Consider the following 54,717-nt stretch of genomic DNA (forward strand, 5'->3'; position numbering starts at 1 on the left):
TCGTGCAGCGGATGCTCGACTCGCGTTTCACGCCGAGCGCGCTGCTCGGCGTCGGAAAACGTTTCGAGACGTTGGCCGACGACCTCGCCGATCGCGAGCTGCCGTACTACCGGGCGAGCGCGGAGGTGATGGCCGAGGTTGTCGGCTTCCACCTCAATCGCGGGGTACTCGCCGTGGCGCCGCGGCCGGCCGAACTCACCGTCGACGAGGTGCTCGACGGGGCGCGCACGGTGGCGGTGCTGGAGGGCGTCAACGATCACGAGAACCTGGGTTCGATGTTCCGCAATGCGGCGGGGCTGGGTGCCGACGCGGTGCTGTTCGGCGACCGGTGCTCCGATCCGCTGTATCGGCGGGCGGTGCGGGTGTCGATGGGGCACGTGTTGCGGGTGCCGTTCGCACAACTACCGCAATGGCCGGGCGGTCTTGATCTGCTGCGGGACAGAGGCTTTCAGATCATCGCGCTGACTCCGAATCCCGACGCGGTGAATCTCGCGACGGCGATGACGGGGGAGAAGGTGGCACTGCTGCTCGGTGCGGAAGGGCCAGGCTTGACCGAAGAAGCCATGCGCGCCACCGATATTCGCGCGCGGATTCCGATGTCGCCCGGCACCGATTCGCTCAACGTGGCAACCGCGGCGGCGATGGCCTTCTACGAACGCGTGCGCACGTCATGAGCCAGGAATGCGAGGGACCCTATCGGGCGCAAGCGGATTCGGTGCCGTGGGTGGCGGGCGGCACCGTCGCGGTGTTGGTCGCGCTACTCGGCGCGGTGGCGGTATATGCCTTCGGCTGCGCGCTGGCCGCGGTCAATCCGCTGCTGGCGATCGGGGTGAACGTGGTGGCCGCGGTCGGGGTGGCGCCGACGGCGTGGCGGTGGCGGTACACGCCGGTGGTGCGGTGGGTGCTGGCCGGTGCGGTCGCGGCGGTGGTGCTCGGTTGGATCGCCGCGATCGTTTACGTGCTCGGCTGATTCACCGCACCCGGTCGGCACCGCGCAGCCACCCGAAGAGTCCGCGCTTGCGTCGCGTCGCCGCACCCGGCCGACCCATCAGCGCGTGCTTCTGCTCGGGCGCCTGGCCTTTCGGATACAGCGTGAACCCGCAGACAGCCAGATCGCCGGGGGAGAGCCCATCCGGAGCAGCCAGGTAGCGGAAACCGAGCCACTGGTCATTGGCGGCGTCGGCGAAATCCGGCGGGTCGAAAGGCAGCGACTGCGGTGCGGGATGTTCCCCGCCCCGCCACGGCACCGGATGCTCACCGGCCCAGAACGTCCGCTCCCACACCATCGGCAGCCCCTCGTTCTCGACGATATCGACCCGGGTGGAACTGAACGAGCGCCGGAATTCGCCACGCTCCCAATGCGCGAACGCACCCCAATGCAATTTCTGGTCGAAGGACACGAGATAGGTGTGCTCGGAAGCGAGCGGACGGACCAGCAGATCAGGCAGTTTCGTCGGCCGCACCAGCGCGGCCTCGGCGGTACACACCACGGTCAGCCCGGGATAACACCCGATATAGACCTCGTCCCGATCCGGCGCCGCACACCCCGCCAGCGTCCCGACCATGTGCGGACGGACATCGTGGTCTTCGTACAACTGCCCGGCCAACGCAGCCGCCGCCACAGGATCGGACTCGACCTGACCTCGAAGCACCGCAACAGGATCCGCCGTATCGACGTACCAGATCGTAGAAGCTGCCATAGGGCTACACCTCCATCAGCTGTTCCGCCTCTCCGGGTATTCGAGCCAGACCCAGGCGCGGGGTTGGCGATCGAGGCGTCCGGCGGTTCGCTAGTGGGCGAGTTGGCTCGTACCCGGTGAGTTACCCATGTACCTGCGGGATACATGGGCGTACGTCAGTTGCCGGAGCTGCGGACGCCGAGTAAGACGTCTTCCCACGACGGCATCGGCGCCTTGCCACGCTTCGTCCGTGCGGGCTTCGGCGCAGGCTTCTCGGCCGCTGGCTCCTCCGCGGGCTTGTCCTGCTGCGCAGCAGGCTGAGGCGCGGCAGGCGCGGTCGGCACCGGAGCGGTGGGCATCGGGTTCGCAGGCTTCGGGGTGGCAGCGGGGATCGGGGCCGCCGTGGGGATGGGTGCGGACGGAATCGCCGCCGTCCCACCGCCTGCCGCGACCTGACGCTGCTCGTAGTACTCGTCCACGTTCGGTGCCGGACGACTCTGCGGGCGGGCCGAAGGCGCGGCGATCTGCTCGCGCGGACGCGGCTCCACCGGCGTCGGCGGTTCGATCACCGGCGACGCGGCCGGAACCGGCGTCGGCAGGATCGTCGCCAGCCCACGCAGGGCCCGGCCGAAGTCGGGATCGATCAGGTCGTTGGCCGGATCGTCGAGCGGGGACACCGAGCCGCCGTGCGCATCGGGCTGGTAGCGCCAGTGCGCGGCGATCTCGGAGTGACCGTGCCGCCACTGCAATTGGGCGACCCAGAAACCCTTTTCGTCTTTCCAGGCATCCCACTCGGCCTGTTCGATGGTGTGGCCGCGCTCGGCGAAAGCCGCGGTGACGATCTCGTGCAGCGTCTCCACCGCCGGGCCGTCGGGGCGCACCGGATGCGCCTTCTGCGCCAGTTCCGCGGCGCGAGCGCGCTCGAGCAGAACGGGGTAGGCGAAACGTTCGACTTTGGATTCCGGCATACCGGACTCTGCCGTGACCTGCTCGACGGACGCTCCAGCGCGAATACGGGCCTGAATATCGCGAGGACGCATAGTCGCCTCCGTTTCGATTTCGATCTGGCCGAATCGTGCGAGGTCGCCGCGAGCGGCGGCGCGGAGCTTGTCGTCGGCGGGCAGCCGGAACTTGGTGCCGGACTCGGTATCGCTGCACACGATCGCCGTGGAGTCGGGCGTCACCCCGATCACTCGAAGTTCACGCACCGTTACCTCCCAATCGCGTCGGCTCCGTCTGCTTAGGACACCGCCCACTTTCCTTGACAGTAGTGCACACTACTTGGCCACCGCAGCAGACACGCACGACTTAAATCGCGCGCGACGGGTGCCCAGGGGGCTAATCTGATCGGCTCACCGCACGAATTCCGCTTGTGTGCAGGGGTTTTGGTGATAGATCAACATCAAATATCGGCACCGAGATCTGTCGAAACACGGCGAATATTGCGAATGTGTGCCTTGTCGGACAAGACAAGGCCGGTGTGCGCGAACTGTAAAAAGTTCACCGCACACCGGCCGATGTCGGTCTTATCTCAGAGCTGGCCGACGACCCAATCGATCGAACGGGTCAGCTGCGAAACATCTTCCGGATCGATGGCAGGGAACATGCCGACGCGCAGCTGGTTACGGCCCAGCTTGCGGTAGGGCTCGGTGTCGACGATGCCGTTGGCGCGCAGGATCTTGGCGACCTGGGCGGCGTCGACCGCGTCGTCGAAGTCGATGGTGCCGACGACCTGCGAGCGGTGCGCCGGGTTCGACACGTACGGGGTGGCGAAGGAGCTCGACTCGGCCCACGAGTACAGGCGCGAGGACGAATCCAGGGTGCGCTTCACGGTCCAGTCCAGGCCGCCGTTGGCGTTCATCCACTCGATCTGATCGGCGAACAGCAGCAGGGTGGCCAGCGCCGGGGTGTTGTAGGTCTGGTCTTTGGAGGAGTTGTCGACCGCGATCGGCAGCGAAAGGAACTCCGGGGTCCAGCGACCCGACTCCTTGATCTCGGCGACGCGGGCCAGCGCGGCCGGGCTCATGATCGCGATCCACAGGCCACCGTCGGCGGCGAAGCACTTCTGCGGGGCGAAGTAGTACACGTCGGAGTCGGCGATGTTCACCGGCAGACCGCCCGCGCCGGAGGTGGCGTCGATGGCGATCAGGGCGTTCTCCGAACCGACCGGACGCGACACCGGGATGGACACACCGGTGGAGGTCTCGTTGTGGGCCCAGCCGATGAGGTCGACGCTCGGGTCCGACACGGGCTCGGGCGCGCTGCCCGGCTCGGCCTTGACCACGATCGGGTCACCGATGAAGGGGTTGCCCTTGGCGACCGAGGCGAACTTCGAGGAGAACTCACCGTTGGTCAGGTGCAGCGAACGCTCACGGATCAGGCCGAACGCGGCGGCATCCCAGAACGCGGTAGTGCCACCGTTGCCCAGCACGACCTCGTAGCCGTCGGGCAGGGAGAACAGCTCACGCAGGCCGTTGCGCACGCGCGCGACAACGTCCTTGACCGGCTTCTGGCGGTGCGAGGTACCGAACACCGAGGCGCCGACAGTCACCAGGGACTGCAGCTGCTCCGGGCGGACCTTGGACGGGCCGCAGCCGAACCGTCCGTCGGCGGGCTTGAGGTCGGCGGGAATGGTCGGGAACGCACTGGTCATACGGGGGAGTTTAGTGGTGGGCGGATGACGACGGTCGGGGTGGGTGGCGCTGTGCGGGAGTGCGGGGAATTTGCCCTTACCGACAGCCACTTCGCATTACTCTCCTGCTATGAGCCTTGCTGCGGTCGACTCCGGGCGGACGATGCTCGACCGATGGGTGTGGGCATTCGGGCGGCGGCCCGGGTTGCTGTCGGAGGGGGCGCGACGGGAATTGCTGATCAGGGGCTTGCCCGCGACGGCGAGCGTGCTGTCGGTGCGGACTCGGCGCGGCGAGGGCGGGTACCGGTTCAGCGTGCGGGTCTCGGTGCCCGGCGAGTTGGCCTACGACGCGCGGGTCCGGCAGCGGGTTCGTAGCCAGGATCTGGAGTGGATGCAGGCCGGCGACGTGGTCGGGTGCCGGGTCGATCCGGGGGATCGGGAGCGGGTGGTGCTGTTCGTCCCCGAGATCGCGGAGTCCGGGCGTAAGGCCGCAGCCAAGATCCTGGCCAACGGTCGACGAGCTGAGGCGACCGTGCTCGCGGTCGCCCCGATCGCGGCCGACTACACCGGGCGCGACGACCCGGTGTTGCGGCTCGATCTAGAGATGCGGGCATGGGATGAGTCCTTGCCATGGCGGGTGCGATTGATCCAACCGGTCCCACTGTCGGCGGTCGGGCAGATCGAACTCGGAACCCGGTTGGAAGCAGCGTTCTTCACCGTCGACCGTGGAGCATCCGTCGCGATCGATTTCGGCGCGCTCTGACCTCGACGGGTTGGGTGATGTCAGGCATTCGCGTATCATGTCAGACATGAACGAGCCATTGTCAGACACGCGGATCACCATCCGTGAGCTGCAGCGCAACGCTGCCGACGTGTTCGACCGAGCCCGTCACGGACAGCACTTCACCGTCACCCGCCACGGCGAGACTGTCGGGCGAATTCTTCCGCCGGACCCCGCCGAGGAAGCCATCGAACAGGCCATCGCCAACGGAGTCTTGGACCCTGCGATTCTCGATCAACTCCCCACAGGTCAAGACACCGCCGGAATCCCACGAGAACCGTCCCCACCAGGGACCAGGCTGGGCAGTGAAGCGATCATCGCCCTCCGTGACGAGCACACGCGGTGAAGTTCCTGTACCTGGATAGCTGCGCAGCCATCAAGTTGTTCAAGGACGAGGTCGAGTCCGAAGCCTTGGAGGAGTGGCTCGTCAAACAATCGCCGGACAGGCAGATCACCAGCCAGCTATCGCGCACCGAAGTACGCCGTGGACTCCATGCGTGTGGTGCCCATCCTGACGCGCACCTCCGCGCCGACCAATGGTTGCAACGTTGCTCCCACGTAACCTTGACCAACGCGGTCTACGACAAAGCCGGCCAGCTCTCCCCCGGAACCACGCTGCGTTCACTCGACGCCATCCATGTAGCGGCCGCACTCGAACTGGGTTCAGCCCTCGCGCATTTCGTCACCTACGACAAGCGGCTGGCCGCCCTCGCCGCGCAGAGCGGTCTGCCCGTCGTGGCACCATCGTGATCCGTCTGGGCGGGTCGTGTACCGACGGCAAAGTCGCTTGCCGACATGAGCATCGGGCCGTGCTCGGCGGTGAACCTACAGGTGGACGAAGGTGAAGCCGGCTGCGCGTAAGGCTGGGATGGCGGCTGCCATGCCTGCCGCGGTGCCGGAATTCGGGCGGTGCATGTGGGCCAGGGCGATTCCGCCCGGTGTGGCCGCGCTCATCGCGCGTTGGACCTGGGTGGCCGAGGCGGTGGCGCCGAAGTCGGCGTTCACGGTGAAACCCAGTGGGGTCTCGCCCAATTCGTTGACGATCGCGACCGCCACTTCGTCGTAATGGGCGGTGCCGGTGCGAAAGAAGCGCGGCGCGCGACCGGTGAGTTCGGTGATCCGCTGATGGTTGTCCCACACCTCGTACGCGGCCTCCTCGGCCGAAGCGGTGCCCCGGATCTGGTACGCGGAACGACCCGTGACCGAGAGCGGTTTGTGCGCGGAGCCGTGGTTGGCCAGCTCGAAAAGGGGATTCGCGCCCAGTAGTTGCACCCGAGCCGGATCCGCATCGACCCACCGCTTGTTGAGGAACAGGGTGGCCGGGACCTGCTCGGCGATCAGGAAGTCGATCAACGCCTGGTCGATGCCACTGTTCCCATGCCCACCACACGCGTCGAACGTGAGCGCGAACTGTTTGCCGACCGAGGGGAAGCTACTGGTGATTCCGGGCAAATCCACACCCCATTGATGCGGGGTCGTCCCCGCGTAGCGGGCCGCTACCTGCACGGGGGAGAAGGCAGGCGCTGCCTCCGGAGTGGCGATCGGGCTCGCGCTGACCGGTGCGACGGGCTGCGGTGAGGTGCGAGTCGTGGCATTGGATACCACCGAATCCCCATGTGCCGCAGTACATCCCGTGGCAAACCCGGCCGTGATCGCGGCGCACACGCCGAGCATTCGACGCCGCGACAAACCATGACTGTCCACAATCAACCCCTCGCGAGAGCGCTCACCGGGATCGTGAGCGTGTTCGCTGGGATGTTATCGCCGACCCGATCCGTCCGCGATTCGAACACGTTCTCGCAGGTGAATCGTTAGATAATGCAAGTAGCTGGCAGTGAACCCGATCCAGGTATCGGGTCGGACGCGAGTGCTGTTCGCGTATTCCTCCATTTTGGTACCATTACACCATGGCGCTGAACATCAAAGACCCCGAAGCGGAACGGCTAGCGGCGGAGTTGGCCGCGCGTACCGGAATGAGCAAGACCGCGGCCGTTCGCGCGGCCTTGCACGATCAGCTCGAACGGCTCGGCCGCCCGGCCGGTCATCGGGATGGTGGCGCCGCATTCGTCGGTTTTCTGCAGACGCAGATCTGGCCGCAAATCCCCCGGGAGGTGTTCGGCGCAGTCGTCACCAAGGCCGAGCGCGAGGAGATTCTCGGGTACGGGCCGGGTGGGGTGTGATCATCGACAGCTCAGCGATTGTCGCGTGCGTCCTCGGCGAGCCCATGGCTGAAAAGCTCGGCCACAAGATCGGCGAAGCCGCGGTGTGCCGAATCGGTGCACCCACGCTGGTCGAGACGAGCCTCGTCCTGACTCACAAGCTCGGCCCGTTGGGCAAACCGCTGTTGGCGGCATTTCTGCAAGAACGGGACTTCGAGATCGTTTCGTTCGGCACCGAGCACTGGCGGGCAGCCCAAACGGCCTTCCTCCGATTCGGGAAGGGTAGACACCCGGCGGCGTTGAACTTCGGTGACTGCCTGACCTACGCCGTGGCTTGGTCCTCGGGCGAACCGCTGCTCTGCATCGGCGACGACTTCGCCCAGACCGACTTGGACCTGGTCGAGCTGTAAGCGGCCGCATGAACACCGCTGCCGCGACGGAATGTGACCGCCGCGGCAGCGGTGATTTCAGGACCCGGCCGACGTGGACTGCCGTCGTCGTACGGTCAGTGCGAGATGGTGGACCAGCCCGGAACCTCTTCCGGGGTGCGGGGGGCCGGGCCGGTGTAGATGGCGGCGGGGCGGACGAGCTTGCCCAGTTGCTTTTGTTCGAGGATGTGGGCGCACCAACCGGCGGTGCGGCCGCAGGTGAACATGGCGGGCATCATGTGGGCGGGGACCTCGGCGAAGTCGAGGATTACCGCCGCCCAGAATTCGACGTTGGTTTCGATGGCGCGGTCGGGGCGGCGTTCGCGCAGTTCGGCCAGCGCCGCCTGTTCGAGGGCGGCGGCCACCTCGTAGCGGGGGGCGTCGAGGCGCTTGGCGGTGGCGCGGAGCACGCGGGCGCGGGGGTCCTCGGCGCGGTAGACGCGGTGGCCGAAGCCCATCAGCTTCTCTTTGCGGTCCAGGATGCCCTTGACCAAAGCCCTTGCGTCACCGGACTTCTCGACCGCTTCGATCATCGGGAGCACGCGGGCGGGCGCGCCGCCGTGCAGCGGGCCGGACATGGCGCCGATCGCGCCCGACAGCGAGGCGGCCACGTCGGCGCCGGTGGAGGCGATGACGCGGGCGGTGAAGGTGGAGGCGTTCATGCCGTGCTCGGCGGCCGAGACCCAGTAGGCGTCGATGGCCTCGGTGTGGCGCGGGTCCGGGTCACCCTTCCAGCGGGTCATGAAGCGCTCGGTGACGGTGTCGCACTCGTCGATCTTGCGCTGCGGAACGGCGGGCTGATAGATGCCGCGCGCGGACTGCGCCACGTACGACAGCGCCATCACCGAGGCGCGCGCAAGGTTGTCGCGGGCGGTCTCGTCGTCGATGTCGAGCAGCGGCTCGTAGCCCCAGATCGGGGCGAGCATGGCCAGGCCCGCCTGCACGTCGACGCGCACGTCACCGGTGTGCACCGGCAGCGGGAACGGCTCGGCCGGCGGGAGCCCGCGACCGAACTCACCGTCGACCAGCAGGGCCCACACATCACCGAAAGTCACCCGGTCGGCGACCAGATCCTGGATGTCGACGCCCCGATATCGTAGGGCGCCACCGTCCTTGTCCGGCTCGGCGATATCGGTGGTGAAGGCGACCACGCCTTCCAATCCGCTGACGAAATCCTGGGGTACCGCGCTGGTGGTCACAGTTGACTCTCCTTGCAGGGGCATGCCGATCTGTGGATGACCATAGACCCGTCCAGGCCTGACGGCAGCTCCGGCCCTGCATGGTCGAGCTGTGAGGTCGGGCGCCTGCAGTACCGTCGACCACATGGAAGACCCCCGTGCCCGAATGGTGGCCGATCTGGCGACGATGCGCGTGGATTACGGCGACCCGCTGACGGTCCCCGCCGCCGACGCGGACCTGGATCCGACCTGGGTCGCCGACGGCTGGGAACCGTTGCTGCGCCGCTGGATCGACGAGGCGCGGACCCTCGGCGTCGCCGAGCCGAACGCGATGGTTCTCGCGACGGTCTCCCTCGCCGGTCCGGTCCCGCGCCCGGTGGCGCGCACGGTCCTGTGCAAGGGACTCTCGCCCGAGGGCGTCACCTTCTATACGAACTACGAATCGGCCAAGGGCACCCAGCTCGCCGCCGACCCGTACGCGGCCGCGAGTTTCGTCTGGCCCGCGCTGGCCAGGCAGGTGCATGTGCGCGGGGTGACCGAGCGGGTGTCGGCCGAGGTGACGGCGGCCTACTGGGCCGAGCGACCGCGGGATTCGCGATTGGGTGCGTGGGCGTCGCAACAGTCGCGACCGGTGGCCTCGCGCGCGGACCTCGATCGCACACTGGCCGAGGTGACGGCGCGATTCGCCGACGTGGACGACATCCCCGTGCCGCCGTTCTGGGGCGGGTACCTGCTGCGTCCCGACGAGGTGGAGTTCTGGCAGGGCAGGCGCGGCCGACTGCACAATCGCGTGGTGGTGCGGATCGACGGCGAGAACACAACAGTCGAACGTTTGCAGCCGTAACAAGAGGTGGCTTATGTCACCGAGCGCAAACATGGGATGACCGCCGAGTAGTGGCTAATCTGCGCTGAGTGAAGCTGCTCGCCGACACCGAACCCCTGCGCAACCGCGACTATCGCAGGTTGTGGACGACTAACATCGTCACCGTCATCGGCGCGCAGCTCTCGGTGGTCGCGGTGCCGCAGCAGATCTTTCAGATCACCGGCAGTTCCGGCTATGTCGGGCTGGCGGGGTTGTTCGGACTGGTTCCACTGGTGGTGTTCGGGCTGTGGGGTGGGGCGCTCGCGGATGTGATGGACCGGCGCAAGCTGCTCGTCATCACCACGGCGGGTACGGGTCTGACCGCGGTGGCGTTCTGGGCGCAGGCAGCGCTCGGGGTGAACAATGTGTGGCTCATCCTCGGGTTGTTCGCTACTCAGCAGGCGTTCTTCGCGGTCAATCAGCCCACGCGCAGCGCCTTGATCGCCCGGTTGCTGCCGCCCGAGCAGATGGCTTCGGCCAGCTCGTTGAGCATGACGGTGTTCAATGTCGGCGCGATCGCGGGGCCGGTGCTGGCGGGGCTGCTGATCCCGGTGATCGGGCTGTCGACGTTGTATCTGATCGATGCGATCGCCCTGCTCGCGACGCTGTGGGCGGTCTGGCAGTTACCCACGTTCCCGCCGACCGGTGAACAGCGCCGGGCCGGGCTGCGCACCGTGCTCGACGGCTTCCGCTATCTCGCGGGGCAGCGCATCCTGCTCGCCTCGTTCGTCGTCGACCTGATCGCCATGGTGTTCGGGATGGCCCGCGCGCTGTATCCGCAGATCGCGCACGAGACCTTCCACGATCCGGCCGAAGGCGGGGTGGCGCTCGGGTTGCTGTTCGCGGCGATGGCGGTCGGGTCGGTGCTCGGCGGGGTGTTCTCCGGGTGGATCCCGCGGGTGCGCAGGCAGGGGTTGGCGGTGCTGGTGTGCATCGCGATCTGGGGTGTGACGATGGTGGGGTTCGGGCTGGCGGTTGGCTTGGCCGGGCGCTGGTTCGGGCTCGGGGTGTGGTTGTGGATCGCGGTGGCGTGCCTGGCGCTCGGCGGGGCGGCCGACATGGTGTCGGCGGCGTTCCGCACGGCCATGCTGCTCAATGTCTCCACCGACGAGATGCGCGGGCGGCTGCAAGGCGTGTTCATCGTGGTAGTTGCAGGTGGGCCACGGATCGGTGATGTTGCCCACGGTTTCGCGGCGGCGAGCATGGGTACTGCTGTAGCTGCTGCCGGTGGCGGCGTACTGGTGGTGATCGGGGTGGTGCTGGCCGCGCTGGCCTTCCCCGCCTTCGTCCGATATCGGGTGGCTCGCGCGCATTCCGCGTCGGCTGTGAAATGAGTTGTGCGGCAACCTGATTCGAATACCGAACCCGGCAGTCGTTCCGGCGCGGTATACCGGCCGGACAGCGGTCCGGAAAACGGGATCGGCGCAGGTCTCCGACCTCACCACCGCACGCGGTCGGTGTGAGGAGCGGGCAGGGCAACCCTGATTGCTCGTCTCGACCGAACAACAGTTAGCGTTACACCAAGCGCGCCATCTGCCGACCGCAGACGGCGCACGGTTCGGCGTCGGGTTTCAGGGCTCGGCGAGAATCTCAACTAGCCTGAGAGGGATCCTTCCGTGCCCGCTGAGAACATCACCAACGTCACCGAAGACGCCAAGGCGGTACTGCAGTACCCCGGTGGCGAGTTCCCGATCTCGGTCACCAAGGCCGCGGAGGGTAACGACGGGCTCGACTTGGGCAAGCTGCTGGCCAGCACCGGTTACGTCACCTATGACCCCGGTTTCATGAACACCGCGTCGACCAAGTCGGCGATCACCTACATCGACGGTGAAGCGGGCATCCTGCGCTACCGCGGTTACCCGATCGACCAGCTGGCCGGGCGCTCGACCTTCATCGAGGTCAGCTACCTGCTCATCTACGGCGAGCTGCCCACCCAGGCCCAGCTCGACGACTTCACCGATCGCATCCGTCGCCACACCCTGCTGCACGAGGACCTGAAGCGGTTCTTCGACGGCTTCCCGCGCAACGCGCACCCCATGCCGGTGCTGTCGTCCGCGGTGAACGCGTTGTCGGCGTACTACCAGGACTCCCTGGATCCCCGCGATCCCGAGCAGGTCGAACTGTCGACCATTCGCCTGCTGGCGAAGCTGCCCACCATCGCGGCCTACTCGTACAAGAAGTCGGTCGGTCAGCCGTTCCTCTACCCCGACAACTCGCTGTCGCTGGTCGAGAACTTCCTGCGGATGACCTTCGGCTTCCCGGCTGAGCCGTACGAGGTCGACCCCGAGGTCGCCGCCGCGCTCGACATGCTGCTGATCCTGCACGCCGACCACGAGCAGAACTGCTCCACCTCGACCGTGCGCCTCGTCGGCTCCTCCGACGCCAACCTGTTCACCTCGGTGTCCGGCGGCATCAACGCGCTCTGGGGCCCGCTGCACGGCGGCGCCAACCAGGCCGTGCTCGAGATGCTCGACGACATCAAGGCCAACGGCGGCGACGTCAAGGAATTCATCCGCAAGGTCAAGAACAAGGAAGACGGCGTGAAGCTCATGGGCTTCGGGCACCGCGTCTACCGCAACTACGACCCGCGCGCGACGCTGGTCAAGCAGGCCGCCGACAAGATCCTGTCGAAGATCGGTGGCGACGACCAGCTCCTCGACATCGCCAAGCAGCTCGAAGAGGCCGCGCTGACCGACGACTACTTCGTGTCGCGTCGCCTGTACCCGAACGTCGACTTCTACACCGGCGTCATCTACCGCGCCATGGGCTTCCCGACCCGCATGTTCACCGTGCTGTTCGCCATGGGTCGCCTGCCGGGCTGGATCGCGCACTGGCGTGAAATGCACTCCGAGCCGTTGAAGATCGGGCGCCCGCGTCAGATCTACACCGGCTACGGTGAGCGTGACTACTACGAAATCGGCAGCCGCTAGTTTCGACCCAGCTGCTGTTGGACACTTTGTTGGTGAACGCAATCTATCGAAGGGGATAGCCCGCATGACCAAGCCGGAGATCGACTTTCAGGAGGGCCCCGCGCCCACCGAGCTCGTCATTACCGACCTCATCGAGGGCGAAGGCAAGGAAGCGGTGCCCGGCGGCACCGTCGAGGTGCACTACGTCGGCGTCGAGTTCGACAACGGTGAGCAGTTCGACTCCTCCTGGGACCGCGGCGAATCCATCACCTTCCCGCTGCGCGGCCTGATCCAGGGCTGGCAGGACGGCATCCCCGGCATGAAGGTCGGCGGCCGCCGTCAGCTGGTCATCCCGCCGGAGCTGGCCTACGGCCCCGCCGGTTCGGGCCACGCCCTCTCGGGCAAGACCCTGGTCTTCGTGATCGACCTGCTCAACGCCGGCTGATCCGGACAGCTTTCGGCCCGTGCTTCCACTGGGAAGCACGGGCCGTTGTCGTTTCCGGGCTACTGCGCGGTCTCGAGCTCGGCACACAACCAGCGGTCGCCGACTTTGCGCATGGTGAGCACGATGGTCATCTTCTGCTGCTTGCCCTCCGGTGCGTTCAGGCTCGTCATCTTCTGCGTGAGCAGGTCGACGACCAGGAACTCCGCGTCCGCGCCGGACTTGGACAGACACTGCACTTCCCCGTCGATGGTCGAGGACACCTGAGTGTTCTGCATTGCCGACTTCAAAGTCTCTGAGCTGCCGGTGAATTCGTCCAGGAAGGGTCCGGTGGACTTGGCCCGCACCGTCGCGATGTAGCTGTCGATATCCTGGTAGTGATAGGTGCCGATGACGCGGCCGAACTCGCAGGCGGCCAGTCGCGCGGCTTCCTGTGCGGCCATGGGATTCTCGGGCTCCGCGGACTCACCGCGCAGCAGGATCACCGCGGCCGTTGCGACCCCGAGCGCCGTGACCAGGCCCAACGCGCCGAGCGAGAGCCACAGGCCGCGTCGCGAGCGGGACGGGCGCGGTGCGGGAAGGCGGGCGCCGGACATCGCGCCGACGGCCGCCGCGGCGAGTTCGCCACAGCTCTGGAAACGGGCGGCCGGATCCTTGGCGAGGGCACGGGCCAGCACGGCGTCGAACGCGGCGGGTACCCACGGGAAATGGTGACTCGCCCGTGGCACCGGCTGCGCGAGATGGCCGTGGATGAGCTGCGCGGGCGAGGTGCCCGCGAACGGGGGCGCGCCGGTGAGCAGGTGATAGAGCGTGCAACCGAGGGCGTACACATCGGTGCGGTGATCGACCGGGCCGGAGTGATCGAACAGCTCCGGCGCGGCGTACTGGAAGCTGGTGATCACCTCGCCGGTGCGTGTGAGTCCGTCGGTGTGATCGGTGGCCTTCGCGATGCCGAAATCGGCGAGTAGGACCTGGTCGGCGCCGGTGAGCAGGATATTGGCGGGTTTCACATCACGGTGGATCACACCGCGCTGATGGGCGTAGTCGAGTGCCTTGGCGATCTGGGTGACGATGTGCACCGCCTGCGGGACGGGAAGGGGCCCGCGCCGGACGAGTTCGGCGGCATCGCTGCCCTCGACGTACTGCATCGCGATCCACAGCCGGTCGCCTTCCTGCCCACGCGCGTACACCGTGACGATGTTCGGATGGTTCAGTTGCGCAGCGGTGTCGGCTTCGCGCAGGAATCGCGCCCGCAGTCCCGAGGTGTCGGCCTCCGGTGCGGTGATCACCTTCAGTGCCACCCAGCGCGGCAGGTCACGGTCGGCCGCGAGGAAGACCTCGCCCATTCCCCCGACGCCGAGCCGCCGCTCGATTCGATATCCGGCGAAGAGCCCAGTACCGGAGCCTGTTTCGGTCATGCCCGCCCCCTTTCCCTGGCGAAGCATACGGGGTCTGTCGACGCCCTGCCCGACCCGTGCGCGAGGCCGGACGGTAATGTACGGCGCTGGTACGGGGCTGATCCGAGCTCCCGCGTGATTCGTTTCCAATGCGTTGTCCATGACAGTGACTTGTTCGATTCGCCCGGGGCCGGGTTCTTCGGGAGTTTCGGGAGGGAGATTCTCGATCATGTTCCAACACAAGGTTGTTCGCCGCGTGCTCGCGGTGGCACTGCCCGTCGCGGTGGGGCTCGCCGGTGCCGGGGTGTGCTCGGCGGAGGCCGATCAGCAGACGCAGTACGCGGCCGGGCTGGCCAGTGCGGGGGAGGGTTACCGCACGGTCGTCGCGCCGGACCTGCGGACCGTGTCCGCCTCGGTCGACGAGGGGCGCTTCCTGCTCGCGCCCGACTCGAGCCGGGTTGTCGTCGAGTCGGCGACCGGCGCGCCGATCGGGGAGATCCCGACCTCGTTCACCACGGTCAGCGGCAATGTGATCGCCCTCGCCACCGAGATCGCCGCCGACGGGCGAAGTGTGACGGTGACACCGCGGCCCACCGAGGCGGCGAGCGCGGAGCTGAAGACCATCGCCACAACGCCCACTGCGCAATTCCCCGACCCGGTCCAGAACGCCGCCGCCATCGGCGCGGGCATCGGCGCGATCGTCGCCGCGGTCGTGTGCATCCCGATGATCACCACGATGATCCTGTACCTGCCGTGCGTCGGCCTGGTGGGTCTGCCGAATGCACTGGTCGGCGCGTTGATCGGCGCGGTGGTCGGCCTGGCCGCACCGGAGATCATCCCGCAGGTCCTGCCCTGAGCGTGAAAAGCATTGCGGCCCGGTCGAATTCGGCCGGGCCGTGTCTGTTCAGCGGACGAGGTCGGCGAACGCGATATCACCGACGACCACATGCTCCAATCGGAGCAGTCCGTCGCGGTGGATCTGGTGCAGCCGATACTCGCGTGCGTGCGCGTCGAGCCGGAACTCGAGCACCTCGGCAATGTCGAACTTCGTATCGAGCATGACCACGAGGTAGAGCGGAATGCCGACTCGCGCGTACTGCGCCTTCTTGTCGAGCAGGTCCTCGGCCGCCGTCGACGGCGACGACACCTCGACCACGATCAGCGCGTCACCGGCCTCCGGTTTGTCTCCCGGCTGGTCAAGGCAGCGGTACACCGTGACATCGGGACGTCGGAAGGTGAACTTCGGAACCCGCCACAGCACCACATCGATGTCGGTCTCGGCGCGAATGCACGGTTCGGTGCTCGGCAGGTCTTCCATCGCGCCCGCCAGTCGTCGGGCAATGCGGTTGTGCTCAGGCGTCGGTGATTCGCAGAGGATGACGTGCCCGTGCACTACCTCGATCTCTCGGGACACATCCTCGGGGAGCTGGCGGTACTGCTCCTCCGTCATCTGATGCGGCAGCGAGTCCACGGGCCGAGCTTACCGACCGTGTCGCCACCTCGACACCATTCGTTCACGACGTCGGGGCTGGTCGGGTTTCACTCGCGGACGACTTCGACCGGGTCGGTCAGGGCCAGTGCGAGGGCGGACTGCTGGGACTGGGCGCGTGGGGGGAGGGCTTCGAGGGCTTTGGCGGTTTGGGTGTTGAGGTTGCCGACGATGTTCTGGAGGGCGCCGACGCCGCCGGTGAGTTGTTCGACGGCCGAGAGGAGTTGGGCGCCGCCCTGTTCGGCGAGGGTGGGCAGGCCCTTGGCGAGTTCGGCGCCCTGGGTGAGTTGGTCGCGGGCGCTGTTGAGACGGGCGACGACGGTGCGCAGGAGGGTGCCGAGGTCGGTGTTGGGATCTACTGCGGCGCCGGTCAATTCGCTCAAGCCCGCGAGCTGGGTGCCTGCCTGGGTCGAAACACCGCGCAGGGCTTCGAGTTTGGTGATGATGTCGGCGAGTTGGGGGTCGCCGGAGAAGGGGAGGGCTTTCAGGAGTGGCAGGACCTGGTCGAGGCCGGAGCCCATGGCGGCCGCGCTGCTCTGTACGCCGGCGATCGTGACGCCGGTGGCGCCGAGGGCGTCGGCCAGCTGGTTGGCCTGCTTGGCGGCGCCGTCGACGGTCTGGTTCAGCAGTTCGATAGCCGAAGTGAGTTGGCCCGCACCCTCTTTCGCGTAGTCGAGGAAGCCGAGCATCTCCTGTGCGCCGCCGCTGAACTGGCCCGCGCCGTCGGCCGCCGCGTTCACACCCGCGCTCAGTAGCTGGGCGGTGAACTGCACCGACGTCATCTGGTTGCGGGCCTGGGAGACCGCGGCCAGTGCAGCGTCGACGCCGGACGCGCCGATCCGGTGGGTCACCGCGTCGACCGCGCCGTTCACCGTGTCCGGGTCGGCGCCGTCGTGGGTGGTGACAGTGACCTTGGCGCGCTTGGGTTCGGGGGTGGCGAGGGTGGCCATCGACGAGGTGAGGTCGGCGGGCAGGGTGATCACGGCGGCGAAGTCGTCGGCGTCGATCTCGCCGGGCTCGGCCACGGTCCACTCGTAGCCGCCCGCGTCCTGCACCGCCTTGGCCACCCGCTCGCCGGTGGGTCCGGTATCGGCGTTGACCAGCGCCATTGCGGTCGGTGCGGCGTCATCGCCCGCACAGGCGACGAGACCGCCCGCCAGCGCGAGGGCGGTGGCGAGGCAGAGCAGACGAGCGCGTTTGTCGATCACATCGGTGACGGTAACCCCGGACTTGGGTGCCGGTCGTGGGAGATGTCTGAGAGATCATTGAGGAAGCCGAAGCCGCGTGGCGACGGTGCCCCGCTGCATCCGCTGTGATCTGGAACAGCGAAAGTGTCAGTGACAGTTGACAATTCACTAGTTTGGACGGTCTGATCGCTTGGTACGCTGACCGGTTGCCGACACAAGGTTCGGCGTCGAGTGGTACGGAGAAACAGTGAAGCTTCAGTCAGTGGTCTTGAGCAGTCTCATGGTGGGCGCCGCCATCGCCGGTCCGGTGGTCGCCACGGGGACCGCCAACGCCGACCCGACCCTGTGGACGGTCGTCGTCAATTCGCACCTGACCCCGGATCGCTTCTTCGAAATCCGCGACCACGCGGACAGGGCGGCCGCCGAGAGCGCGGCCTTGGCGGCCTGCGACGCGGGCTTCCCCGAGCCGATCAGTCTGGGCTCGACCAGCCTCTTCGAGCCGCAATGCACGGTGCAGCTGGTGTTCGCGAGCGGGAAGTGCGCGGTGCTGATGCGCGCCGAGCAGGCGATCTCCGGTACCGACGACCAGACCAAGATCGTCTACTCGCCCGGGTACGGCGCCGACCTGGAGTGGGCCGAACTCGACGGCCTCTTCCACAACATCGAACACCACCTGTCCAGCTCGATGCCGAAGACGGTCTGGTCGGGTTGCCAGGGCTGACCCCGGGCCGCGAACACGGTGGACGTGACGTCCGCGATAACGGTGGCTGAACGGTTGCTGCGGTATTCTCGCGAGTGTCTTCACCCGTGCCGGTCCGGCGCGGAACTCACGAGAGTGGAGGTTCGATGTCCGACACCGACGATGTGAAAGCCAAGGCCAAGGCCGAGGCCGAGAAGATCGAGGCGGAAGCGAAGAAGGCAGCGGCCAGCGTGAAAGACGCCGCCGAACGCGCGGCGGGCAAAGTGAAGGGCGCGTTCGAGCACAACGACAAGAAGTAGGTAGCGCGCACTCTCGGCCCCGCGCCCGCGATCATCGTGGGTGCGGGGCTTTTGCGTCGGCGGGGCGGACCGGCAGGTCGATGACCAGCCGGGCGCCGCCGAGCGGGCTGTCCTCGAAGTAGGCCAGCCCGCCGTGCAGCTGGGCCTGCTGGGCCACCAGAGCGAGGCCCAGGCCCGAACCGCCCTTGGTGGCGTTGGCGCCGCGGGCGAAGCGCGCGAAGACCGCCTCGCGTTCGTCGGGTGCCACGCCGGTGCCGTTGTCGTCAACGGCGATCACGATGCGGCCGTACGGGGTGCGGTGCGCCGAGACCACGGCGGTGGTGGCGCCACCGTGCTTGACCGAATTGGTGAGGGCGTTGTCGACAGCCAGGCGCAGACCGGCGGGCAGGCCGCGGGTGACGAGTTCGGCGTCGGTCTCGATGCGCACCGTCAGGCCGGGGTTGTGGCGCATCGCGTCGTGGGCGGCCTGGTCGCACAGGTCGGCGACATCGGTGGGGACGTGGTCGGCCTCGGCGGTGAGATCGCCGCGGGCGAGTCGTTCCAGCGCCGACAGGGTGGTTTCGACCCTGGTCTCGTTGCGGGCGAGGTCGTCGAGGATCTCGCGGCGCTGTTCGTCGGTGAGGTCGAGGGTGCGCAGGACCTCGAGGTCGGTGCGGATCGCGGTGAGCGGGGTGCGCAGTTCGTGGGCGGAGACGGCGGCGAAATCGCGGGCCGTCTCCAGTGCGGCGGCGGTCTCGGCCTGGGCCTGATCGACGCGGGCCAGCATGGTGTTCACCGCCTCGGCCAGTTTCACCGCCTCGTCGACACCCGAACCGTCCACCGGTTGGGCGGCCTCGCCCGGCTCGCCGACGGCGGAGACCTGCCTGGTCAGCTTCACGATCGGGCCGACGGCGCGCCCGGCGAGCAACCAGCCCAGCGCCGCCGCGGCCGCCACCGCGATCGCCGCGCCCGCCAGCACCCAGCGCTGCTGGTCGTCGGTCGCCTTGGTCGCCTCGGTGGTCGGAATGGCCAGCGAGACCGTGCGACCTTCGGGCTGGTTCTCGGTGGTGGTGAGCACCCGGTAGGGCTGGTCGTGCAGCTCCACGGTCTGCGAGCCGGGCGGCAGATCCGGCAGCTGGGTCGAGCTCGACGCGGTCACCTGGCCGTTGTCGCGCACGGTGAGCGCCATGGTGTTCTGCAAACCGGTCAGATTCACGAAGCCGGTGGCCAGGACCGGCTCGATCAGCACGATGCGCGAGGCGATTTCCAGTTGCTGGTCGGTTTGGGTGACGTTATTTCGTTCGATTGCCTGAAAACCCACGAAAGCGGCGATCGTGACGATGATGACCGCCCCGGCCGCCGCCGCGCCCGCGACTCTTGTCCGCAGCGAAAAGGATTGTCTGCGACGATGTTTCGGCGGTGGGTCGGAGATCATTTCGATTCCCGGAGGACGAAACCCACCCCGCGAATCGTATGCAAAATCCTTGGCGTGTCATCTATTTCGAGTTTCCGGCGCAAGTAGCCGACGAACACATCCACCACATTCGTATCGGCTATGAAATCGTAACCCCACACCAATTCCAGCAGCCGTTCTCGCGTCAACACCACACCCGCATTACGGGCCAGGGTGGACAGCAATTCGAATTCCCTTTTGGTGAGCTCGATTTCGCGCCCGTGCAGCAGTGCGCGATATCCCGCGACATCGACGAGCAGCGGACCGACGGTCAGCGAACCGGGCGCCACGGGGTCGGGCGTGTCGGTGCGGCGGCGCAGCAGGGCCTTGATCCTGGCCACCAGTTCGGCCAGCTCGAACGGTTTCACCAGGTAGTCGTCGGCGCCCGACTCGAGGCCCGCGATCCGGTCGTCCACCGAGGCGCGGGCGCTGAGCACGCAGATGGGCACGTCATTGCCCATCGCCCGCAACGCCGTGACCACGCCCGCACCGTCGAGGACCGGCATGTTCATGTCGAGGACCACCGCGTCGGGCGCCTGCTCGGCGACGGCTCGCAGCGCGGCACCACCGTCGCGCGCGACGAGGACCCGGAAGCCGGACAGCCGCAGGCCGCGTTCGACCGAGGCGAGAACGTCCTCGTCGTCGTCGACAACAAGGACCGTTGAGGTAGTCACCCTGTGATCCTAGGTGGGGCAGTTACGCAGGTGGAGCGACCGGATCGCCGTTGGGGACCTCCGACGGCGGGTTCCCCAGCGGCGGGTTGGCGAGGATGCGGTCGGCGAGGGCGGTGAGGACGTGCGGATCCTCGATGGTGGCGGGCGGTTCGACGTGTTCACCGGCGGTGAGCTGGCGGATCGTCTTGCGCAGGATCTTGCCGGAGCGGGTCTTGGGCAGGCCGGTGACGATGATCGAATCGTGCAGGCTGGCGATCGCGCCGATCTGGTTGCGCACCCGCTCGTCGAGCTCGGCACGCAACTGCTGCTGATCGATGTCGACGCCCTGCTTGAGCACCACATAGGCGAGCGGGAGACTGCCCTTGAGCTCGTCGGGCATGCCGATCACCGCGCACTCGGCGACGGCCTCGTGCCCGGAGATCGCGGCCTCGATACTGCCCGCCGACAGCCGGTGACCGGCGATGTTGATCACGTCGTCGCTGCGGCCGAGGACGTAGAGGTAGCCGTCCTCGTCGAAGTAGCCGGAGTCGCCGGTGAGGTAGTGGCCGGGGAAGGCCGACAGGTATGAGCGGATGAAGCGCTCCCGGTTGCGCCACAGGCCCGTCAGGCAGCCGGGGGGCAGTGGCAGTCCGATGACGATATTGCCCTCGGTGCCGTTGGGTACCGGGTTGCCGTTCGCGTCGAGCACGCGCAGCCGGTAACCGGGCACCGGCACACTCGCCGAACCGGGTTTGACCGGCAGTTCCTGCAGGCCGAGCGGGTCGGCGCAGATGGGCCAGCCGGTCTCGGTCTGCCACCAGTGATCGACCACGGGGGTATCGGGGTGGCCGGCGAGCAGGGTGTTGGTGGCCCAGTCGAACGTGGCCGGATCCAGGCGCTCGCCCGCGCAGAACAACGCGCGCAGCCGGGACAGGTCGTAGCGGTGGGCCGCGGTGGCCTCGGGGTCGGCGCGGCGGATCGCGCGCAACGCGGTCGGCGCGGTGAACAGCACCCGCACGTTGTGCTCGTCGATGATCCGCCAGAACGCCCCGGCGTCGGGGGTGCCGACGGGTTTGCCCTCGTAGAGCACGGTCGTCGCACCGACCAGCAGGGGCGCGTAGACGATGTAGGAGTGGCCGACGACCCAGCCCACATCGGAGGCGGCCCAGAACACCTGACCAGGGCCGACGTCGTAGATATTGCGCATCGACCAGGACAGCGCGACAGCGTGTCCGCCGTTGTCGCGCACCACGCCCTTCGGCTTTCCGGTGGTGCCGGAGGTGTAGAGGATGTAGAGCGGATCGGTGGCGGCGACCGAGACCGGATCGGCGGGCGTCACGCCGTCTACGCAGGCATCCCAGTCGACCCAGCGGGCGGCGACGGTCTGCTCCGAGGACGGCAGCACGTCGGTGGCTGCCAGCGCGGCCGGGAACTCGATCGTCTGGAACTCGGGGCGCTGCTTGACGATCACCGTGCGCACCGACGCGGTCTCGGCGAGATCGAGCGCGGCCATCACGATCGGCGGGTAGTCGATGCGGCGGTTGGGTTCGAGCCCACCCGATGCGGTGACGATCAGGACCGGCTCAGCGTCGTCGATCCGGGCGGCCAGCTCGGGCGCGGCGAATCCGCCGAACACCACCGAGTGCACCGCGCCGATGCGGGCACACGCCAGCATCGCGATCACCGCTTCGGGGATCATCGGCAGATAGATCACCACCCGATCACCGGCCACCACACCGAGATCGCGCATGGCACCGGCGAACTCGGCGACTTTGTCGAGCAATTCGGCGTAGGTGTAAATCGTGGTGGTGTCCGTCATAGCGGAGGCATATATGAGGGCGGGCTGATCGGCGTGTCCACCCTGGTCGACAGTTCCGGCCCTGACATGGCGGTCAAGGGCATTCACACAGGTATTCAGACGGGCGTCGGGGAACCACCGGGCCGACCGCTTGTCGGCGGCATCCACGATCTGCTGCGGTTCGACATCCCATTCGATGCTCTGAGCTGCGGCGGACCAGAAGTCGGCTGGGTCGACCAGGCTGGTCTGATAGACCGGCCGGTACTCGTGTTCGGTGTCCAACCCCGTGACTCCCTAGCCTCGCTTCGATGCCCGCTCGATAGATCCAGATGATTGTGGCAGACTTCACGCGACACCCGAGGGGGTGCCGCGACCTTTGGTTTTGCCTACAACAGGCTGGTCATGGAGCGGACCCCGACCGGGAGTCAACCAAGAAGTTATTGATCCGTTAGAATCCGATGTCACTTATTCGGGCAGTCGTAGACGCAATTTCTCGGCCAGCCGTAGTTCTCGGCCAGCAGCCACTGGCGAGCCACCATCGCGCCGGTGGAGGTTCGCTTCAGGCGCACGGTACGAGGCCAGTTTGGAAAGTGAGTGGGAGATGCGTGACGCCGCTAGGTCCGGCAGCAAACGCTGGGCGCTCGGCAACTGGGACCTGCGTTGGAAGGTTACGGCCGTACTTGCCGTGCCACTCGCGGTCGCGGTCGGGCTCGGCGTGTCTCGAATTACCTCGGAGTTCTCGGAAGCCAACCGGCTCTCCAGTATCAACGAGCAGGTAGACACGATTCCGGTGGTCAGTCGGCTGAGTGCGGTCACCGCCCAGGTGGTCGGCAGTCAGATGGTGCCGAGTGGCGCCGGTGTCTCGCTGGTGACCGAACAGGACCTCGCGAGTCTCGATGACGTGATCGGCGAGTCCGAGTCCTCGATCGACCAGCTCTCCGGGCTCCCCGAGGTGCACGCCGCGTTCGAGCGCATGCTCGCGAAGGCCAAGCGGGTGCGGGCGCAGGGCACAGGGTTGACGACCGACTTCCCGCCCGCCCTCGCCGTGGTCTCGGAGATGAACACCGACAGTATCCGGATCGTGGAAGCGACCCTGTCGGACGCGAGCAGCCCGGCGATGGACGCGAGCAAGATCCGTCTTGTCGACCTGCGTAACACCAGTACGGTGCTCGTCGACGAGCTCGCCGGTATCGCGCAGATGCTGCAGGGCAAAGAAGAAGGCGTCCAGGCCTACCTCACCGGTGTCGCCGTCGAACGGCACCGTGTCGAGGTGCTCGCCAACCGCTTCCCGCCCGGCGATCCGGTGATCGCCGAGCTCATGAAGCAGGTCCAGATCCGGCTCGGCATGCTCGACAGTCCCGCGTTCGCCGCGGGCCAGCTGCCCGTCACCGAGCTCAAGACCTCGCTCTACACCAGTATCGCGACCTACGAGGGCGCCGTCGACGAGGCGACCGCGTCCATCGACGTCGCCATGAACGACCTCGCCAGCACGGCCGCCACCGGCGCATGGACCTACACCGCGGTCGTCATCGCGACGATCCTGGCCGCGCTGTTGCTCGCGGTGTTCGTCGCCCGCTCGATGATCGTGCCGCTGCACCGGCTTCGCCTCGCCGCGCTGCGCGTCGCCGAATCCGATCTGCCGCACGAGGTCGCCCAGCTCCGCAACGGCGCCGCTCCCGAGGACGTGCCGCTCGAGCCGATGCCGGTGCGCTCCGACGAGGAGATCGGCCAGCTCGCTCGCGCCGTCGACGACATCCACGGGCAGGCCCTTCGCCTCGCCAGTGACCAGGCGCAGATGCGTTCGCAGGTCAACGACATGTTCGAGACCCTGGCTCGTCGGTCCAAGTCGCTCGTCGACCATCAGCTCACCCTCATCGAGGCGATGGAGTACGACGAGAAGGACCCGCGCCTGCTCGAGAACCTCTTCCGCCTCGACCACCTCGCCGCGCGCATGCGCCGTAACGGCGACAACCTGCTGATTCTGGCCGGTACCAAACAGCGTCGCACCAAGTCGGCCCCGGTCGAGATCGCCGACGTGCTGCGCGCCGCGATCTCCGAGGTCGAGGACTACGAGCGGGTCAAGCTCGGCGCCACGCCGCGCGGCTCGCTGGTCGAGCCGGCCGCCTCCGATATGGCGCACCTGTTCGCCGAGCTGCTCGACAACGCCCTTCGCGCCTCCCCGCCGGAGACCGACGTCAAGTTCACCTTCGCCCAGGCACACGACCAGGGTCTGCTGATCGAGGTCGCCGACCGCGGTATCGGTATGCCGCCCGCGGAGATGTCGGAGATCAACCACCGGCTCGAGCAGACCGCCGAGCCCGGTCCCGACACCGCCCGTCACATGGGTCTGTTCGTTGTCGGTCGCCTGGCCGAGCGGCACGGGCTCACCGTGCGACTACGTCCGACCTTCGACACCGCCCGCGATCCCGGCGTCACCGTCACCGTGCACGTGCCGGTCGGCCTGATCGTCTCGGCGGCCGGTGGGACCGTGGTGCCGCCGCATCAGCTGCAGAAGCAGCAGCAGGCGCCCGCGCCGGACCAGCAGCGGCCGCAGTCCAACGCGCAGCAGCAGCCGAGCACCATGCAGACCCGCGCGATCACCCGTACCCCGGGTGGCAACGTGATGGTCACCGTGGATCCCGGCGTCAGCGGGCCGACCCCGGCGGGTGCCGGTGGTGGGTTGCCGCAGCGTCAGCCGGGCAACTCGATGGCCTCGGGAATGGCACAGGACGCCACCGAGCAGTCCTCGCCGTCGCTGCGCCCGCCCGCACCGGGCCAGGCGAACGTGCCGCAGCGCGGCAAGCTCGCCGCGGCGAACCTGCCCAAGCGCAATCTGGCACCGGGTGGGCCGCAACGTCCGCCCGCCGGGCCGGGTCAGGGCGAGCAGAAGCCGAGTGGGCTCGCGCAGACCGGCGGCGGCTTGCCGCAGCGTCAGCCGGGTGCCAGCGGTGCGCCGTCGCGTGATGCCGCGCAGCCGCCCGCCGCGCCGCAGCGTGATGCGGCACAGACTCAGCGGGGGAGCACCCCCGGTGGTCTGCCGCAGCGTTCGCCCGGCGCCAACGGCGCCCCGCAGCGTGACCCTTCGGTCGGCCTGCCGCAGCGTGATCCTTCGCAGCGACTACCGCAGCGGGAGCAGACCGGTGGCCTGCCGCAGCGTGACCCGTCGACCGGGCTCCCGCAGCGGGAGCAGACCGGTGGGTTGCCGCAGCGTGACCCGTCGTCCGGGCTGCCGCAGCGGGAGCAGACCGGTGGCCTGCCGCAGCGTGATTCGGTAACGGGTCTGCCGCAGCGCGGCCAGCCGACCGGCCTGCCGCAGCGTGCGCCGGAAAGTTCCGCGCCGCAGCGTGATTCCGAACCTGTCCAGCGTGATCCGTCGACCGGGCTCCCGCAGCGCGGCACTGCCTCAGGCGGTCTGCCGCAGCGTGAACCCACGCCGCGGCTGCCGCACCGGGATCAGTCCGGTGGCCTGCCCAGGCTCGATCCGCTCAGTGGTCTGCCGCAGCGTGATCCGTCCGGTGAGTTGCCGAGGCTCGATCCGCTCGGAGGCCTGCCGCAGCGTGACCCGTCGAACGGTCTGCCGCAGCGTGATCCGGCCAACGGACTCCCGCCGCGTGCCCAGCCCACCCGTCCGGCCAACGGCCTGCCGCAGCGCGCAACCCCTGCGCCGCAGCAGGATCCGGCGCAGGGAGACGCGCCCAACGGCCTGCCGCAACGTGCGGCTGCGCCGAATGGGCTGCCGCGCCGCGATCCCGGGGCTAGTGTTGTACCGCAGGCGACCGCCGGGCCAGGAGTGGCTCTGCCACAACGGGATCGGGACCCTGCGGGGCCGGAAAACGCTGCGTCGGCAGGGCGTGATCCGGGTCGGCACAGCTTCCGGGCCAGTCCGGAGAAGGCTGCGTCGTTCTTCCAGACCAGGTTGCAGCCGGCACCCGAGGGTGATTCCGTCATGGGCGGAACGCCGATCTTCGCCGAGATGATGTCGGCGTGGCTCACGGACGAGAACTCCGACCGCAACCAGATGGCCGCCGCCTTCGAATCACCCGGTGACGAGGGATGGCAGGCCGCTCGGGCGGCCAGCGAAGCCCAGGCCGAGGTCCGTACCGCCGCCGGTTTGCCACAGCGCAGTCCGGGCGGAAGGCTCGTGCCCGGTGGTGTGAGCGGCGCCGCCGATCGCACCAAGCCCCCACGCGATCCCGCCACGATCCGCAACAGCCTGAGTCGTCACCAGCAGGGCGTCCGGGATGGCCGCGCAATGAAGGCAATGAACCTAACCGGAGATAAAGGAGACCGATGAACCCCGATCTAGGTGGTACGAACCGTCAGCTGGATTGGCTGGTTTCGAACTTCGCCAACGAGGTTCCTGGCGTAGCCCATGCCGTGCTGGTCTCGGCTGACGGACTCTTGATGGCCGCGAGCGCTCAGCTCCCGGTCGACCGCGCCGAGCAGCTCTCGGCCGTCACCGCCGGACTGGCGAGCCTGTCCGTCGGCGTGTCGAATCTGTTCGAAGGCGGTACGGTACTGCAGTCCGTCGTCGAGATGGAGCACGGTTACCTGCTGCTCATGGCAGTCGGCGACGGCTCCTACCTAGCTGTCCTGACCAACACCTCGTGTGACATCGGTCAGGTCGGCTACGAAATGGCACTTCTGGTCGAGCGCGTTGGCCAGACGGTCCAGGCCACACCTCGCGTCACGATGGGTTCCTGATGGTGGGATGGACATAGACGATCACCGCATGGGGAGCGCCGAGCCCAGCCTCGTTCGCCCGTACTCCTTGACTGCCGGCCGCACCAGGCCGGCGGTCGAGTTGGCGCTGGAGGCACTCGTCGCATCGCATCCGGTCGCCATGGAGCGGCAGTACGAACTGAACAACCTCGAAACGTCCATCGTGGAGTTGTGCAGGCAATCGCCGTCCGTTGCCGAGATAGCTGCCCAGCTGTACATCCCGATCGGGGTGGCCCGGGTACTCGTAGCCGATCTGATCGAGGCCGGTCATGTCCGGGTTTCGGCAACATTGAAAGACGATTCCAGCGACGATGAACGTCGCGAGCTGATCGAAAGGGTTCTCAGTGGACTCCGGCGTATTTGATTCGACGGCGCAGGTTGACACCCGCACGGCCAAGCCGACTTCGGCGAAGATCGTTGTCGCCGGTGGCTTCGGTGTGGGTAAGACCACGATGGTCGGCGCGGTGTCGGAGATCGTTCCGCTGCGCACCGAGGCGTTGGTCACCAACGCCAGTACCGGAATCGACAACCTGACCGGTATTCCGCAGAAGTCGACCACCACGGTGGCGATGGACTTCGGTCGCATCAGCCTCGCCGACGACCTGGTCCTGTACCTGTTCGGTACGCCGGGCCAGTACCGGTTCTGGTTCATGTGGGACGACCTGATCCGCGGCGCCATCGGCGCCGTGGTGCTGGTCGACACCCGCAGGCTCGAAGACAGCTTCGCCGCTGTCGACTACTTCGAGGCCCGCGGGCTGCCGTTCCTGGTGGCGCTCAACGAGTTCGACGACGCGCCGAAGTACCCCCTGGAAGACATCCGCCAGGCGCTTGCGGTTCCCGCCGACGTGCCGATCATGTCGATCGACGCCCGTCGCCGGGAACCGGCCAAGCAGGCCCTGGTCGCCCTGACCGAGTACGCGTTGCGCAAGGTCATGCAGGGCTACTGAGCCGGTCATTCGAACGATGACGGGGCTGCCGCGATGAAGGCCGCAGCCCCGCCCTCGCCTCAGACCTCCGGTTCGGGATCGGGCCGGGTCCAGCCCAGGATCATCGCCGGTGCGCAACCGCCGGTCATGAGCGCGGCCAACACCATCAGCCCGCCCGCGTAGGCGGTGCGCGAGGCGTCGGCGTCCGGCGCGAACGAACCCGCGAAGATCAGGAAGAACACCGGCGCCAGCGTCAGGTTCTGGGTCAGCGCGAGACCGACCGACCTGGCCTTGTTTCGTTCGGCGATTTCCCATTCGTCCAACATCGGCTCGGGTGCGCTGTCCTGCCTGCCGCAGGCGATGCGCAGCATGGTCCAGCTCGGCAGGAACGCGATGATCGCCACGAGGGTGACCGCGGGCGCCCATGGCAACCCGAACACCGCGAGCACCCCCGCGATCGCGAGCCCGAACAGCCCGGTCGCCACGATCACCACGAGCAGCCGACGCCGGCGAAGCGGTCGCCAGCTCGCCAGCAGACCCGAGGTGCGCTGTTCCTGCACGAGCCAGCGCCGGACGCGGTAGTCCTGGTAGCGGTCGATGAGGTTGCTGGTCATGGCGTCGCGCCTTTCGTGCGTGGATACAACTCGGCCGAGAGTGGGCCGAATTCCTTGCGGGAGAACGCAACTTCGACCGGTAGCGCGAACACATCGCAGATGCGCAGCGCCAGGTCGAGGCTCGGATAGTGATCGCCGCGTTCGAGCGCGCCGATCGTCTGGACATTGACATTGACGGCCTCGGCAAGCGCCGCCCGGCTCATCCGATGCTCCGCGCGCAGCACTGCGATGCGATTGAAGATCGGTAGGGTTTCCCCTCGTCTGACTGGGCTCACCTAATGAAGTGTTGTAAAAACACAACAGTCTGTCAAGAAGATCCAATAATTCGGTCTGTTCTCGTTACCTGTCCTTCCTGGTCTAGGCTCGTCTCGTGCACATGTCGGCGGACGGCCTGATCGGCCAATTGCTCGATGCGGGCTCGTTCGTGAGCTGGGATCGGTCACCTATCGAACCGGCTGTGTCGCCGCGTTATCGCGCCGAGCTCATCGCCGCGGCGCGACGGTCGGGCACCGACGAGTCGGTGCTGACCGGGCACGGCCTGTTGCGTGGGCGCCCGGTCGCGGTGATCGCCTGCGAATTCGCGTTTCTCGCCGGTTCGATCGGTGTCGCGGCGGCCGAGCGGATCGTGTGTGCCGTCGAGCGTGCGACCGAACTCGGGTTGCCGCTGATCGCCTCGCCGACCTCCGGTGGAACTCGAATGCAGGAGGGCACAGTCGCTTTCGTGCAGATGGTGAAGATCGCGGGCGCGGTGGCAGTGCACAAGGCGGCGGGCCATCCGTATTTGGTGTATCTGCGCAATCCGACGATGGGCGGGGTGTTCGCCTCGTGGGGATCGTTGGGGCACATCACCTTTGCCGAGCCGGGCGCGCTCATCGGGTTCCTCGGTCCGCGCGTGTACGAAGCCTTGTACGGCAGGCCGTTTCCGCCCGGCGTGCAGACCGCGGAGAACCTCTACCGCAACGGCGTGATCGACGGTGTGGTGTCGGTGGAGGTGTTCCGCCGGATCGCGCACCGGGCGATGAGTGTCGCCAGTGGCGCCGTCGAGTCGGCGACCACCGAGCCGGGTTGGGCTGCGCCGGTTCGTAGTCCGGCGACACCGGCGAATCCTGCTGCGAGCGCGTGGGATTCGGTGCTCAGCTCGCGCAGGCCGGGCCGACCCGGCATTCGTGACCTGCTTCGCCATACGACACAACGGGTTCCGCTCAGCGGTACCGGTCGCGGTGATTCCGATCGCACCGTCCTGCTCGCCCTCGCCCGCTTCGCCGGTCAACCGTGCGTCGTCTTCGGACATGACCGAGCTGGCCAGGAGGGCGAACACACCATGGGCCCGGCCGCCCTGCGCGAGGCGCGGCGCGCGATGGTGCTGGCGCGGGAGCTGCGGCTGCCGCTGGTGCTCGTCATCGACACCGTCGGCGCCGCCCTGTCCAAGGAGGCCGAAGAACGCGGGATCGCCCCCGAAATCGCGCGCTGCCTGGCCGATCTCGTCACCCTCGACACTCCGACCGTCTCGGTGCTGCTGGGCCAGGGCACCGGCGGCGGCGCGCTCGCGCTGCTGCCCGCCGACCGGGTGCTCGCCGCCCGACACGGCTGGCTGGCCCCGCTGCCGCCGGAAGGGGCGAGCGCCATCGTGTTCCGCGATACCGCGCACGCGCCGGACATGGCCGCGGCGCAAGGCATCAGGTCGGCGGATCTGCTCGCGGACGGTGTGGTGGACGAGATCGTGGAGGAGTACCCCGACGCCGCCGACGAGCCGGTCGCCTTCGCCCGGCGCACGGTCCTCGCGATCGCCGCCGAACTGGCCGCCCTGCGCGCCGAGGATCCAGCCGCACTGCGGACTCTGCGCCAGGCCAGATACCGGCGAATCGGACTGGTGGGCGGCGTGTGAGACCCCTTGACTCGCGCCCCGCTTTCTACCCAGTCGCAGGTCGGCCGAAACACACCACGCACCGTCGTTGACGGCACCCCGAACCGCTTCTACGGTCGAAAGGGTGACCTTTCGCAGTGAGAGCAGCCCTGTCCCCACCATCGTGCTCAATGACGGGAACGTGATCCCGCAGCTCGGCTTCGGTGTGTTCCAGGTGCCGGCGGAAGACGTCACCGGGGTGGTGGCCGAGGCGTTGAAGGTCGGTTACCGCAGCATCGACACGGCCGCGGTCTACGGAAACGAGGAAGGCGTAGGCCGCGCCATCGGTGAATCGGGGATACCCCGCGACGAACTATTCATCACGACCAAACTGTGGAACGCCGACCAGGGTTACGACAGCACCCTGCGCGCCTTCGACACCAGCATGCAGCGGCTCGGCCTGGACTATCTCGACCTGTATCTGATCCACTGGCCGGTTCCGTCGGCCGGTCGCTATGTCGACACGTTCCGCGCGTTCCAGGCGCTGAAGTCGCAGGGCCGGGTCGGTTCGATCGGCGTCTCCAACTTCCGGGTGATCGATCTGGAGACCCTGATCGCCGACACCGGCGAGATCCCCACGGTGAACCAGATCGAACTACATCCCACGCTTTCCCAGCGTGATTTGCGCCAATACGGTGCCAATCACGCCATTGCCACCGAGGCGTGGAGCCCGCTCGGGCAGGGCACCCTGCTCGACAACCCGACCATCGTCGGCATCGCGAAGCAGCTCGACCGCACGCCCGCGCAGGTGATCATCCGGTGGCATCTGCAGCTGGGCAATATCGTCATCCCGAAGTCGGTGACGCCGTCGCGGATCGCCGAGAACTTCGACGTGTTCACCTTCGAACTCGACGCCGAGGCGATGGAGTCGATCAGTCGCCTCGACGCGGGCAAGCGAGTGGGCCCCGATCCGTCGACGTTCAGCGCCGGGCTGGATTGATCCCCAGGTAGTCGGTCAGTTCGCGGGCGGCGGCCCGACCTGCCCGGTTGGCGCCGATCGTGCTGGCCGAGGGCCCGTAGCCGATGAGGTGGATGCGCGGGTCGACGGCCACCTGGGTCGCCAACCGCCCGGTCATGGTGATCCCGCCGCCTGGTCCGCGCAGCCGCAGCGGCGCCAAATGGTCGAGTGAGCTGCGAAAACCGGTCGCCCACAGGATCACATCGGCGGCTTGGAAACTGCCGTCGGCCCACCGGACCCCGGTCGGTTCGATCCGTTCGAACATCGGCAGCCGCCGCAGCGCGCCACGCTCGCGGGCGGCCCGCAACCGCGCATCAAGGGGCAGTCCGGTCACCGAGACGACCGATCCCGGCGGCAGCCCCGCGCGCACCCGGTCCTCCACCAGCGCCACCGCGTCGCGTCCGTCCTGTTCGACGAACGGCGTCTCCCGCCACCGGGGCTCCGATCTGGTCACCCATGTGGTGGAAGTCACCAGCGAGATCTCGTCGAGCAACTGCACCGCCGAGATGCCCCCGCCGACGATCACCACGTGCTTGCCCGCGAACTCGTCGGCCGTCTGGTAGTCGCGGGTGTGCATCTGACGACCGGCGAAGGTGTCGTCCCCCGGGTATCGGGGGACGAACGGGCGCTCCCAGGTGCCGGTGCCGTTGATCAGCCCGCGCGTACGCAGGGTGCCCGCACCCTCGGTCTCGACCTGGAAAACCTCCCCGCGCCCCGCGCAACTGCTGCCGTCAGCGGTTCGATCGCACACGACTTCGACCGTCACCTGCCGCTGAACCCGCAGGTCGAAGCGCTTCTCATAGAGCTCGTAATAGTGCGGCACCGCAGTGGCCGCCGGTGCGGATTCCGAACCAGCGGGCAGCGTCTCGGCAAAGGACATTCCGGGCAGATCGTGCACCCGGTTCACCGTCGTCAATGTCAGTGAGGGCCACCGGAACTGCCACGCCCCACCGGGTCCGGGCGCGTGGTCGACGATCCGGAAGTCGCGTTCGGGCACCAACCCGAGCTTGCGCAGGTGATAGCCGGCGGAGAGCCCGGCCTGACCGGCACCGATGACCAGAATGTCGAAATCGGTCATCTTGTCCATCGCCACAACAGCCGATGCTATCTCCTTACCAGGCGTTGTCGGTGGCCTGTGGCAGAGTGTGAACATCCACTAAATCCGGTGATTCTGGGGAGGACGCATGCTCGGCGTGACCCGCGATGGTGACGTGATCACCATCGAATTGCAGCGTGAGGAACGGCGCAACGCACTCAACGAGGACCTGGTCGGGCAGTTGCGTGCCGCGTTGCTCGACGCGGTGGCACAGGGTGCGCGGGCCATCGTGCTCACCGGCCGCGGGCCCATCTTCAGTGCGGGTGCCGATCTGTCAGGGGTGTACTCCGAGTCGTTCCTGAGCGGGCTGCTCGACATGCTGCACACCATCGAATCCGTTCCGGTGCCGGTGATCTCGGCGATCAACGGCGGCGCGCTCGGCGCGGGCGTGCAACTGGCGCTGGCCTCGGACCTGCGGGTGATCGAGCCCGATGCCTACATCGCGGTGCCCGCGGCCAAGCTCGGCATCTCGGTCGATCGCTGGACGGTGTCGCGGCTGGCGGCGCTGATCGGTGGCGGTCCGGCCCGCACGATCCTGCTCGGCGCCGAATCCGTCTCCGCCGCAGACGCTTACGCCTACGGTTTCGCCAACAAGCTCGGCACCCTGGCCGACGCGCAGGACTGGGCCAAGTCCATCGCCGCGCTCGCGCCGCTGTCGCTGCAGGCCATGAAACTGATGCTCAATGACGACGGCACCGGCGATCCGGCCAGCGCGCAGCAAGTAGCGGCGCTGAAAGCCGCGTGGAGCAGCGACGACGCGAAAGAGGGCCGTCTGGCCCGGCAGGAGAAGCGTCCGGCGAAGTTCGTGGGCCGCTGATGCGCATCACACGAGTGGCCGGTTCGCTGGCGAGCACTTTCGGTCTCGCCTGGGTGGCGCGCGCGGTGTGGGGTCTGCCCACCGCGCTCGGTGCGGGTCCGTCGGCCATCGCGCCGACCGCGATCGGCAAGTCCTCCTACCGTGACGGCCGTTTCCACAACACCGAGCCGAGTTCGATGCTCGCCGCCGGTGCCGCACCGTCGCTGATCTGGTCGGGTCTCACCAAGGGCCGCGTCGGTCGCCCGGCGAACCCCGTCCCGTTGGTCACCCCCGCGGTCCCCGAGCAGGCGGCCGAACTCGCCGTCACCTGGTACGGACACGCCTCCGCCCTGGTCGAACTCGACGGCTACCGGGTACTGGCCGATCCGGTGTGGAGCGAACGGGTCTCCCCGTCCCCGGTCATCGGCCCGGCCCGACTGCATCCGGTCCCCGGTGAGCTGTCGGAGGTGCCGCAGGTCGACGCCGTGATCATCTCCCACGATCACTACGACCACCTCGACAAAGCCACCGTCGACGAACTCGTCCGCACCCAGCTCGCCCCGTTCGTCGTGCCCACCGGCATCGGCGCGCACCTGCGGCAGTGGGGAGTGCCCGAGTACCGGATCATCGAGCTGGACTGGGGTGGCTCGGTCTCGCTCGGCCACGACGCCGACGACCGCGGCCTCACCATCACCTGCGCCGAGGCCAGGCACTTCTCCGGCCGCGGCCTGGTCCGCAACACCACGCTGTGGGCGTCGTGGGCGCTGTCGGGACCAACCAAGCGGGTCTATTTCGGCGGCGACACCGGATACACGAAGGCATTCTCCCAGGCAGGCGCGGTACTCGGCCCCTTCGATCTCACGCTGCTGCCCATCGGCGCCTACGACGAGCGCTGGACCGATGTGCACATGAATCCCGAAGAGGCGGTGCGCGCCCACGCCGACCTGTGCCTCGGCGACCCCCGCTACGGCCTGCTGGTCCCGATCCACTGGGCCACGTTCAACCTGGCCTTCCACGGCTGGTCCGAACCCGTCCGGCGCCTGGTGTCGGCAGCCGCGGATGCGGGTACTCCGGTGGTAGTGCCCAAGCCGGGCCAGAGGGTGGTTCCGAATGACCTCCCACCACGGGATTCGTGGTGGGAAAATGTGGAGTGACCCTCCTCTCGAAAGGAACATCGGCAGATGAGTCTCGTGGATACCTTGAAGGGCTTGCTCGGTAAGGGCAAGGTCGCGGTCGAACAGAACGCCGACAAGATCAATGAGGCGGTCGACAAGGCCGGCACCTTCATCGATGACAAAACCAAGGGCAAGTACACCGACAAGATCGAGAAGGGCAAGGACGCGGCCAAGAAGGTCGTGCCCCCGCAGGCAGGTCCCGGTGCAGCCCCCGGCGGCCCCGCTCCGACAGATCCGGGACCCAAGGCCTGATTCGGTGCGCGGGGGCCGGTAGTCGGTCCCCGTAGCCGGATTGCGTCGATGGTCCGCCGGGAATTTCGGGGCGCGCCGGGTGAACCGGACATCGAGGTTGAGCTCAGCAACCTCGACAAAGTGCTGTACCCGGAGACCGGCACCACCAAAGGCGAGGTGATCGCCTACTATTCGGCGATCTCCGAGGCCGCGTTGCCGCATGTGGCGGGGCGTCCGGTCACCAGAAAACGGTGGCCGAACGGGGTCGATCACTCCGATTTCTTCGAGAAGAACCTTCCAGAGCACGCGCCCGCGTGGATCCACCGAGCCGCGATCGAGCATTCCAGCCGTCGCGTGGTGTATCCGCTGATCGACTCCGAAGCGGGAATGGCCTGGCTAGGGCAGCAAGCGGCGCTGGAAATCCATGTGCCGCAATGGTGTTTCGACGGTGACGAACGCGGCCCGGCGACCAGGATCGTGTTCGATCTCGATCCTGGGCCCGGTGCCGGGTTGGCCGAATGCGCGCGGGTCGCGCTGGCCGTGCGCGAGCTGGTCGCCGATATCGGTATGCGGGCGTTTCCGGTTACCAGCGGTAGCAAGGGGATTCACGTCTATGTGCCCCTGGACCGGCCGGTGAGTTCGCGTGGCGCGTCCACCGTGGCGAAGCAGGTGGCGACCAATCTCGAAGCGCTGCACCCGGATCTGGTGACGGCGACCATGGCGAAGGCGGCCCGCAAGGGCAAGGTGTTCCTGGACTGGAGTCAGAACAACGCCGCCAAGACCACCATCGCCCCGTACTCGCTGCGTGGTCGCGCCGAACCCAATGCGGCCGCCCCGCGCACCTGGGCCGAGATCGAAGACGCGGATGCGTTGCGCCAGTTACGTTTCGACGAGGTGCTCGCCCGCTGGCAGGCCGACGGTGACCTGCTGGCCGAACTCGACCCGCCACTGCCGGACCGGCCGCGCCCGGACTCCCTCGCCAAGTACCGCAGCATGCGCGACCCGCAGCGCACCCCCGAACCCGTCCCCGAGGCGGCCCCGGAACCCGGCCCCGGCAACCGTTTCGTCATCCAGGAACATCACGCCCGCCGCCTGCACTGGGATGTTCGCCTCGAACACGACGGCGTCCTCGCCTCCTGGGCGGTGCCCAAGGGTCCGCCGACCGAGCCGAAACACAACCGCCTCGCGGTGCGCACCGAGGATCACCCCCTCGAATACCTGCACTTCCACGGCTCGATTCCGAAGGGTGAATACGGAGCCGGGGAGATGACGATCTGGGATTCGGGCACCTATGTCACCGAGAAGTGGCGTTCCGACGAGGTGATCGTCGAACTCGACGGTGAGCGGGTGTCCGGCCGCTACGCCTTCATCCAGACCAAGGGCGACCAGTGGTTGATGCACTTCATGCGCGACCAGGCCCGTCGAGAACCTGTGATGGACAAGGGGTTTCCGCGTGGGCTGTCGCCGATGCTGGCTACCGCAGGAGATGTCGAATCGCTGACCCCTGCGGATTGGGCCTTCGAAACGAAATGGGACGGCTTTCGGGTGATCGTCGAAATCGACGACGGCACAGTCACTGTCCGCAGCCGCGCGGGTAACACGGTGACCGCCCGGTACCCGCGCCTGGCCGCGCTCGGCGAAGAACTGGCCGGACACCAGGTGATCCTGGACGGTGAGGCGGTAGTCCTCGATGACGCCGGACTCTCGGATATCTCAGCATTGCAAGCGGATTCGGCCCGTGCGGTATTCGTCGCCTTCGACGTGCTCTACCTCGACGGCACCTCCCTGCTGCGCAAGAAGTACACCGATCGTCGCACCGTGCTCGAGGCGCTGGGCAGGCTGTCGCCGTCGATGAATGTCAGTGCGCTGCTGGACGGTTCGGGTGCCGAGGTGATGAAGGTCAGTCGCGAGCAGGGTCAGGAAGGTGTCGTCGCCAAGCGGCTGGAATCGGTGTATCAGCCGGGCAAGCGCAGCCAGACCTGGCTCAAGCAGCGCAATTGGCGTACCCGCGAAGTGGTGGTCGGCGGGTGGCGGCGCAGCGATAAACGGCCGTTCAAGTCGCTGCTGCTCGGCATGCCGCACGAGGAAGGGCTCATCTACGTCGGCCGGGTGGGGACGGGGTTCGGGTACGAGCAGTCGCGTCGGATAGCCGACGAACTGGCCGGGCTACGCCGCGACACCTCACCGTTCACCAATGAGCTGACCGCCGACGAACGCCACGACGCGCAGTGGGTCACCCCGGAGCTCACCGGCACCGTCCGTTTCCAGGCGTGGACCGACACCGGACGGCTCTGGCACCCCGTGTGGGACGGTGTGACGAGTTCACCACGCTGATGCCCACCCGCGAAAGCTGCGATGTTGCTACGGTTGTCGGGTTGTACCCGGTGTCGGATCAAACGAGGAGTACGCGGTGGATTTCAAGAACCTGGCGGGCAAGGCGATGGACATGGCCGCCCAGCATGCGGACAAGGTCGACGGCGTGATCGACAAGGCCGGTGACGTGGTCGACGCCAAGACCGGCGGCAAGTTCAGCGGCCAGGTCGACTCCGCCCAGGACGCGGCAAAGAACGCGCTCCGCTGAATTTTCTTGCGGCTGGCGCCGCGGGATTTTCGGCCCTGAGGGCCTCGAATCCGAGAGGCGATACTCCGCCTTCGGCGTTACGTCTCGCCTCTCGGATCCGAGGCGGCCGAAAATCCAGTGCTGAAAGATTGCCGGTTGTTCAGTTTTCGGACATCAGGCTCGAGATCGTGTCGATATCGGTGACCAGTGCATTGCCCTGGAACGCGAAGTCGTCGTAGGCCCGTGCTATCGCCTCTTTGTCGCGACCGCCGCAGGCATCACTGATCACCACCGGCACGAAACCGAGATCGGTCGAATGGCTGACCGTGGGCGCGATCCCGATCTCGAGCGCCACCCCGGCGATGGCGTAGGCGCCGATTCGCAGATCGCGCAGCAGGGTGGCCAGGGGCGTGCCCTCGAAGGCCGACATCGACATCTTGTCGAAGACCAGCTCGTCCTCGCGCGGTACGAGTTCCGGTACCAGCTCGAACGCGGGCGTATCGCGTTGCAGGATGAAGGCCACATCGTCGACGGTTTCGGCGTTCTGCCAGCTCATCAGTAGGCGCATCCCGTACACGCCGGTCAGTCGCCGTGGCGGGAAGAAGTGGCGCAGGAAGATCACCGGGTAGCCGCCGCGTCGGGCCGCTTCGACGACCCGCACCACGCGTTCGACGATCTCCTGGCCGTCGGGTAGTTGGCCGAGGACGCCGACCTGCATGTCGTAGACGATCAGCGCCATCCGGTCGGGCGCGCACAGATCGCCGAGGGTATCGGGAATGTCGAGTCCGTTTCCTTGTCGCACCGGCGCCAGTATCGTCGTCCGTCGCGAGTCTGTCGAGAGTCGCCGAGTCTGTCGTGTGCGAGGCGGGTGCCCGGAGACGCGAACGCCCCGACGTCGGTGTCGACGTCGGGGCGATCAGGCTGTGCCGCAGGTTATTTGGTGGCGTACTGGGTGGTGCCGGGAGGCGCGTTCCAGGTGTTGATCAGGTCCATGCCCGCGATGATCAGCGTCGGCCCACCGGCGACCAGGGTGCCGATGATGCCGCCGACGGTGGCGCCGGTGATGAAGCCGGGCAGCGCGCCGACCCCGCCCGCTGCCGCGCCGATCACGAGCCCGATCACGGCACCGATGGCCATGCCGACGAAGCTGCCGACCGCGGTGGCAAGGCCGAAGGTGGAGGCGAAGTTCGCCTGTGCCGCATAGTTTTCCGCGGGCGAGGCGACCGGTGTCAGGTTCGGCCGTGCTGTCGCGATGTCTTTGACCGCGGTCAGCTCGAGTACGGTGCTGTCCGCGCGAACCGCGTGCGGCAGCGGGTATTCGAAACTGCCGTCGCGGACCGAGAGCGGCAGCGTGACCAGGGTCGCGCCCGCCGAGTCGCGGATGTCGACCGCGCCGCCGGTGATCGCGAAGGTGCCGTTGGTGAGGGTGGTGACGACGGTGTTGCCGATGAGTTCGGTGCGGTATTCGACATCCGGCGTGACCGGTTCTGCACCGGCGATTCCGGTTCCCACCAGCGCTGCCGCGAGCACCGGAATGGCGGCCGCGGCGATTCTGCGGATGATCATATGAACATTTCCCATCTGGACTTCATCAGGTGTGAGTGCTCGAACAAGCGCCGTGGTGATGACTTCCCCCGAGAAAGTGCGTGACCGGCGCGTGAAGCTGCCTAGCTCGATTTCTGTGACGAACCATATCTTGCAACAAGGTTTCGGGACAGTGAAATCGGGGTATTGCGATCTACTTCAGAATGTTGATGGCGCGCGCGATCACCATCGCGCCGAGCAGCAGGGAGATCACCGACTGCGCCATCATCATCACCTTGCACCAGCGCGAGAGCGGCAATACGTCGGCGGGCGCGAACGAGGTGGCGTTGGTGTAGGCCAGGTAGAGGTAGTCGAAGTATTCGGGTCGCCAGTCCTTGTCGGCCAGCTCGGGCGACTGCATCTGTGGAAACAGGAAGTCGGGCACCGGTTCTCGGTTGTTCGCCCTGGCCGCGGGGCCGCCGCGATCGAATTCCCAGTACCAGAGGGAGAACGCGATCACGTTGGTCGTCCAGATGATCGCGCCGCTGAGCAGGAGTTCGCTGGGCTGTTTATCGATGGTGCCGACGACGATGGTCTGCACCAACCGAACCGTCGACACGGCGGTGGCGAAGGTGATCAGTGCCGCCAGCAACAGGCTGAGCTTGCGAATCCACGGTTCCTCGCGGTCCATCCGGCTCGGGTTCGCGACGATCAGCACGGCGAGCACGCCCAGTTCCAGCGCGGGCAGCAGCCACACCGGTGCGGGCAGGAACTGCTCGGGCAGCAGGGCCTGGACCGCCACGAGCGCGAGGATCGCGGCGGTGGCGGAGAGACGGGATTCGCCCTCGGTGGGCCTGCGCCAGGCCGGGAGCGCGTGCTCGCTGTCGGTCACATCGTGCAGTATCGCCTGGGAATCGGGTGTTGCCGGGGAGGCGCGGGGTCAGCCGATGACGATGCTCAACACGATCGCGCCCGCGCAGACCGCGGCCACGACCGCGAGGGCGATCGCGTCCCGACGGTGCGGTGCGCTCGGATGCGCCGTCAGCATCCCGGTCCCGCCGCGCGCGGTGATCGCCTCGCCGAGTTCGCCCGCGCGCCGCGACGACACCGCCATGCACGCGGTGAGGATGTCGATGAGCGGGTCGGTGGTGCGGCGCAGGAGGTTCTCTTTGGGCCGCAGTTTGCGGGCCGCGCGCAGCACCCGGATCTCGTCGAACAGCAGCGGCAGACCGCGCAGCGTCAACGCGACGACCACCGCCCATTCGTCGACCGGGAGCCGCAATTTACGCAGTGGCGCACCGAGTTTCGCGAGTGCGGGGGCGATCTCACCCATCGGTGTGGTGAACGCGATCAGGAACGAGGCGGCCACCAGAATCATGCCGAACACGAAGACCTGCAGGTAGCCGAGCACCGCCTTCGTGCCCATCGGCGCATTGATCAGACCGCCGAGCACGACCAGCCCCCAGAACCACCACGGCAGCCGGGGGAGCGCGCCGAGCGGCAGCCGCCCGAGCACCCAGATCAGCGCAAGGAATGCCGCGATCACCCCGAGCACCGGCCAGGACGGCAGGAACATCAGCAGCAGGCTGATGGCGAACGCGGCGATCATCTTCGTGCCTGCCCACAGGCGGTGTACGACGCTGTCGACCGGTACTTCACGCAGCAGCACTGTGCTCATGGGGTGGTGCCTTTGCTCATGGGGTGGTGCCTTTCGGTGCGCTGGTGTGCGCCGTGGCGCCGTGGGGGAGTCCGGCCGTGACGGGCGACTTCTCCGGTGCGCGTTCGGTTCTCGCGATCGGGTGGCCGTCGGCCGAGACCACCACGCCACCGTCGAGGTGCACGGTGCGGTCGCAGACCATCGCCATCTCGGCGACATCGTGGGAGATGATGATCAGCGTCAGCCCCGAATCCCGTAGCCGGGCAAGCAGTTCCACGATCTCGGCGCGACCTTGCGGATCCAGGCCCGCCAGTGGTTCGTCGAGCACCACCACCTGCGGCCGGCTCGCCACCATCGCGGCGAGGACGACCCGTTTGGCCTGCCCGCCGCTGAGTTCCTCGACCGAGCGGGCGGCGAGGCGCCGATCAAGGCCCACCGCGTCCAGTGCCCGCCCGACCGCGCCGGACCCGGTCGCGCGCCCGCCCCAGTCGGCGATCTCGGCGCCCACGGTCTGCTTCTGCAGTTGCAGCCGGGAGTGCTGGAAGGCCAGGGCGACATCGCCGACCTGCTTGTCGACCGCGGTGCCGCGCAGTTCGCAGCGGCCCGAACTCGGCGCGATCAGTCCCGCGATGATCCAGGCCAGCGTCGATTTGCCGGACCCGTTGCCGCCGACGATCAGCAGCGCCTCGCCCTTGCGGACCGACAGGTCCACGCCGTGCAGGGCGGGCGCCTCCCACGGCGTGCCGCGGTTGTAGGTGTGGTGCACATCGGTGAGTTCGAGGACGGGGGAACCCATCGGCCTGCGGCGTTGGTCGCGGGCGGGGTGCGGCCAGCTGGCGAGGTGGTCGACCATGCGGCCGTCGGCGAGGTGGATCACCCGGTCGGCGGCGGTCGCGTCGGCTTCGTGGTGGGTGACGAGGACAACGGCGGTGCCGTGGCGGCGGGGCAGTTCGGCGAGCAGGGCGACGAGTTCGCGGCGGCCGTCGGGGTCGAGCATCGAGGTGGCCTCGTCGGCGATGAGCAGGGCCGGTCGGCGGGCCAGCGCGGCGGCCACGGCGAGGCGCTGCTGCTGGCCGCCGGAGAGGGTGGCGGTTTCGCGGCCGCCCATATCGGCGAGGCCGACCTCGGCGAGCAGAGCGTCGACGTCGACCTCGGCGGCCGATTCCGCCGACAACCCCCACACGACGTCGTCGGCGACCGAGACGCCGAGCGTTTGGCTCTCCGGTCGCTGCAGGACCAGCGCGGTGCCGCCGATGGCACCGAGGCCCGCCGAACCCGGCCGATCCACCGCACCGGTGGTGGGCGGTCGGCCTGCCAGAACTCTGGTCAAGGTCGATTTGCCGGACCCGTTGTGGCCGACGACGGCGACGAACTCGCCAGGACGAATGGTGAGATCGATGTCGGCGAGCGCGTCCACCCGAGCGCCCTCGTACCGGTAACCGACCCCGTGCAGCGACACCGGTAGCGGCCCGACCGGGCGATCGTCGGCAGGTGCGTCGAGGCGATCACTGCCAGGTAACCAGGCCAGTCGATCGAGGACCGCGCCGAGCACGAACCAGGAGATCACCGTGCTGACCAGCACACCGAACGCGACGGTGGCGCCGATGTAGATCCACCACCAGTCCAGAATCACCCCGACGGCGTCGGCCGCGCCTCGGCCGAGCGGTTCCAGTGCGGGCACCCGGCCCGCCAGGTTCTCGATGCCCTTCGCGGTGTTGCGGAACGCTTCGAAGAACAGTTCCCTGGTGCGCGCGAAGAGCAGCAGGCTGCCGACGGAGAACAGCCCCCAGCCGACGGCTGCCACGATTCCGAGCGCGAACACTGTGGGGAATCCGCCACCTCGACGTTTCACCGTGCCGATGATTCCGGCCAGGGTGGCCGCGCCCATCACCCCGAGCGCTGGCATCATGCCCGCGGCGACGAAGGTGACGAGCGTGGCCGCGATGGTGGCGGTGACCAGCGCGCGAAGCCGATACCGCTGCGCGAGCAGGCCGAGCGGAACCGCCGCGACGAGCTGCAACGCGGCGGCCATGGGAACCAGTGAGCCGACGGTGATGAGGCCGACCGTGAGCCCAGCCATCACCGCGCCGCTCGCAAGTTCGATCGGGCGCAGGGGGCCGCGGGGGGTGTCGCTCACCTGTCCAGTCTGCCAGGGGGTTGCGGTTGCGGGTGTGGGGCTGATGAGGAGCTTGTGTGGAAACTATGGGCGCGCGGGCACGGGTTCGGGAACGTGATCCTGGGGTGTGCGGCGGAACATGCGCGGGTTCAGGCGGGCTATTGCCACACCGGTCAGGCACAGAACGCCGCCGAGGAGGGCGGTGGGGGTGGGGACTTCGGCCAGGAAGACCCACGACATGCCGATGGCGAGGGCGGGGACGGCGTAGCTAGAGGACGCGGTGACGCCTGCGGGCGTGTGCGACAGGGCGTAGGCCCAGAGGAGGAAGGCCAGGCCGGTCGGGACCAGGCCCATGTAGACGACGCCGACGGTGGCCGAAAGGGGCGCTTCGGCCAGTTGGTGTGCCATCTGCGGCGCCCACGGCAGCAGGACGACCGCGCCGGCGATCGCTCCCAACGCCGTCGTGGTCACCGGATCGGTGGTTCGCAGGACGAGTTTCTGCGCGACCACGCTGACCCCGTAGAGCAGGGCGGCGGCCACCGCGAGCAGGACGCCGATGCGGTCGCGTTGTCCGGGGCCGGTGAACGCGATGATCGCCGCGCCGCTGAAACTGACCGCGATTCCGACGATGAGCAGCGGCGGGAAGCCCTCGTTCAAGAACACCCCGGCCAGCACCGCGACCACGATGGGCGCGATATTCACCAGCAGTGCCGTGGTGCCCGCGTCGAGATGGTGTTCGGCGGCGTTCACCAGCACCGTGTACAGCCCGAACCACAGCGCGCCGTAGGCCAGCGTCAGCCACAACGCCAGGCCGCGCGGCATCTTCGCGCCGCGGACCGCGAGCACCACCCCCAACACGATCGCGCCGACGAGAATTCGCCCCGATGCCATCGCCGCGGGCGAGACATACGGTGCGATGCCGCGAATGATCACGAACGACGATGCCCAGGTCAGCATCACGGCAACCAGGGCGAGGGCGGGCAGATGCGACTTCATTCCTCTACCGTGGACCGGTCAAGAGATAAGCACAAGCGGTTATTTGCCATCTACTATTCAGTAGGACTGAATCGAGGAATTCGCATGATCGACACGCACCGCTTGATGATCTTCCGTTCCGTGGTGGCGACCGGCTCGGTGGCCGCGGCGGCATCGACCCTCGGCTACTCACCGTCGGCCGTCTCCCAGCACCTCACCGCGCTGCAACGCGAAACCGGCCTGCAACTGCTCGAACGGGTCGGTCGCGGCGTGGAGCCGACGCCAGCGGGTCGGGTGATCGCGGCCGAGGCGGCCAAGGTGCTCGACGAACTGAACGCGCTCGGCTCGACGGTGTCGGACCTGCGGGCGGGCAAGGCGGGCCGGATCACCATCAACACCTTCAGCTCGGCAGGCACCAACTGGATGCCCGACGTGGTCGCCACCCTCACCCACGAATTCCCCGACACCCGAATGCGGCTGCGCATCGTCGACGAGCTGGCCGAGGTGTCGGTCAACCGGCCCGATATCGCGCTCACCGTGCGCCTGGACAAACCGACCCAGGTGGTCGGCTACACCCACCGCGACCTGATGACCGAGCCGTACGTCGCGGTGGTGCCCGCCGGGCACGAACTCGCCGGTCGCACCACGGTGGACGTGGCCGAGCTGGAGCGCTACCGGTGGATCGACAGCGACATCAGTCGCGGACCCTGTCGCCAGGCCATGCTGAACGCCTGTGCGGCAGCGGGTTTCACGCCGCGATTCGAGGTGGAGACCACCGACTATCCGTCGGCGTTGCGTTTCGTGGCGCGCGGGATCGGCATCACGGTGATCCCGCGCCTCGGCGCCACCGAGCTGCCGCCCGGTGCCTGCGCGCTGGAGCTCACCAATCCGACGCCGCGGCGCACCGTCTGCGCGCACATCAAAGACTCCGAGTCCTACAATCCAGTCGTCGTCCGAACGATGGAGCTGCTCGACGAACTGGCGGTCGCGCCGCACAGCTCCCGGACCTCGCGCTGAAGACGCGGAGAGGCGGAACAGTGCACGAAGTGGGTCGGTATCGGTGTGCCGTGCTCGGGCCGCTGCGGGTGTGGGGGCCCGAGGGCGACGAGGTGACGCCGAGTGGGGTGTTGCCGCGGCGGTTGCTCGCGCTGCTGGTGTTGCGGCGCGGGGCGGTGGTTTCGGTGGACGCGGCGATCGAGTTGTTGTGGCCCGACGGCGGACCGAACAATCCGGCGGCGGCGTTGCACAGTCATATGTCGCGGCTGCGACGGGTGCTGCCGGAGGTGATCGAGTCGGCGGGCGACGGGTACCGGCTGGATCCGGCTCGGGTCGTGGTCGATGCCGACGAGCTGGGGGAGATCCTCGACGGCGGCGGTTCGCCCACGGCTATCCTGCGCCGCTGGGTCGGAGCTGCGTATCCGGAACTCGACATGGTGGACGAGGCGCGGGCGGAATCGGTTCGCCTGGAGGAACTTCGGGTCAGAGCGCGTGAAGCCGAGGCGGCCGTTCGACTCGCCGACGGGCGGACCGACGGTTTGGCGGCCGAGCTGCGCGCGGTGGTCGACGAGTATCCGCTGCGAGAACACCCGCGCGCCTTGCTGATCGACGCGTTGGCCGCGACCGGCCGCTCCGCCGACGCGCTGCGGGTCTACGACGAATTCCGCCGCCTGCTCGCCGACGAACTCGGCACCGAACCGTCCGAGCCGCTCCAGCAGCGCTACCAGCAGTTGCTCACCGGCGATCAGAGAACCGAAGCAGCCCAACTACTTCCGATGTCGGTCACCGCACTGGTCGGGCGCGCGGATCTGCTGGCCGAGACCGAGGCCCTGCTCGCCGATGCCCGACTGGTGACCCTCGTCGGTCCCGGTGGCGTCGGCAAGACCCGGATGATGCTCGAACTGGGACGCAGGCACGCCGCTACCCCGGTCGTATGGTGTGAGCTGGCCGGCACCGATGCCGACGGTGCGGTCGGTGCGGTCGCCGCCGCGCTCGCCATAGACGTACGCCCCGGCATACCCCTCGACGAACGCATCGCGGGCGTCATCGGTACTGCGGAAATGCTTGTGCTCCTGGACAATTGCGAGCACGTCCTCGAACCGATCGCCGCACTGGTCGACCTGCTGCTGACCCGCTGCCCGCGTCTACGGGTAGCCGCCACCAGCCGCGAACGCCTGCGTGTAGCAGGCGAACAGGTGCGCCGCGTACCCCCGCTCGACACGTCCCCCGGCGTCGAACTGTTCCTCGAGCGCGCCGCCTCGGTCACCGGCGAACTCGCACTCGAACCCGCCGCCGTCGACCAGATCTCCGCGATCGTCGCCCGCCTCGACGGACTACCGCTCGCCATCGAACTCGCTGCGGCACGGATGTATTCGCACGACGTCGAGGAGATCGCGGCAGGCCTCGATCGTCAATTCGATTTCCTCTCAGCCGGTTACCGCACCGCGACCCGCCACGGCTCCCTCGCCGCCGCCGTGGCCTGGTCGGTAGATCTGCTCGACACTCCACTGCGAGAAGCGTTTACGAGCTTGTCCGTGTTCTCCAGCCCCTTCGATGTCGCCGCCGCGGCCGCGGTCTGCGGCACCGAGGTGGGCCCGACCGCCGACCGCCTGACCGAACTCACCGAACGTTCACTGGTGCTGCGCGCGCCCGGCCGCCGCTACGCCCTCCTCGAAACCCTGCGAACATTCGGCCGCACCGAACGCGCCACCACCGACGACAACGCGGGTGCCCGCCACGCGCACTACTTCGTCGACTGGGTCGAGCGCGCCGACCGCGAACTCGTCGGGTCCGCCACCGTCATCTCCCGGATCGACGAGTCGATCACCGAACTCCACCGTGCCCTGCACTGGCTACTCGACCACGGCGACACCGCGAACGCCGCCCGCCTCGTCGCCGCACTGACCGACTACGGCCTGCTCCGACTGCGCCCCGACGTCCTCGGCCTGGCCGAACTCGTGATCGCCGCCGATCCGGCAGCCACCAGCCGCACCGCTGCCGGGGTCTTCGCGTCGGCGGCGTACGCCCGCTGGATGGCCGGTGACCTGCCCGGCGCTTACGATCGCGCCGGTCGTGCCCTCGCCGTCTGCGACGACCCGCCCTACAACGCCTACGGCGCCTATGGCGTGTGCGACCTGTTCTCGGGTCGCTTCGACGAATCCGCCGAGTGGTATCGCCGCGCCGCCGTGCTCCCCGATCGACCGCCGTCGAACATGGACGTGGCGACCTGGACCATGCTGCTCGGTTACGCGGGCGATCCGGCCGTCGAGCAGCGCTCGGCCGAGCTCGTCGCCGAAACCGGCTCCGTCACTTCCCCTTACGTCGCCTACGCGCTCTATTGCGCGGGCGAGGCCGTCCTCGAGATCGACCAGGACCGGGCGCGCGAGCTGCTCGACCGGGCACTGCGGATGGCCGAAGCCACCGGCACCACCTTCGTATCCGGTGTCGCCGGGGCCTCGCGCGTGTCCCTCGATGTCCGTTCGGGCCGCACCGCCGACGCCGCAGCTGCGTACCCCTCGTTGATTCGCAGCTGGCAGCGTGCCGGAATGTGGTCGACCCAGTGGGTGATGTTGCGCTCGATCGCGCTGTTGCTCGATCAGCTCGGCCGGTCGGAACAGGCCGCGGTCCTCGACGGTGCGATCCGTGCCGCCGCGGCCGATCAGCCCCTCGGCTCCGATCGTGAGGTCCTCGACCAGATGTCCGAACGCTTGCGAACAGCACTGGGCGACACCAGGTTCGAGCGAGCTCGCCGCCGTGGTGTCGAACTCGGCAACGACGCGATCCTCGACTACACCCTGGCCGCCCTCGGCCCGCAGGCGTGAATCAGCCTGCGGGCCAGGGGTTTCACCAGCGCGGCTGCTCGCCCAGAATGCCGAGCACCGCCTTGCCGACCATCTCATGGGTCAGCGCGTCGTTGCCGGGATGGAAACCGCCGCACCGCACATCGCGGTAGAGCCGCTCGAGCTCGTTCCCGGAGAACATCGCGGCCCCACCCACCACATCGAGCGCGGTATCGACCACCCGCTTGGCGGCTCCGACGGTCCGCCATTTCATCGAGTACACCTTCGGCGCCCAGTCGGCACCGTGATCGGCACCGGTCACCCAGTCCGTCGTGAACTTGGTCAGCACCGCGTCGGCGGCATCGAGTTCCAGATACATCGACGCGATCTGGTGCTGCACGAACGGGTTGTAGGCGTAGGCGCCACGTTCGATCGCCATCGACTTCTTGCGCCGCGCGTTCTCGACCGCCAATTCCAGTGCGCGGTCGCCGATTCCGAGATACACCGCGCCGATCAGCGACAGCGGCCACATCGTCATCCCCGTCAGGAACGGATGGTCGGCGTCCCCGGCGGGCATCACACAACCGATCCGCGCATCGGGCACGAACACCTCGGTGAGCTGGGTGTCGTGACTCTGGGTCGGCCGCATACCGAGCGTGTCCCAGTTCTCGACTACTGTCGCACCCTCGGAACCGCGTTTCACGAAGGCGTGCACCACCTTCGGCCCGCCCTCGGCGTCGACATCGAGCGCGTGCGCGCCCAGCCACTTCCACGCGGGGCCGTTGGACCCGAACTGCTTGCGCCCGGTGAGCCGGTACCCGCCGTCGACGCGACGGGCTCCGCAGGTGGACAGCAGTACCGGAATGTCGTTGCCCGGCTCGGCATGTCCCGCCGCGAACACTTCGCCCGCCAGCGCCTCGTCATAGATCCAGTCGAGCGAATGGTCACCGGCCCTTGCCATTTCGTTGGCGATGCCGATCCAGTACGAATGCATCGACATCGCCAGCGCGGTGGCGGGAGCGTAGGCGGCGAGGCGACGCTGACTCGCGGCGAGCTGGGCCAGGTCAAGACCCCAGCCGCCACGTTCGGCGGGGACGGCGGCGGCCAGGTAGCCGATGCCGCGCAGTTCGGCGAGGTCCTCGGTGAAGTAGGTGTTGGCACGGTCGTGGGCCGCGGCGCGGGACCGGAACCGTTCCAGCATGTCGGTCGGGATGGTGCGGGTTTCGCTGATGGTCTGAGTCATGGGAGCCACTGTTGGGGGTCGGGCTGTTGCGACGCTGTCGCGCGCTGTCACGGGCCGCCCGACGTCTGACAGCCCGCTGACAGGGCATCCACGCAGGCTGAACGCCATGATCGCAATCGAAGAACTCGGCACGATTCTGTCGGTCTGGGCCCATCCCGACGACGAAACCTACCTGGCCGCCGGGATCATGGCGGCCGCCCGCGACAACGGTCAACGCGTGGTCTGCGCGAACGCCTCCGCCGGCGAAATGGGCACTTCGGACTCGCAGACTTGGCCGCCGCAACGCCTCGGCCAGGTCCGCCGCTGGGAAGCCGCCGCCGCGATGGCCGTCCTCGGCGTCACCGAACACCGCGTCGACGACTTCCCCGACGGCGAGTTCCCGATGCACGACCTGTCCGGAAGAGTCTGGGCCGCAGACCTTCTCGCCGAAGTTCAGCCCGACACCATCCTCACCTTCGGCCCGGAGGGCATGACCTTCCACCTCGACCACATCGCCGTCCACCGCTGGGTCACCCGCGCCTGGCACGCCGCGGGTCGCCCCGGCCGACTCCTGTACGCGGTGCCGTCGGCCGAGAAACTCGCCCGCTTCATGCCGCTCTACGAGGAGTGGGACATGTACATGAGCCCCCTGCGCCCCGTCGGCGTGCCCCGCGCGGAAATCCCCCTGAACCACACCCTGACCGGCACCGCCCTCGATCGCAAGATCACCGCCCTGCGCGCGATGTCCACCCAGACCGGCGCCCTCACCGCCTCGGTCGACGAGGCGCTGCTGCACGAACTGGTCGCCGAGGAAACCTTCGTCGTCGTCGCCGCCGAAGTACGCGAATCCGTGGCGGCAAGCGATGGATGCTGACCTGGCCCGCGCCCGCACCCTCGGCATCCTCGCCGTGAAACTGCTCAGCCACGGCACCGCGGACGACTTCGCCGCCGTCTTCCACCCGCTGGCCCGCAACCACGCAGGCCCCTACGTCCCGCCGGACTGCCGTGCGCAGGGTCCGTCGGCCATCCACGCGACATCGCTGTGGTTACGCGCCACCTTCACCGACCTCGACTGGTCGATCCACCGCCTCGTCGCCGACGGGAACCAGGTCGCCGTGTACGCCGCGATGAGCGGCACCCACTCCCACGACCTGGTCCTCTACGGCCCCGACGGCAGCCAACAACAGACGATCCCCGCCAGCGGCGCGATCTTCACCGTGCTGCACACCTACTGGTTCCGCCTCGCCGACGGCCTGATCATCGAACGAACCGTCGACCGCGGCGAACTCGGCTCCGCCCCCAACAATCCGCCAGTGCGGCGCAGTCGGATGCGCGTCGGCCTCCGTTAGACCGGCATCTTCGTACAATTCGACGCCAAAAAATCAGAAAACTGATTGAAAGCGCGCCGTTTGTACGATTACGCCGGGTGGCCGACGATCAAGCGGGCGGCGGCACGCCCAGCCAGCCGCCCATGGCGACCGTGCGGAAATGTGTTGTCAGCCCGAAGTTCTCGTCGATCACATGCAGCGCGAGGGCCGGGTCGGGGGCGTAATCCATGACGCGATGAGGCGGCGCCACCTCCCACTCACCGCCGAGAACGGAAGCGGTGCTGGGGCAGGTGATCATGGGTTTGCCCGCGAAGGTCGTCGCGATCGGGGCGTGGGCGTGGCCGGTGAGGATGCCGACGATGCGCGGATCGCCCGCGACCACGGCGGCCAGCCGGCCCGGATCGGCGAGCGCGATCACGTCGACGACCGGGCTGAACACGCGCTTGGGCGGATGGTGCAGGGCCACCAGGATGGGCCCGTCGGGCAGCTCGGCGAGCGTCGCGCGCAGCCAGTCGAAGGTGTCCTCGCCCAGCAGTCCGGCCGGTTGGCCGGGGATGCTCGAGTCGAGCATGATCACGGTCAGTGCGCCGATCGTGTGGACACTGTTGATCGGGGTGGTCGTGGCGGGCTCGCCCAGCAGCGCGGTGCGAAAGTTGGCTCGGTCGTCGTGGTTGCCGGGCAGCAGGTACAGGGGGATGTCGGCCTGCAGGGCCAGGCGGGCCTGCGCGTACTGCTCCGGGGTGCCGGAATCGGTGATGTCGCCGGTCACGAGGATGACGTCGGGCCTGCGCGGCAGGTCCGCCAGATATGCCATCACCGCCTCCACCCGTTCGGTGTTGCGCGCGCTGAGGTCGAAGTGGGTATCGCTGAGCTGAGCCGCCAGGATCATCGGCAGTCGCTTTCTTCTCTGGGATCGCTCCGTTGCGTCAGAGTGTGCCGGTATTGCTCATCGGCACCTCTCAAGGCTAGATGACCTGCGCTTATTCGTCTTCATGAGTCGTGCCACGGCCGAGAACCTGCTCAGTAGTCTGTGTCACCTTTCACGCCCGCGAATCTGTGCGTTCCGGTGTGTGGGATGCGGCGTTGTAGTACGCCCGCGAGTGCGTAGCTTTAGCGGCGTGTTTCTCTCTATTGCAGCGCCCAGAACCCGAGTCCTCCTGGGCGCGTTGACTGTTCCGCTCTCGCTGGCCCTGTTCGGGTGCAGCGGGTCGATCTCGATCGGCGGGCCGGACTACGACGCGCTGGAAAAGGACATCACCGCGGAGCTGGACAAGGCCTACGCGCCGATGTCGCGCAAGGTCGACTCGGTCAAATGCCCACGGCTGGCCGACGATCCGAAGAAGGGCGAGACCTTCGTCTGCACCGCGGTGCTCGACGGCAACGACGTGCGCGTCGATGTGAAGGTCGAAGACGACGAGGGCTCGGTGACGTTCACGACCCGCGACATCGCGTTCGACCTCGCCGCCACCGCCAACAGCCTCACCACCGATGTCGCGGCGCAGGTGGGTTTCCCGGTGACGGTGGACTGCGGGCAGGGGCTGAAGATCGTCGAGGTCGGCAGCGTCTTCACCTGCACGGCGCTCGACGAACAGGGTGAATCGGGCACGATCGAGGTGACCGCTCGCAACGAGGGTGGTAGCGACTGGCGACTTGTCGAATAGCCTCAGTCGCCGGTGAGCTGTTTCGCGGCGTCGAGGAGTCGGGCGGCCTCGGCCGGGTCGCTGGTCAGCGGCGCCCAGAAGTCGGGGCCGGGGGTGGCTGCCAGGTCGAGGACCGGTGGGGTCAGCCAGTCGGCGGCGAGGCCGAGTTTCCAGGAGTGCAGGTGGGTGCGGGGGAGCGCGGCGGTGCGGTCGAACAGCGGGTCGCCGAGGATCGGGTGGCCGATCCAGGCCAGCTGCACGCGGATCTGATGACGCCGCCCCGTCACCGGCCGTAGGGCCAGCAGCGCGTGGTCGCCGTGCCGGGCGACGGTGCTGAACAGGGTCCGCGAGGGATAGTTCTTGGCGGGTAGCAGGTCGGCCTCGGCGACGAACCAGCGGTCGCCCTCGCGCTGGATCGCCTCCCGCGGCGCCGCGATCCGCACCCGATTCTTGCGCCCCACGCTCAACGGCAGATCGAGCTCGCCGTGATCGGGCAGGTCGGCCCCCGACACGATCGCCAGATACGCCTTTCGCGCGGTCTGATTGTTGAACTGCCTGGTCAGCGGCCCGTGCGCGGCCAGATCGGTAGCCAGCAGCACCAGCCCGGAGGTGACCTTGTCGATCCGGTGCACCGGATACAGCTGCGTGCCCGCGGCCTGCGCCAACTCCACCAGATCGGTGTCGTGGCGCTCCCCGGTCACCGAGATCCCCGCCGGTTTGTTCAACGCGAGCACCGCGTCGTCGGCGAACACGGTGTAGTCCTCGCGCACACTGCGCCAATCCAAATCCACTACAACACCCTAGAGAACGGTGTCGTCATGCCTGCCGCAGGCGGTGCGGGCGCAGGCGGTTGAACCCGCGCACGCGCACGCTGCGCAGGTGGCGAATGGCGAAATCGGGATGGTTGTCGAGGGCCTCGGCCGCCGCGTCGTCGATGAGGACATTGCCGGGCCGGGCCACGCCGGTGAGCCGGGCGGCGATATTGACCACCGAGCCGTACACATCGCCGAAGCGTTGCAGAACCTCGCCGTAGGCGAAGGCGACGCGCAGTTCCGGGGTGCCGCCGACGAGCATGGTCGACTCCTGGATGGCGAGTGCGATGTAGGCGCCGTCCTCGGCGGTCTCGGCGGCGAACATCACCTCGTCGCCGACATTCTTGATCACCCAGCCGCCGTTGTCGGTGATCGCTGCGGTGGTGGTCGACTCGAAAGCTTCCAGGAGAGTGGACAATTCGTCGGGATGCAGGTGCCTGGTGAGGCGGGTGAAGCCGACCATATCGGCGAACCCCACCGCCAGCGTCCGCATCGAACCGCCGCCCTGGGCCTCGTTCGACCTGGCGACCGCGGCCGCCAGATGCCTGCGCCACACATACGACTGCAACTGGTCGATGCTGGCCATCGTGGATTCCGTTGCGGCCCTGATCCGTTCCTCGAGCGCAATCGCGGGATCGGCCGATTCGGCCCGCACCTTGATCTCGGCCAGCACCAGATCGGCCTGCCACTCCGCCAGCCGCGCCATGCCCTGACCGATCGTCCGCGCCGCCGCAGCCTGCTGCCGAATATCGGACGCGGCAACAACTTTCATGCTCCGGAAGTTGGTGACCGAGGTGATGTCGCTCTGCGTGTAGTCGACCTCGTCGTCCTCATTCGCCGGAAATCCCAGCGCGGTCCACAACCGCCGCGACTCCGCCTCCGGTACGCCCGACTGCTCGGCGACCTGCGTGCGCGTATATCGGCGCGGCCCACCGAGCAGTGCCTCCTCGACACTGCGCTGCACCAACTCGGTCATCTCGGCGTCCGGCATACCCAGACTCTACGACTGCGCCACGCGCGCGACGGCCATCCTCGTCCCCGCCTTGGCAAGGGTCATCAAATCCGCTGCCGTCGCCCGTGACACCTGGCACAGCGCCTTCGGTGACCTGGTCGCTTACCCCGAGGTGGGCAAGGGATGGCAAAAGTGCGTACTTGTCGCAGGTGGGCGGTGTACCGACACTCGGATCGGGGCGGTCGAGCGATGGTCCTGGACAGGAGTCGAGATGATCAACGAATCGGTGACGGTGCTCGGAACCGGGTCGATGGGTAGCGCGGTAGCCGGTGCTTTCGTCGCCGCGGGTTATCACACCGCGGTCTGGAACCGCAGTCACGACAAGGCGGCGGCTCTGGTCGGCGCGAACGCGCACCCCGACATCGCCGACGCGGTCGCCGCGAGCCCGGTGATCATCTCCTGCCTCACGTCCTTCGCCGCCGCACGCGAGAGTCTGCGCGGTGCCGATCTACTGGGCCGAGACCTGATCACCTTGAACAGCGGAACACCCGACCGAGCAAGGGGATTCGCGCAATTCGCGAACAGCGCGGGTGCCCGCTTCCTCGGTGGTGCGATCAAGAATGTGCCTGCGGCCGTGGGTGATCCGAATACACTGCTGTACTTCGGCGGTGACCGCGACGTCTTCGAGACTCACTCCGCGACCCTGCGCGTACTCGGCGGCGAACTCGAATTCCTCGGTGCCGAACCGGATCTGGCCGCACTCTACGAATCCGCCGTCGGCGCGACCCTGCTCCCGGCGCTGCTCGGCTTCCTCGAAGGCGCGGCGGTGCTGGCCTCGCGCGGACTGCCCGCGTCGACGATGGTGCCCTATTCGGTGAAGTGGCTGCAGATGATCGAATCGCTGCTGCCGGTCCTGGCCGGCGAAATCGACGACAAGGACTACACCCGTCTCGGCGCGTCGGTCGAGCTGTTCCACACTGCCGTCGCCGACGACATGCGACTCGGCGCCGAAACGGGCGTCGACCTGTCCTGGCACGCCCCGATGCACGAGCTGCTGAGCCGGGCGGTCGCCGACGGACGCGGCGCGCAGAGCATCACGGCGTTGATCGAGCTGCTGACTCGGCCCGGCACGCGGTAGGCAGGGGTAGTACCCGACATTTCTCCACCCCGCCGCACGTCGTTAACCAGTCGAACAAGTCCGTTCGCCCGAGGCGATGCAATGGGGGCGGCGGATACCTTCTACGCTGGCTGCCATGTCGTCACCCGCTCTCGGCGAGTTCCTTCGCACCAGGCGCGCCCGCATCCAACCCGCCGCCGTCGGACTCAACGATTACGGCCGCCGCAGAATGGTCGGACTGCGCCGCGAGGAAGTCGCCCAGCTGGCCGGTATGAGCGTGGATTACTACACCCGGTTGGAGCGGGGTCGCGGCGAGGACTTCCCCGATTCGGTGCTCGATTCCGTCGCCCGCGCCCTGCGCCTCGACGCCACCGAGCGCGACCACTTCTACACCCTGGTCCGCCCCGCCGACCCCGACTACAACTACTGCCCGACGGTCCGCCCCGGCACCCGACTACTGCTCGACTCGATCACCACGCCCGCGTTCGTGCTCGGTCGGCACATGGAAGTGCTGGCTTGGAACAGCATGGGCGACAAGGTGTTCGGGTTCACCGGCGACTGCAATCTGGCGCGTTTCACGGTCCTGCACCCC

General features: G+C 67.8%; 56 protein-coding genes (2 of these 56 only partly in view). 32 read left to right on the forward strand and 24 right to left on the reverse strand.

Annotated elements, in window-relative coordinates:
- Positions 1-674, forward strand: partial view of a TrmH family RNA methyltransferase gene (locus ACFWUP_RS13655; protein WP_379234001.1) — the 3' portion only. It extends 130 nt beyond the left edge of the window; 674 of the gene's 804 nt are visible here — the last part of the coding sequence; the start codon falls outside the window, past its left edge; the stop codon is at positions 672-674.
- The gene (locus tag ACFWUP_RS13660; protein ID WP_379234003.1) at positions 671-970 is read left to right on the forward strand and encodes a DUF2537 domain-containing protein; all 300 of its coding nucleotides are present in this window, start codon (positions 671-673) and stop codon (positions 968-970) included. Before ACFWUP_RS13655 ends, ACFWUP_RS13660 begins: the two co-directional genes overlap by 4 nt.
- A 1-nt stretch (position 971) precedes the next feature.
- Here ACFWUP_RS13660 and ACFWUP_RS13665 read toward each other — a convergent pair whose 3' ends face one another.
- From ACFWUP_RS13665 to serC, 3 genes are all read right to left on the reverse strand, one after another.
- Positions 972-1,700 (reverse strand): DUF6928 family protein, encoded by a 729-nt coding sequence (locus ACFWUP_RS13665; protein WP_379234005.1) that lies wholly within the window; start codon positions 1,698-1,700, stop codon positions 972-974.
- A 155-nt stretch (positions 1,701-1,855) separates the two neighbouring features.
- Positions 1,856-2,887 carry a septation protein SepH gene (sepH, locus tag ACFWUP_RS13670; protein ID WP_379234007.1) on the reverse strand — a complete coding sequence of 344 codons (1,032 nt, stop codon included), beginning with the start codon at positions 2,885-2,887 and terminating at the stop codon, positions 1,856-1,858.
- A gap of 323 nt (positions 2,888-3,210) precedes the next feature.
- Complete coding sequence (gene serC / locus ACFWUP_RS13675) at positions 3,211-4,332, reverse strand: phosphoserine transaminase (RefSeq protein WP_056818606.1); 1,122 nt, start codon at positions 4,330-4,332, stop codon at positions 3,211-3,213.
- Positions 4,333-4,441: 109 nt separating this feature from the next.
- Between serC and ACFWUP_RS13680 the strand changes: the two genes are divergently transcribed.
- From ACFWUP_RS13680 to ACFWUP_RS13690, 3 genes are read left to right on the forward strand one after another with little or no spacing between them, the layout of a single operon-like run.
- Complete coding sequence (locus tag ACFWUP_RS13680; protein WP_379234009.1) at positions 4,442-5,074, forward strand: hypothetical protein; 633 nt, start codon at positions 4,442-4,444, stop codon at positions 5,072-5,074.
- 46 nt (positions 5,075-5,120) lie between these two features.
- Positions 5,121-5,438: a type II toxin-antitoxin system Phd/YefM family antitoxin gene (locus ACFWUP_RS13685; RefSeq protein WP_379234011.1), complete on the forward strand. Its 318-nt coding sequence runs from the start codon at positions 5,121-5,123 to the stop codon at positions 5,436-5,438.
- Positions 5,435-5,842 carry a type II toxin-antitoxin system VapC family toxin gene (locus ACFWUP_RS13690; protein ID WP_379234013.1) on the forward strand — a complete coding sequence of 136 codons (408 nt, stop codon included), beginning with the start codon at positions 5,435-5,437 and terminating at the stop codon, positions 5,840-5,842. The genes ACFWUP_RS13685 and ACFWUP_RS13690 overlap by 4 nt, the downstream gene beginning before the upstream one ends.
- A gap of 75 nt (positions 5,843-5,917) precedes the next feature.
- On the opposite strand, the gene ACFWUP_RS13695 is transcribed toward ACFWUP_RS13690, so the two are convergent.
- Positions 5,918-6,697 (reverse strand): polysaccharide deacetylase family protein, encoded by a 780-nt coding sequence (locus ACFWUP_RS13695; protein ID WP_379234015.1) that lies wholly within the window; start codon positions 6,695-6,697, stop codon positions 5,918-5,920.
- A 302-nt stretch (positions 6,698-6,999) separates the two neighbouring features.
- On the opposite strand from ACFWUP_RS13695, the gene ACFWUP_RS13700 reads away from it, so the two are divergent.
- Together ACFWUP_RS13700 and ACFWUP_RS13705 are read left to right on the forward strand one after the other, a co-directional pair.
- Positions 7,000-7,272 (forward strand): type II toxin-antitoxin system VapB family antitoxin, encoded by a 273-nt coding sequence (locus tag ACFWUP_RS13700; protein WP_379234017.1) that lies wholly within the window; start codon positions 7,000-7,002, stop codon positions 7,270-7,272.
- Between the two features lie 44 nt (positions 7,273-7,316).
- Positions 7,317-7,661: a type II toxin-antitoxin system VapC family toxin gene (locus tag ACFWUP_RS13705; protein ID WP_379234019.1), complete on the forward strand. Its 345-nt coding sequence runs from the start codon at positions 7,317-7,319 to the stop codon at positions 7,659-7,661.
- Positions 7,662-7,756: 95 nt separating this feature from the next.
- Here ACFWUP_RS13705 and ACFWUP_RS13710 read toward each other — a convergent pair whose 3' ends face one another.
- Entirely contained in the window at positions 7,757-8,878 is a 1,122-nt protein-coding gene (locus ACFWUP_RS13710) for a citrate synthase 2 (RefSeq protein ID WP_379234021.1), read from the reverse strand.
- 124 nt (positions 8,879-9,002) lie between these two features.
- Between ACFWUP_RS13710 and pdxH the strand changes: the two genes are divergently transcribed.
- From pdxH to ACFWUP_RS13730, 4 genes are all read left to right on the forward strand, one after another.
- The gene (gene pdxH / locus ACFWUP_RS13715) at positions 9,003-9,701 is read left to right on the forward strand and encodes a pyridoxamine 5'-phosphate oxidase (RefSeq protein WP_379234023.1); all 699 of its coding nucleotides are present in this window, start codon (positions 9,003-9,005) and stop codon (positions 9,699-9,701) included.
- Positions 9,702-9,769: 68 nt separating this feature from the next.
- Positions 9,770-11,053, forward strand: a complete 1,284-nt coding sequence (locus ACFWUP_RS13720; RefSeq protein WP_379234025.1) for an MFS transporter — start codon at positions 9,770-9,772, stop codon at positions 11,051-11,053.
- A gap of 282 nt (positions 11,054-11,335) precedes the next feature.
- Positions 11,336-12,649 carry a citrate synthase gene (locus ACFWUP_RS13725; RefSeq protein WP_379234027.1) on the forward strand — a complete coding sequence of 438 codons (1,314 nt, stop codon included), beginning with the start codon at positions 11,336-11,338 and terminating at the stop codon, positions 12,647-12,649.
- Positions 12,650-12,713: 64 nt separating this feature from the next.
- Complete coding sequence (locus ACFWUP_RS13730) at positions 12,714-13,073, forward strand: FKBP-type peptidyl-prolyl cis-trans isomerase (protein WP_379234029.1); 360 nt, start codon at positions 12,714-12,716, stop codon at positions 13,071-13,073.
- Positions 13,074-13,132: 59 nt separating this feature from the next.
- Here ACFWUP_RS13730 and ACFWUP_RS13735 read toward each other — a convergent pair whose 3' ends face one another.
- Positions 13,133-14,488, reverse strand: a complete 1,356-nt coding sequence (locus ACFWUP_RS13735) for a serine/threonine-protein kinase (protein WP_379234031.1) — start codon at positions 14,486-14,488, stop codon at positions 13,133-13,135.
- 208 nt (positions 14,489-14,696) lie between these two features.
- On the opposite strand from ACFWUP_RS13735, the gene ACFWUP_RS13740 reads away from it, so the two are divergent.
- Positions 14,697-15,323 carry a hypothetical protein gene (locus tag ACFWUP_RS13740; RefSeq protein ID WP_379234033.1) on the forward strand — a complete coding sequence of 209 codons (627 nt, stop codon included), beginning with the start codon at positions 14,697-14,699 and terminating at the stop codon, positions 15,321-15,323.
- Between the two features lie 48 nt (positions 15,324-15,371).
- Here the strand turns inward: ACFWUP_RS13740 and ACFWUP_RS13745 are convergent, their stop codons facing one another.
- Together ACFWUP_RS13745 and ACFWUP_RS13750 are read right to left on the reverse strand one after the other, a co-directional pair.
- The gene (locus ACFWUP_RS13745) at positions 15,372-15,938 is read right to left on the reverse strand and encodes a Uma2 family endonuclease (protein WP_379234035.1); all 567 of its coding nucleotides are present in this window, start codon (positions 15,936-15,938) and stop codon (positions 15,372-15,374) included.
- Between the two features lie 68 nt (positions 15,939-16,006).
- Positions 16,007-17,164 (reverse strand): hypothetical protein, encoded by a 1,158-nt coding sequence (locus tag ACFWUP_RS13750; protein WP_379234037.1) that lies wholly within the window; start codon positions 17,162-17,164, stop codon positions 16,007-16,009.
- A 226-nt stretch (positions 17,165-17,390) separates the two neighbouring features.
- On the opposite strand from ACFWUP_RS13750, the gene ACFWUP_RS13755 reads away from it, so the two are divergent.
- Together ACFWUP_RS13755 and ACFWUP_RS13760 are read left to right on the forward strand one after the other, a co-directional pair.
- Positions 17,391-17,864, forward strand: coding sequence for a hypothetical protein (locus ACFWUP_RS13755; RefSeq protein ID WP_379234039.1), 474 nt, complete (start codon positions 17,391-17,393; stop codon positions 17,862-17,864).
- 125 nt (positions 17,865-17,989) lie between these two features.
- Entirely contained in the window at positions 17,990-18,142 is a 153-nt protein-coding gene (locus tag ACFWUP_RS13760; RefSeq protein WP_379234041.1) for a hypothetical protein, read from the forward strand.
- Between the two features lie 31 nt (positions 18,143-18,173).
- On the opposite strand, the gene ACFWUP_RS13765 is transcribed toward ACFWUP_RS13760, so the two are convergent.
- From ACFWUP_RS13765 to ACFWUP_RS13775, 3 genes are read right to left on the reverse strand one after another with little or no spacing between them, the layout of a single operon-like run.
- Entirely contained in the window at positions 18,174-19,556 is a 1,383-nt protein-coding gene (locus ACFWUP_RS13765; protein ID WP_379234043.1) for a sensor histidine kinase, read from the reverse strand.
- Complete coding sequence (locus ACFWUP_RS13770) at positions 19,553-20,248, reverse strand: response regulator transcription factor (RefSeq protein WP_379234045.1); 696 nt, start codon at positions 20,246-20,248, stop codon at positions 19,553-19,555. The genes ACFWUP_RS13765 and ACFWUP_RS13770 overlap by 4 nt, the downstream gene beginning before the upstream one ends.
- 22 nt (positions 20,249-20,270) lie before the next feature.
- Positions 20,271-22,307 carry an AMP-binding protein gene (locus ACFWUP_RS13775; RefSeq protein WP_379234047.1) on the reverse strand — a complete coding sequence of 679 codons (2,037 nt, stop codon included), beginning with the start codon at positions 22,305-22,307 and terminating at the stop codon, positions 20,271-20,273.
- A 319-nt stretch (positions 22,308-22,626) separates the two neighbouring features.
- Between ACFWUP_RS13775 and ACFWUP_RS13780 the strand changes: the two genes are divergently transcribed.
- The 4 genes from ACFWUP_RS13780 to ACFWUP_RS13795 are packed head-to-tail and all read left to right on the forward strand — an operon-like array spanning position 22,627 to position 27,694.
- Positions 22,627-26,319 (forward strand): ATP-binding protein, encoded by a 3,693-nt coding sequence (locus tag ACFWUP_RS13780; protein WP_379234049.1) that lies wholly within the window; start codon positions 22,627-22,629, stop codon positions 26,317-26,319.
- Positions 26,316-26,729 carry a roadblock/LC7 domain-containing protein gene (locus ACFWUP_RS13785; protein ID WP_011207200.1) on the forward strand — a complete coding sequence of 138 codons (414 nt, stop codon included), beginning with the start codon at positions 26,316-26,318 and terminating at the stop codon, positions 26,727-26,729. The genes ACFWUP_RS13780 and ACFWUP_RS13785 overlap by 4 nt, the downstream gene beginning before the upstream one ends.
- Positions 26,730-26,736: 7 nt before the next feature.
- The gene (locus ACFWUP_RS13790; RefSeq protein WP_056818578.1) at positions 26,737-27,111 is read left to right on the forward strand and encodes a DUF742 domain-containing protein; all 375 of its coding nucleotides are present in this window, start codon (positions 26,737-26,739) and stop codon (positions 27,109-27,111) included.
- The gene (locus ACFWUP_RS13795) at positions 27,092-27,694 is read left to right on the forward strand and encodes an ATP/GTP-binding protein (RefSeq protein WP_174551063.1); all 603 of its coding nucleotides are present in this window, start codon (positions 27,092-27,094) and stop codon (positions 27,692-27,694) included. Before ACFWUP_RS13790 ends, ACFWUP_RS13795 begins: the two co-directional genes overlap by 20 nt.
- A 59-nt stretch (positions 27,695-27,753) precedes the next feature.
- On the opposite strand, the gene ACFWUP_RS13800 is transcribed toward ACFWUP_RS13795, so the two are convergent.
- Both ACFWUP_RS13800 and ACFWUP_RS13805 read right to left on the reverse strand, forming a co-directional pair.
- Positions 27,754-28,287 carry a hypothetical protein gene (locus ACFWUP_RS13800; protein WP_379234051.1) on the reverse strand — a complete coding sequence of 178 codons (534 nt, stop codon included), beginning with the start codon at positions 28,285-28,287 and terminating at the stop codon, positions 27,754-27,756.
- Complete coding sequence (locus tag ACFWUP_RS13805; RefSeq protein ID WP_379234053.1) at positions 28,284-28,562, reverse strand: helix-turn-helix transcriptional regulator; 279 nt, start codon at positions 28,560-28,562, stop codon at positions 28,284-28,286. The genes ACFWUP_RS13800 and ACFWUP_RS13805 overlap by 4 nt, the downstream gene beginning before the upstream one ends.
- Positions 28,563-28,663: 101 nt before the next feature.
- Here ACFWUP_RS13805 and ACFWUP_RS13810 point away from each other — a divergent pair, with 101 nt between their 5' ends.
- Together ACFWUP_RS13810 and ACFWUP_RS13815 are read left to right on the forward strand one after the other, a co-directional pair.
- Positions 28,664-30,172, forward strand: coding sequence for a carboxyl transferase domain-containing protein (locus ACFWUP_RS13810; RefSeq protein WP_379234206.1), 1,509 nt, complete (start codon positions 28,664-28,666; stop codon positions 30,170-30,172).
- A 103-nt stretch (positions 30,173-30,275) separates the two neighbouring features.
- The gene (locus tag ACFWUP_RS13815; protein ID WP_379234055.1) at positions 30,276-31,130 is read left to right on the forward strand and encodes an aldo/keto reductase; all 855 of its coding nucleotides are present in this window, start codon (positions 30,276-30,278) and stop codon (positions 31,128-31,130) included.
- Here ACFWUP_RS13815 and ACFWUP_RS13820 read toward each other — a convergent pair.
- Positions 31,111-32,235 (reverse strand): flavin-containing monooxygenase, encoded by a 1,125-nt coding sequence (locus ACFWUP_RS13820; RefSeq protein ID WP_379234208.1) that lies wholly within the window; start codon positions 32,233-32,235, stop codon positions 31,111-31,113. The two genes, ACFWUP_RS13815 and ACFWUP_RS13820, sit on opposite strands and share 20 nt — an antisense overlap.
- A 97-nt stretch (positions 32,236-32,332) precedes the next feature.
- Here ACFWUP_RS13820 and ACFWUP_RS13825 point away from each other — a divergent pair, with 97 nt between their 5' ends.
- From ACFWUP_RS13825 to ACFWUP_RS13845, 5 genes are all read left to right on the forward strand, one after another.
- Positions 32,333-33,061, forward strand: a complete 729-nt coding sequence (locus ACFWUP_RS13825) for an enoyl-CoA hydratase (RefSeq protein ID WP_379234057.1) — start codon at positions 32,333-32,335, stop codon at positions 33,059-33,061.
- On the forward strand, positions 33,061-34,194 hold the full coding sequence (locus tag ACFWUP_RS13830) for an MBL fold metallo-hydrolase (protein WP_379234059.1): 1,134 nt from the start codon (positions 33,061-33,063) through the stop codon (positions 34,192-34,194). The genes ACFWUP_RS13825 and ACFWUP_RS13830 overlap by 1 nt, the downstream gene beginning before the upstream one ends.
- Positions 34,195-34,221: 27 nt before the next feature.
- Positions 34,222-34,467, forward strand: coding sequence for an antitoxin (locus ACFWUP_RS13835; RefSeq protein WP_379234061.1), 246 nt, complete (start codon positions 34,222-34,224; stop codon positions 34,465-34,467).
- A gap of 48 nt (positions 34,468-34,515) precedes the next feature.
- The gene (locus tag ACFWUP_RS13840) at positions 34,516-36,780 is read left to right on the forward strand and encodes an ATP-dependent DNA ligase (RefSeq protein ID WP_379234063.1); all 2,265 of its coding nucleotides are present in this window, start codon (positions 34,516-34,518) and stop codon (positions 36,778-36,780) included.
- A gap of 76 nt (positions 36,781-36,856) precedes the next feature.
- The gene (locus ACFWUP_RS13845) at positions 36,857-37,027 is read left to right on the forward strand and encodes an antitoxin (protein ID WP_379234065.1); all 171 of its coding nucleotides are present in this window, start codon (positions 36,857-36,859) and stop codon (positions 37,025-37,027) included.
- 139 nt (positions 37,028-37,166) lie between these two features.
- Here the strand turns inward: ACFWUP_RS13845 and ACFWUP_RS13850 are convergent, their stop codons facing one another.
- From ACFWUP_RS13850 to ACFWUP_RS13875, 6 genes are all read right to left on the reverse strand, one after another.
- The gene (locus ACFWUP_RS13850; protein ID WP_379234067.1) at positions 37,167-37,808 is read right to left on the reverse strand and encodes a cysteine hydrolase family protein; all 642 of its coding nucleotides are present in this window, start codon (positions 37,806-37,808) and stop codon (positions 37,167-37,169) included.
- A gap of 131 nt (positions 37,809-37,939) precedes the next feature.
- The gene (locus tag ACFWUP_RS13855) at positions 37,940-38,572 is read right to left on the reverse strand and encodes an ammonium transporter (protein WP_379234069.1); all 633 of its coding nucleotides are present in this window, start codon (positions 38,570-38,572) and stop codon (positions 37,940-37,942) included.
- Between the two features lie 172 nt (positions 38,573-38,744).
- Positions 38,745-39,422, reverse strand: a complete 678-nt coding sequence (locus ACFWUP_RS13860) for a hypothetical protein (protein WP_379234071.1) — start codon at positions 39,420-39,422, stop codon at positions 38,745-38,747.
- A 48-nt stretch (positions 39,423-39,470) separates the two neighbouring features.
- Positions 39,471-40,208: an energy-coupling factor transporter transmembrane component T family protein gene (locus ACFWUP_RS13865; protein ID WP_379234073.1), complete on the reverse strand. Its 738-nt coding sequence runs from the start codon at positions 40,206-40,208 to the stop codon at positions 39,471-39,473.
- A 16-nt stretch (positions 40,209-40,224) separates the two neighbouring features.
- Positions 40,225-42,267 carry an ABC transporter ATP-binding protein gene (locus tag ACFWUP_RS13870; RefSeq protein WP_379234210.1) on the reverse strand — a complete coding sequence of 681 codons (2,043 nt, stop codon included), beginning with the start codon at positions 42,265-42,267 and terminating at the stop codon, positions 40,225-40,227.
- A 120-nt stretch (positions 42,268-42,387) separates the two neighbouring features.
- Complete coding sequence (locus ACFWUP_RS13875) at positions 42,388-43,299, reverse strand: DMT family transporter (RefSeq protein ID WP_379234075.1); 912 nt, start codon at positions 43,297-43,299, stop codon at positions 42,388-42,390.
- An 84-nt stretch (positions 43,300-43,383) separates the two neighbouring features.
- Here ACFWUP_RS13875 and ACFWUP_RS13880 point away from each other — a divergent pair, with 84 nt between their 5' ends.
- Positions 43,384-44,295 (forward strand): LysR family transcriptional regulator, encoded by a 912-nt coding sequence (locus tag ACFWUP_RS13880; protein WP_379234077.1) that lies wholly within the window; start codon positions 43,384-43,386, stop codon positions 44,293-44,295.
- Between the two features lie 20 nt (positions 44,296-44,315).
- Entirely contained in the window at positions 44,316-47,096 is a 2,781-nt protein-coding gene (locus ACFWUP_RS13885) for a BTAD domain-containing putative transcriptional regulator (RefSeq protein WP_379234079.1), read from the forward strand.
- 22 nt (positions 47,097-47,118) lie between these two features.
- Here ACFWUP_RS13885 and ACFWUP_RS13890 read toward each other — a convergent pair whose 3' ends face one another.
- Entirely contained in the window at positions 47,119-48,297 is a 1,179-nt protein-coding gene (locus tag ACFWUP_RS13890; RefSeq protein WP_379234081.1) for an acyl-CoA dehydrogenase family protein, read from the reverse strand.
- Between the two features lie 106 nt (positions 48,298-48,403).
- On the opposite strand from ACFWUP_RS13890, the gene ACFWUP_RS13895 reads away from it, so the two are divergent.
- On the forward strand, positions 48,404-49,150 hold the full coding sequence (locus ACFWUP_RS13895) for a PIG-L deacetylase family protein (RefSeq protein ID WP_379234083.1): 747 nt from the start codon (positions 48,404-48,406) through the stop codon (positions 49,148-49,150).
- Positions 49,140-49,625: an ester cyclase gene (locus ACFWUP_RS13900; protein ID WP_379234085.1), complete on the forward strand. Its 486-nt coding sequence runs from the start codon at positions 49,140-49,142 to the stop codon at positions 49,623-49,625. The genes ACFWUP_RS13895 and ACFWUP_RS13900 overlap by 11 nt, the downstream gene beginning before the upstream one ends.
- An 88-nt stretch (positions 49,626-49,713) precedes the next feature.
- Here ACFWUP_RS13900 and ACFWUP_RS13905 read toward each other — a convergent pair whose 3' ends face one another.
- On the reverse strand, positions 49,714-50,493 hold the full coding sequence (locus tag ACFWUP_RS13905) for a phosphodiesterase (RefSeq protein WP_379234087.1): 780 nt from the start codon (positions 50,491-50,493) through the stop codon (positions 49,714-49,716).
- Between the two features lie 229 nt (positions 50,494-50,722).
- Here ACFWUP_RS13905 and ACFWUP_RS13910 point away from each other — a divergent pair, with 229 nt between their 5' ends.
- Positions 50,723-51,265 carry a DUF4333 domain-containing protein gene (locus tag ACFWUP_RS13910; protein WP_379234089.1) on the forward strand — a complete coding sequence of 181 codons (543 nt, stop codon included), beginning with the start codon at positions 50,723-50,725 and terminating at the stop codon, positions 51,263-51,265.
- A 2-nt stretch (positions 51,266-51,267) separates the two neighbouring features.
- Here the strand turns inward: ACFWUP_RS13910 and ACFWUP_RS13915 are convergent, their stop codons facing one another.
- Both ACFWUP_RS13915 and ACFWUP_RS13920 read right to left on the reverse strand, forming a co-directional pair.
- The gene (locus tag ACFWUP_RS13915) at positions 51,268-52,035 is read right to left on the reverse strand and encodes an RluA family pseudouridine synthase (RefSeq protein WP_379234091.1); all 768 of its coding nucleotides are present in this window, start codon (positions 52,033-52,035) and stop codon (positions 51,268-51,270) included.
- Between the two features lie 25 nt (positions 52,036-52,060).
- Positions 52,061-53,047: an adenylate/guanylate cyclase domain-containing protein gene (locus tag ACFWUP_RS13920; protein ID WP_379234093.1), complete on the reverse strand. Its 987-nt coding sequence runs from the start codon at positions 53,045-53,047 to the stop codon at positions 52,061-52,063.
- Positions 53,048-53,279: 232 nt separating this feature from the next.
- Between ACFWUP_RS13920 and ACFWUP_RS13925 the strand changes: the two genes are divergently transcribed.
- Positions 53,280-54,146 (forward strand): NAD(P)-dependent oxidoreductase, encoded by an 867-nt coding sequence (locus ACFWUP_RS13925; RefSeq protein WP_379234095.1) that lies wholly within the window; start codon positions 53,280-53,282, stop codon positions 54,144-54,146.
- Positions 54,147-54,261: 115 nt separating this feature from the next.
- On the forward strand, positions 54,262-54,717 hold the 5' portion of the coding sequence (locus ACFWUP_RS13930) for a helix-turn-helix transcriptional regulator (protein ID WP_379234097.1). It continues 357 nt past the right edge of the window; 456 of the gene's 813 nt are visible here — the first part of the coding sequence; the start codon lies at positions 54,262-54,264; its stop codon lies off the right edge, out of view.

This window comes from Nocardia sp. NPDC058658, from assembly GCF_042716665.1.
GTDB lineage: Bacteria > Actinomycetota > Actinomycetes > Mycobacteriales > Mycobacteriaceae > Nocardia.

Coding starts and splice junctions, on each gene's coding strand:
- ACFWUP_RS13660 (WP_379234003.1), top strand. CDS start 671: ATGAGCCAGGAATGCGAGGGACCCTATCGGGCGCAAGCGGATTCGGTG.
- ACFWUP_RS13665 (WP_379234005.1), bottom strand. CDS start 1,700: ATGGCAGCTTCTACGATCTGGTACGTCGATACGGCGGATCCTGTTGCG.
- serC (WP_056818606.1), bottom strand. CDS start 4,332: ATGACCAGTGCGTTCCCGACCATTCCCGCCGACCTCAAGCCCGCCGAC.
- ACFWUP_RS13680 (WP_379234009.1), top strand. CDS start 4,442: ATGAGCCTTGCTGCGGTCGACTCCGGGCGGACGATGCTCGACCGATGG.
- ACFWUP_RS13685 (WP_379234011.1), top strand. CDS start 5,121: ATGAACGAGCCATTGTCAGACACGCGGATCACCATCCGTGAGCTGCAG.
- ACFWUP_RS13700 (WP_379234017.1), top strand. CDS start 7,000: ATGGCGCTGAACATCAAAGACCCCGAAGCGGAACGGCTAGCGGCGGAG.
- ACFWUP_RS13705 (WP_379234019.1), top strand. CDS start 7,317: ATGGCTGAAAAGCTCGGCCACAAGATCGGCGAAGCCGCGGTGTGCCGA.
- pdxH (WP_379234023.1), top strand. CDS start 9,003: ATGGAAGACCCCCGTGCCCGAATGGTGGCCGATCTGGCGACGATGCGC.
- ACFWUP_RS13730 (WP_379234029.1), top strand. CDS start 12,714: ATGACCAAGCCGGAGATCGACTTTCAGGAGGGCCCCGCGCCCACCGAG.
- ACFWUP_RS13735 (WP_379234031.1), bottom strand. CDS start 14,488: ATGACCGAAACAGGCTCCGGTACTGGGCTCTTCGCCGGATATCGAATC.
- ACFWUP_RS13740 (WP_379234033.1), top strand. CDS start 14,697: ATGTTCCAACACAAGGTTGTTCGCCGCGTGCTCGCGGTGGCACTGCCC.
- ACFWUP_RS13760 (WP_379234041.1), top strand. CDS start 17,990: ATGTCCGACACCGACGATGTGAAAGCCAAGGCCAAGGCCGAGGCCGAG.
- ACFWUP_RS13765 (WP_379234043.1), bottom strand. CDS start 19,556: ATGATCTCCGACCCACCGCCGAAACATCGTCGCAGACAATCCTTTTCG.
- ACFWUP_RS13780 (WP_379234049.1), top strand. CDS start 22,627: ATGCGTGACGCCGCTAGGTCCGGCAGCAAACGCTGGGCGCTCGGCAAC.
- ACFWUP_RS13785 (WP_011207200.1), top strand. CDS start 26,316: ATGAACCCCGATCTAGGTGGTACGAACCGTCAGCTGGATTGGCTGGTT.
- ACFWUP_RS13790 (WP_056818578.1), top strand. CDS start 26,737: ATGGACATAGACGATCACCGCATGGGGAGCGCCGAGCCCAGCCTCGTT.
- ACFWUP_RS13800 (WP_379234051.1), bottom strand. CDS start 28,287: ATGACCAGCAACCTCATCGACCGCTACCAGGACTACCGCGTCCGGCGC.
- ACFWUP_RS13810 (WP_379234206.1), top strand. CDS start 28,664: ATGTCGGCGGACGGCCTGATCGGCCAATTGCTCGATGCGGGCTCGTTC.
- ACFWUP_RS13820 (WP_379234208.1), bottom strand. CDS start 32,235: ATGGACAAGATGACCGATTTCGACATTCTGGTCATCGGTGCCGGTCAG.
- ACFWUP_RS13825 (WP_379234057.1), top strand. CDS start 32,333: ATGCTCGGCGTGACCCGCGATGGTGACGTGATCACCATCGAATTGCAG.
- ACFWUP_RS13830 (WP_379234059.1), top strand. CDS start 33,061: ATGCGCATCACACGAGTGGCCGGTTCGCTGGCGAGCACTTTCGGTCTC.
- ACFWUP_RS13835 (WP_379234061.1), top strand. CDS start 34,222: ATGAGTCTCGTGGATACCTTGAAGGGCTTGCTCGGTAAGGGCAAGGTC.
- ACFWUP_RS13840 (WP_379234063.1), top strand. CDS start 34,516: ATGGTCCGCCGGGAATTTCGGGGCGCGCCGGGTGAACCGGACATCGAG.
- ACFWUP_RS13855 (WP_379234069.1), bottom strand. CDS start 38,572: ATGATCATCCGCAGAATCGCCGCGGCCGCCATTCCGGTGCTCGCGGCA.
- ACFWUP_RS13865 (WP_379234073.1), bottom strand. CDS start 40,208: ATGAGCACAGTGCTGCTGCGTGAAGTACCGGTCGACAGCGTCGTACAC.
- ACFWUP_RS13870 (WP_379234210.1), bottom strand. CDS start 42,267: ATGGCTGGGCTCACGGTCGGCCTCATCACCGTCGGCTCACTGGTTCCC.
- ACFWUP_RS13875 (WP_379234075.1), bottom strand. CDS start 43,299: ATGAAGTCGCATCTGCCCGCCCTCGCCCTGGTTGCCGTGATGCTGACC.
- ACFWUP_RS13880 (WP_379234077.1), top strand. CDS start 43,384: ATGATCGACACGCACCGCTTGATGATCTTCCGTTCCGTGGTGGCGACC.
- ACFWUP_RS13890 (WP_379234081.1), bottom strand. CDS start 48,297: ATGACTCAGACCATCAGCGAAACCCGCACCATCCCGACCGACATGCTG.
- ACFWUP_RS13895 (WP_379234083.1), top strand. CDS start 48,404: ATGATCGCAATCGAAGAACTCGGCACGATTCTGTCGGTCTGGGCCCAT.
- ACFWUP_RS13900 (WP_379234085.1), top strand. CDS start 49,140: ATGGATGCTGACCTGGCCCGCGCCCGCACCCTCGGCATCCTCGCCGTG.
- ACFWUP_RS13905 (WP_379234087.1), bottom strand. CDS start 50,493: ATGATCCTGGCGGCTCAGCTCAGCGATACCCACTTCGACCTCAGCGCG.
- ACFWUP_RS13920 (WP_379234093.1), bottom strand. CDS start 53,047: ATGCCGGACGCCGAGATGACCGAGTTGGTGCAGCGCAGTGTCGAGGAG.
- ACFWUP_RS13925 (WP_379234095.1), top strand. CDS start 53,280: ATGATCAACGAATCGGTGACGGTGCTCGGAACCGGGTCGATGGGTAGC.